Origin of the sequence: Bradyrhizobium sp. TM239 (assembly GCF_036247985.1) — a bacterium.
Taxonomy (GTDB): Bacteria; Pseudomonadota; Alphaproteobacteria; order Rhizobiales; family Xanthobacteraceae; genus Bradyrhizobium; species Bradyrhizobium ottawaense.
This window is the reverse complement of the sequence record NZ_BTIR01000017.1, coordinates 57,529-114,128: the sequence shown is the minus strand read 5'-3', so window position 1 is coordinate 114,128 and position 56,600 is coordinate 57,529. Positions and strand designations below refer to the sequence as shown.

Below are 56,600 nucleotides of genomic sequence, written 5' to 3'. Positions count from 1 at the left end.
AAGCTCGTCGCCAGCGATCAGTCGAAGGCGCAGCGTTATGCGTTCTTCGCCGAGCGCGAGGCTGCCAAGATTGCGGGCGTTCCTGACGGCACCAAGTCGCGTCCCGTCAACCGCGTCGCCATCCTCGGCGCCGGCACCATGGGCGGCGGCATCGCGATGTCCTTTGCCAATGCCGGCGTTCCCGTCACCCTGATCGAGACCGGCGAGGAGCAGCTCAAGCGCGGCATGGGCATCATGCAGAAGAACTGGGAGGCGACCGCCGCGCGCGGCGGCATCCCGGCGGATGCGCCCGCCAAGCGCATGGCGCTGATCAACGGCGTCGTCGGCATCGAGAATGTCGGCGATGCCGACCTCGTCATCGAAGCCGTGTTCGAGACCATGGCGGTGAAGAAGGAAGTGTTCGGCAAGCTCGACCAGTACGTCAAGCCCGGCGCCGTGCTCGCCTCCAACACCTCGTATCTCAACATCGACGAGATCGCGAAGTCGACCAAGCGTCCGCAGGACGTGCTCGGCATGCACTTCTTCTCGCCGGCCAACGTCATGAAGCTGTGCGAGATCGTGCGCGCCGACAAGACCGCGCCGGATGCGCTGGTCACCGCGGTGAACATTGCGCGCAAGATCGCCAAGGTGCCGGCTGTGGTCGGCGTCTGCGACGGCTTCGTCGGCAACCGCATGCTGGCCCAGCGCGGCAAGCAATCCGAGAAGCTGCTGTTCGAAGGCGCGTTGCCGCAGCAGGTCGATGCGGTCGTCACCAAGTTCGGCATGCCGATGGGGCCGTTCGCGATGGGCGACCTCGCTGGCCTCGACATCGGCTGGCGCTCGCGCAAGGACCGCGGCATCAAGTCGGAGATCGCGGACGCGCTGTGCGAGGCCGGCCGCTTCGGCCAGAAGACCGGCAAGGGCTACTACAAGTACGAAGCCGGCAGCCGCTCGGCGCTGCCCGATCCGGAGGTCGAGAAGCTGATCGACGAGACGCTTGCCCGTCTCGGCCGCAAGAAGCGCGTCGTCAGCGACGACGAGATCCTCGAGCGCATGATGTACCCGATGATCAACGAGGGCGCGAAGATCCTCGAAGAGGGCATCGCGGCGCGTCCTTCCGACATCGACGTGGTCTGGCTCTATGGCTATGGCTGGCCGATCTACCGCGGCGGCCCGATGTTCTGGGCCGACAGCGTCGGCCTCAAGCACATCGCCGATCGCCTCGCCTTCTACGCCAAGGAGACCAACGATCCGAGCCTCGAGCCCGCGCCGCTGCTGAAGAAGCTCGCGGCCGAAGGCAAGACGTTCGCCTCGCTGGCGGCGGCGTCGAAGGCGGCGTGATTAGGCGCGCCGTGGCAACGATGTCCCGCTCCGGGCGACGCTCTCTCCGTTCCCTCCCCCCTTGCGGGGGAGGGTCAGGGAGGGGGGTAGCCCCGGGCGAGGTCAGTGTTTGTGGCTACCCCTCTCCCCAACCCTCCCCCGCAAGGGGGGAGGGAGCCCATCCGCCGGTGCCCGCCTCCCACGACCCGGCTGCTATCGCTTTGCAGAGTATCGATCGCCAATGACCCATCCCGGCGAACAATTCTATCCCGAGGGCGTGCGGTGGGACGACCCCATCGCTCAGGGCTCGCTGCCCGACCTGCTGTCGAAAGCCGCCGCCGATTACGGCCCGCGCACCGCGCTGGAATTTCGCGATCGCCCGATCACCTACACCGAGCTCGCAGCTCAGGCCGAGCGTGCGGCGGCGGCGTTCCTGCGTGCCGGCTGCGGCAAGGGCACGTCCGTCGCGCTGTTCCTGGGCAACTCGCCGGATCATCCCGTCAATTTCTTCGGCGCGCTGAAGGCCGGCGCCCGTCTCGCGCATCTCTCCCCGCTCGACGGCGAGATCGCGCTGACGCACAAGATCTCGGACTCCGGCTCGCGCCTGCTCGTCACCTCGAACCTTGCGGCGCTGCTGCCGACCGCGCTGAAGTTTTTGGAGAAGGGGCTGATCGATCGGCTCGTCGTCTGCGAGGACGACAATTGGGGCAAGATCGGCACCCCGCAGGCGCCGATCCCGAGCGACCCCCGCATCGTCACCTTCAGGGCCTTCGTCGACGGCGCGACCGCACCTGCAGCGTGGCCGTCCGTGACGGCCGACGACGTCGCGTTGCTGCAATATACCGGCGGCACCACCGGCCTGCCCAAGGGCGCGATGCTGACCCACGGCAATCTCACCTCGGCGGTGTCGATCTACGACGTCTGGGGCAAGCCATCGCGCGCTACGCGCGGCGATGTCGTCGAGCGCGTGATCTGCGTGCTGCCGCTGTTCCACATCTACGCGCTGACCGTGGTGCTGCTGTCCTCGCTCAGCCGCGGTAATCTGATCTCGCTGCATCAGCGCTTCGACGTCGAAGCCGTGATGCGCGACATCGAAGTCAAGCGCGCGACGTATTTTCCGGGCGTGCCGACGATGTGGATCGCGATCGCCGCGCTCCCTGACCTCGACAAGCGCGACTTTTCCTCGCTCGCCACCATCGGCTCCGGCGGCGCGCCGTTGCCCGTGGAGATTGCCAATTTCTTCGAGCGCAAGGTCGGCAAGAAGCTGCGCAGCGGCTGGGGCATGACCGAGACCTGCTCGCCCGGCACCGGTCATCCAGCCACCGGGCCGGAGAAGCCCGGCTCGATCGGCCTGATGCTGCCCGGCATCGAGCTCGACGTCGTCGCGCTGGACGACCCGAGAAAAGTGCTGTCGCCGGGCGAAGTCGGCGAGATCCGCATCAAGGGCCCGAACGTCACCAAGGGGTACTGGAACAAGCCGGAGGGATCCACGGACGCCTTCGTCGACGGCCGCTTCCTCACCGGTGACATCGGCTATGTCGATACCGACGGCTATTTCTTCCTGGTCGACCGCAAGAAGGACATGATCATCTCCGGCGGCTTCAACGTCTATCCGCAGATGATCGAGCAGGCGATCTACACCATTGCTGGCGTGCACGAGGTGATCGTGCTCGGCATTCCCGACCAGTACCGCGGCGAGGCCGCCAAGGCCTTCATCAAGCTGAAGCCCGACGCAAAGCCGTTCTCGCTCGACGAACTGCGCGCGCAGCTCGCCGGGAAGGTCGGCAAGCATGAATTGCCGGCCGAGGTCGAATTCGTCGACGACCTGCCGCGCACGCCGGTCGGAAAATTGTCGCGCCACGAATTGCGCCAGCAGCAGAAACCGTCACAATCCACGCAACCAGGAGGTCGTTCTTGACCGACGCCGTCATCGTTTCCACCGCCCGCACCCCGATCGGCAAGGCCTATCGCGGCGCGCTCAACGCCACCGAGGGCGCGACGCTGCTCGGTCACGCCATCGGCGAAGCCGTCGCGCGCGCAAAAGTCGATCCGAAGGAGATCGAGGACGTCGTGATGGGCGCGGCGCTGCAGCAGGGTTCGACCGGCGGCAACATCGCGCGCAAGGCGCTGCTCCGCGCCGGCCTGCCCGTCACCGTCGCCGGCACCACCATCGACCGGCAATGCGCCTCCGGCCTGCAGGCGATCGCGCTCGCCGCGCGTTCGGTGCTCTTCGACGGCGTCGAGATCGCGGTCGGCGGCGGCGGGGAGTCGATCAGCCTCGTGCAGAATGACAAGATGAACGGCTTCCACGCCCAGGACCCCGCGCTGCTCAAGATCAAGGGCGAGGTCTACATGCCCATGATCGACACCGCCGAGATCGTCGCCAAGCGCTACGGCATCTCGCGCGAGAAGCAGGACGAATATTCGCTGGAGAGCCAGCGCCGCACAGCTGCCGCGCAGCAGGGCGGCAAGTTCAAGGAGGAGATCGCGCCGATCACGACGCAGATGGCCGTCACCGACAAGGCGACCGGCGCCGTGTCGATGAAAGACATCACGCTGTCGCAGGACGAGGGCCCGCGCCCCGAGACCACGGCGGAAGGCCTCGCCGGCCTCAAGGCCGTGCGCGGCGAAGGTTTCTCGATCACCGCCGGCAATGCCAGCCAGCTCTCGGACGGCGCCAGCGCCAGCGTGATCATGAGCGACAAGGAAGCTTCCAAGCGCGGCCTCAAGCCGCTCGGCATCTTCCGCGGCTTCGTCTCGGCCGGCTGCGAGCCGGACGAGATGGGCATCGGCCCGGTCTTCGCCGTGCCGCGCCTGCTCAAGCGCCACGGCCTCACCGTCGACGACATCGGCCTCTGGGAGCTGAACGAAGCCTTCGCGGTGCAGGTGCTGTATTGCCGTGACAAGCTCGGCATCGACCCCGACAAGATCAACGTCGACGGCGGCGCGATCGCAGTCGGCCATCCCTACGGCATGTCGGGCGCGCGCCTCACCGGCCACGCCCTCATCGAGGGCCGCCGCCGCAAGGCCAAATATGCGGTCGTCACCATGTGCGTCGGCGGCGGCATGGGCGCGGCCGGCTTGTTCGAGATTTTGCAGTAATTCACAGGAGGATCCGATGGATCTCGCATTCACGAAGGAAGAGCAGGCGTTTCGCGAGGAAGTGCGGCAGTTCTTCCGCGACAACGTGCCGCCGGACACGCGGCGCAAGATGGTCGAGGGCCGTCACCTCGGCAAGGACGAGATGGTGAATTGGTGGCGCATCCTCAACAAGAAGGGCTGGGGCGTCAGCCATTGGCCCAAGCAATATGGCGGCACCGGCTGGACCAGCGTGCAGCACTACATCTTCAACGAGGAGCTGCAGTCCTATCCGGCGCCGCAGCCGCTCGCCTTCGGCGTCAGCATGGTCGGCCCGGTCATCTACACCTTCGGCAACGAGGAGCAGAAGAAGCAGTATCTGCCGCGCATCGCCAATGTCGACGATTGGTGGTGTCAGGGCTTTTCGGAGCCCGGCTCCGGCTCCGACCTTGCCTCGCTCAAGACCAAGGCTGAGCGCAAGGGCGACAAGTGGATCATCAACGGCCAGAAGACCTGGACCACGCTGGCCCAGCACGCCGACATGATCTTCTGCCTCTGCCGCACCGACAACAACGCCAAGAAGCAGATGGGCATCTCCTTCATCGTGTTCTCGATGAAGTCGAAAGGCGTCACGGTGCGCCCGATCCAGACCATCGACGGCGGCGTCGAGGTCAACGAGGTATTCTTCGACGACGTCGAGGTGCCCGTCGAGAATCTGATCGGCGAGGAGAACAAGGGCTGGGACTACGCCAAATTCCTGCTCGGCAATGAGCGCACCGGCATCGCCCGCGTCGGCGTCTCCAAGGAGCGGCTGCGCCGCATCCGCGATCTCGCCGGCAAGGTGGAATCCGGCGGGAAGCCGATCATCCAGGACGCCGCGTTCCGCGAGAAGCTCGCCGCGTGCGAGATCGAGCTGAAGGCGCTGGAGCTCACCCAGCTCCGGGTCGTCGCCGACGAAGGCAAGCACGGCAAGGGCAAGCCCAATCCGGCCTCCTCGGTGCTGAAGATCAAGGGCTCCGAGATCCAGCAGACCACCACCGAGCTCTTGATGGAAGTGATCGGCCCGTTCGCCGCGCCCTACGACGTGCACGGCGACGACGGCTCGAACGAAGCCATGGACTGGACCGCCCAGATCGCGCCGAGCTACTTCAACAACCGCAAGGTCTCGATCTACGGCGGCTCCAACGAGATCCAGCGCAACATCATCGCCAAGGCGGTGCTGGGACTCTAGGCGTCATTCCGGGGCGCGCATCGCGCGAGCCCGGAATCCATAACCACGATCGGGAGTATGGATCCCGGGCTCGCGCTGCGCGCGCCCCGGGATGACGAAGCCAGATAATTTCGGGTACGAGGAACCAAAGACATGGATTTTGATCTGAACGAGGAGCAGCGGCTTCTCAAGGACAGCATCGACGGCCTGCTGACCGATTCCTACGATTTCGAGAGCCGCAAGAAGTACATGAAGGAGAAGGGCGGCTGGAGCAAAGCGGTCTGGCTCAAGCTCGCCGAGCAGGGCCTGCTCGGCCTGCCCTTCAGCGAGGCCGATGGCGGCTTCGGCGGCGGCGGCGTCGAGACCATGATCGTGATGGAAGCGCTCGGCAAGGCGCTGGTGCTCGAGCCGTATCTGGCAACGGTCGTGATCGGCGGCGGCTTCCTGCGCCATGCCGGCACCGACGCGCAGAAGGCCGCGCACGTGCCCGGCATCATCGACGGCAGCAAGACGCTGGCGTTCGCCCAGCTCGAGAAGAACTCGCGCTACGATCTGTTCGACGTCGCGACCACCGCGAAGAAGAAGGGCGAGGCTTACGTCATCGACGGCGAGAAGTTCGTCGTGCTGAACGGCGAGAATGCCGACACCCTGATCGTCACCGCGCGCACCAAGGGCGAGCGTCGTGACAAGGCCGGGATCGGCGTGTTCCTGGTGCCGGCGAATGCCAAGGGCGTGACCAAGAAGTCCTACCCGACCCAGGACGGCCTGCACGCCGCCGACATCACGCTCACCGGTGTCGAAATCGGTCCCGATGCCGTGCTCGGCAATCCCGAGGATTCGCTGGCGCTGATCGAGCGTGTCGTCGATGAAGCCCGCGTCGCGCTCTGCGCCGAGGCGGTCGGCCTGATGGACGAGTCGCTCAAGACCACCGTCGAGTACATCAAAACGCGAAAGCAGTTCGGCGTCGCGATCGGCTCGTTCCAGTCGCTGCAGCACCGGGCGTCCGACATGTTCGTCGCGGCCGAGCAGGCGCGGTCGATGTCGATGTTCGCGACCATGGCGAACGATTTCGAGAACGAGAAGGAGCGTTCGAACGCGATCGCCGCGGCCAAGGTGCAGATCGGCAAGTCGCTGAAATTCGTCGGCCAGCAGGCGATCCAGCTTCACGGCGGCATCGGCATGACCATGGAGGCAAAGATCGGCCACTACTTCAAGCGCCTGACCATGATCGAGAACTCGTTCGGCGACACCGACTACCACCAGCGCCGCGTCGCGGACGGTGGCGGGTTGATCTAGCCTCGCTGTCATCCCGGGGCGCGCGTAGCGCGAACCCGGGATCCATCGGGCGGCAATACGCGCGGTGAAATGGATTCCGGGTTCGCGCTATGCGCGCCCCGGAATGACCAGGAAGAAGGAGCCGACAATGAAAAACACCCCGTTCGATCTCACCGGCAAGGTCGCGGTCGTCACCGGCTCCAGCCGCGGCATCGGCCGCTCCTCGGCGGAGCTGCTCGCCAAGCTCGGCGCCAAGGTCGTGGTGTCCTCGCGCAAGGCGGATGCCTGCAAGGAGGTCGCCGACGGCATCATTGCTTCCGGCGGCGATGCCACCGTCATTCCCTGCAACATCGCGCGCAAGGAAGAGGTCGAGGCGCTGATCGCGGGCGCCACGAAGCATTACGGCAAGATCGACATCCTCGTCTGCAACGCCGCGGTGAATCCGTATTACGGCCCGCTGCTCGACATCACCGACGAGGCCTTCGACAAGATCATGGGAAGCAACGTCAAGAGCAACATCTGGCTCTCCGCGCTCGCGATTCCTGGGATGGCCGCGCGCGGAGGCGGCTCCGTCGTCATCATCTCCTCGATCGGCGGCCTGCGCGGCTCCACCGTGATCGGCGCCTACGGCATCTCGAAAGCGGCCGACTTCGCGCTGTGCCGCTCGCTCGCCGGCGAATGGGGCCCGAAAGGCGTCCGCGTCAACTGCATCGCGCCCGGCCTCGTCAAGACCGATTTCGCCCGCGCGCTGTGGGAAGACGAAGCCAACCTCAAGCGCCGCACCGCCACCACGCCGCTGCGCCGCATCGGCGAACCCGACGAAATCGCCGGCGCGGTCGCCTACCTCGCCTCCGACGCCTCGAGCTTCATGACCGGCCAGACCATCGTCATCGACGGCGGCGTGACCACGGCGGCGGTGTAGGCGGGTCTCGTGTCCCGGACGCGTCGCGGCATGAAATGACGCGACGCAGAGCCGGGACCCATGTCTCCGTTCGTTTGGCTGTAGGCCCCGGCTCAGCAGCGCACCGCCAAGGCGCTGCGCTGCGTCCGGGGCACGAGACCAACCTTGACCTTCCGTCTCCAATCCGCTCCCTTTGCCGCAACACAATGACCCCTCCAGGGCAACGCCAAGGGTAAGCCGCCATGTCTTTCGTCCTCGCCATCGACCAGGGCACCACCTCCTCGCGCGCGATCGTGTTTCGCGGCGATATTTCCATCACGGCGAAGGCGCAGCAGGAGTTTCCGCAGCATTTTCCGGCCTCGGGCTGGGTCGAGCACGAGCCCGAGGACATCTGGACCTCGACGGTGATGGTCTGCCGCGAGGCGATCGAGCAGGCCGGCATCACCGCGAAGGACATCGCGGCGATCGGCATCACCAATCAGCGCGAGACCACCGTGGTGTGGGACCGCGCCACCGGGCAGGCCGTGCACCGCGCGATCGTCTGGCAGGACCGCCGCACCGCCGACATCTGCGCGAAACTGAAAGCCGATGGCCGCGAGCCCGTGATCTCGCAAAAGACCGGCCTGATCATCGATCCCTATTTCTCCGGCACCAAGGTCGCCTGGATCCTCGACCACGTCCCCGGCGCGCGGGCGCGCGCGGCGCGCGGCGAATTGATGTTCGGCACGGTCGATTGCTACCTGCTCTGGCGCCTCACCGGCGGCAAGGTGCACGCCACCGACGCCACCAACGCCTCGCGCACGCTGCTGTTCAACATCCACACCGGACAGTGGGACGACGAGCTGCTCGAGATCATCGGCGTGCCGCGCTCGATGCTGCCCGAGGTGAAGGACTCCTCGGCCCGCTTCGGCGAAAGCACGCCCGATCTGTTTGGCGGCGCGATTGCGATCTCAGGCATCGCCGGCGACCAGCAGGCCGCCACCATCGGCCAGGCCTGTTTCCGCCCGGGCATGATGAAGTCCACCTACGGCACCGGCTGTTTTGCCTTGCTCAACACCGGCACGACGCCTGTGGTGTCCAAGAACAAGCTCCTCACGACGGTCGCCTATCAGCTCGATGGCAAACGCACCTACGCGCTCGAAGGCTCGATCTTCGTTGCCGGCTCAGCGGTGCAATGGCTGCGCGACGGCCTCGGCATCATCAAGCACGCCGCCGAAACCGGACCTCTGGCGGATCAATCGGACTCCATGCAGAGCGTCTATCTCGTCCCCGCCTTCGTCGGCATGGGCGCGCCCTATTGGAATCCGCGCGTCCGCGGCGCGCTGTTCGGCCTCACCCGCAACACCGGCCCCGCCGAACTCGCCCACGCCGCACTCGAAAGCGTCTGCTACCAGACGTTCGACCTCTGGGCCGCGATGCGCGCCGACTGGCCAAGCTCGGAGACCGCCAGCGTCGTGCTCCGCGTCGACGGCGGCATGACCGCCTCCGACTGGACCATGCAGCGCCTCGCCGATCTCCTCGACGCGCCGGTCGATCGCCCCGTGATCCAGGAGACCACGGCGCTGGGCGCCGCCTACCTCGCCGGCCTCCAGGCCGGCGTCTATCCCGAGCCCACAAAGTTCGCCGACAATTGGCGCCTCGAGCACCGCTTCAAGCCGAACATGAGCCAGGCCACGCGCGAGCGGAAGCTGGCGGGCTGGGCGAGGGCGGTGAAGGGCGTGCTGGCGAGCGACGAGGGGGAGGGGTAGCGCTTCAGCCAGAGGTTGCGATAGATAATGTATCCTCGGGTGTTTGCTGGTGCTTGGGATGGAGATTGTTTTTCCTATCGAGTTTCTGTTGAACGGCACGCCGGTTTCGCTTTCCTCGCAAAACCCGATCGCGAAGGATCAGTGGAAAGGCCGTGTGAAAGAAGCCAGTTCGCTCGCCCTTCCGAGCCCCCATTTTGCTTCGCTCGAACGCATGGCCGTGACGATCTTCTACTTTCCGCCGGAGCCGATGCAGGGAGACGTGGACAACATCGTGAAACTAATCCTTGACGGAATGTGCCGTCACGTATTCGTCGACGATCGGCAGGTGGAACGGATCGTTGTTCAAAAATTTGAACCAGGTAGTATATTTAGTTTTTCCAATCCAACCGATTTGTTGATTGAGGCTATCAACGGCCAACAGCCGGTTCTATATATACGTGTGTCGAACGATCCCTTCGAGGACTTGCGATGAGCCTAGAAGCAAGCGAAAGCGTGGTGCTGGAACGTTTGGTCCCCGATTTGAAGTCTGAGGGATACGACGTCTTCGTGAATCCTGGTAAGCAATTGTTGCCTCCCTTTTTGGGGGCATACGTTCCTGATGTCATAGCGCTGCGCGACGATAAGAATCTCGTGATCGAGATTAAACATAGAAGCGGTCGTGCAGAAAACGTTCTCAAAGATTTGGCTAGGCGCTTTGAGGGGCAAGATCGTTGGGAGTTTCGCGTTGTTTGGGTGAACCCAAGCGAAACGCAAGATGGGCTTGTGCCTCAGAGCCGCGAGGCAATTTTGGCGCGCCTGAAGGAAATCTCAGAGTTACTTGATTCTGGGTTTGTTGAGCCGGCGATGCTCACGTCTTGGGCTACGCTAGAGGCAATTGGACGGACTCTTATGGCAAAGGAATTCCGCCGACCTCAAACACCGGGTCGACTAATTCAGGGCTTGGCGACGGAAGGGCACATTACGCCCGACGAGGCTGATGAACTTCGAAAATTTGCAGATATGAGAAACAGGTTCGTCCATGGGGAGCTTAGTGTCGCGGTCACCCGACCGCAGATTGAATCGTTTGTCAAAATTCTGTCTTCGCTTGCAAATAGCAAGGAAGCTCAGGGCGCGCATTGAAGGCTCGATTGGTGTCGATTGAGGCCGTGTTCGCTCCTCAAAACACCTCCTGGTTCCCCCTTGCCAACGAAAACCCGTGCTGCATGGCGTTGAAGCACGTCAGTCCCGTCTGCTCCGACCGGCACGTAAACCCCGCGCGCTGCCACACCTCGCCATAGGCCAGCACCGGCAGCGAGGCGTCCATCACGGTGTCGCCGGCGCAGATGCGTCCTGCAGCGCCTTTCGCACTCATCTCGAAGGCATGGCCATAGTCGAGCTCGCAATCGGCGGGCCGGCGCGGGCGGCTCTCCATGTTCATGATGTCGCAGCGGAGCACGCCCTGGCCGTTGAACTGGCAGACGATGTTCTTCGACGGCGTCAGGAAGCCGATCGGGCGGTCCTGCGCGTGGGCGTTACTCGCAGCCGCGAGCAGGGCGAGGACAGTGAAGGATCGCAAGAACATGGCAGACTCCCGGCTGGTCGACCGCGCATTGATTCCCGTTTGTTGCGGGGAGCGCAATGCTCTCCTTCCTAGATATCTGTTGCGATCTGCCTGCATTGGCGATGAATTGGACGGCCCTGCCGTGTCCAACCGCTGGAAGAGCGAGAACCATGTTCCTGATCGGCCAATACGACTCCCCCTTCGTCCGCCGCGTTGCGATTGCGCTGCGGCTTTACGGGCTCGCCTTCGAGCACAAGCCGTGGTCGACCTTCGGCGATGCCGACAAGATCGCGCCCTATAATCCGCTGCGGCGCGTGCCGACGCTGGTGCTGGATGATAGCGAGGCGCTGATCGAGAGCACGATCATTCTGGACTATCTCGACGAGCGCGTCGGCGAGGACAAGGCGATGCTGCCGCGCAGCGGCGCCGAGCGGCGCAGGCATTTGCGCATCTGCGCGCTCGCTTCCGGTCTCGGCGACAAGGCGGTGAGCCTGCTCTACGAGCGCGTGCTGCGAAAGGAGCAGCTTGCGCTGTGGGTCGAGCGTTGCCAGGCGCAGATTGGCGACGTGCTCGCCGTGCTCGAGGCCGAGCGCGCCAAGGTGACGACGCCGTATTGGCTGGGCGATCGGATCGGCCACGCCGACATTGCGGTTGCCTGCGTCGTCCGCTTCACCCGCGAGGCGCATCCGCAGCTGTTCGATGCGTCGGGCTATCCGGCGCTCGCGGCACATGCCGATCGCTGCGAGGCATTGGCGCCGTTCCAGGAGATCGTGCAGCCGCTGGCCCCGCCGAAGGGGTGAGGCCGCGATCGGCCATCTTCGTAGCCCGGATGGAGCGCAGCGCAATCCGGGGCCGCTCGCCGGCATCTTGCACGGCGTCGGATTACGCTGCGCTCCATCCGGGCTACGCCATCGTGGCTGTGTCGCCTTCTGTCAACCCACCGTCGCGAAAATATTCCACTTTACCGAAATTCGGTTTCGGCGTATGTGTCGCCCATCCTGATCCGGCGAAAGGGGCGGTCGTACGTCGCAACGAGCCGCGGATCGGGGAGCGGTGGACGCGGCAGCGTCGTGCACGAAAGGCGGGAGCAGGGCGGGATGAACCCCGTGAGATCCCGCGGCGTGCGGACGAACGGCGCTGATGCGTACGGCCAAATCGCGTGGTCCTGGCTGTCGTTGCTACAGCCAAGCCTTGCGGAGGTGCGCGTAGCCCGACCGGGCGAAGCGCGCCGTCAATCCGCGAGGTGACGGAGGCAAGCAGGAACTCGTCTCCGGGGAGAGCGCGCCATACGCCGTCAAACATCGCGCAGGGAAGGCCGGACGTTTCGGCTTCACCTGTTGATCCGTTGTGCATTGCGTGTGCATCTCATCGCACGACGGATTTTGGGTGCCAGCCGGCGCCCGGCCTTCCCTGCGCCCTTTCGCTATGAGGGCGTGACGCGGAGAGCAAAGCTCGGGCGGAAACGCCGCGGGGATGCAAAGGTGTGTCTATTGAACAAAGGACTCGTGCCCCGGACGCAGCGCAGCGGACCGGCGATGCGCAGCATCGTCCGGGGTGGTGCGCTGCAGAGCCGGGGCCCACCTTGCCGCGTGCCGTGCGGCTCCTGGGTCCCGGCTCGGCGCCACATCGCTTGCGCGATGCCGCGCCGTCCGGGACACGGAGGCCTTCGCCATGAAGGGGAGAGAGCGCGCGCGCCTATCCCGCCCCCGCGCGCTTCTTCTGCCAAACGAGGTGCACGGCGCAGGTGCAGCCCGGCGGATGCGAAGCGAGGTCTTTCGAGGTCTCGTCGTTCGCCGGCGTGGCCGCAAAGGCCTTGTCGGTCCCCTCTCGCGACGGGATGTAGTTCAGCACCGGCGCGAGCCAGCGCTCGGTCTCGGCCATCGTCATGCCCTTGCGCGCGGCGTAGTCCTCGACCTGGTCGCGCTCGATCTTGCCGACGCCGAAATAATAGCTTTCGGGGCTGGCGAAATAGAGCCCGGACACAGAGGAGCCCGGCCACATCGCAAAGCTCTCGGTCAGCTTCACGCCGCAGGTTGCTTCCGCATCGAGCAGCTCGAACAGCGTCGCCTTCTCGGTGTGGTCGGGCTGCGCGGGATAGCCCGGCGCGGGGCGGATGCCCTGATACTTCTCGAGGATCAGCTCGTCGTTGGAGAGCGTCTCGTCCGGCGCGTAGGCCCAGAACTCGCGGCGCACGCGGGCATGCATGCGCTCGGCGAAGGCCTCGGCGAGACGGTCGGCCAGCGCCTTGCACAGGATCGAGGAGTAATCGTCATTGGCCATCTTGAAGCGATCGGCGACCGCATCCTCGCCAATGCCTGCCGTGACGACGAAGCCGCCGACATAGTCGGGCACGCCCGCGGGCGCGACGAAGTCGGCGAGCGCCGCGTTGAAGCGGCCCTCGCGCTTCTCGAGCTGCTGGCGCAGCGTGTGCAGCGTCGCGATCTTCTTGGTCCGGCTCTCGTCGGCATAAACAGCGATATCGTCGCCGTCCGCGTTCGCCGGCCAGAAGCCGATCGTCGCGCGCGCTCGGAACCACTTTTCCTTGACGATAGTGTCGAGCATTTTGCGCGCGTCGTCATAGAGCGAGCGCGCGACCTCGCCGACCTTGGAATCGTCGAGGATGGCGGGGAAGCGCCCCGCAAGTTCCCAGGTCTGGAAGAACGGGGTCCAGTCGATGCAATCGACCAGCTCGGAGAGATCGTAGTCGTCAAAGCTGCGGATGCCGAGGAAGGTCGGCTTCACCGGCTTGCTCTTGGCAAAATCGACCGGCACCCGATTAGCGCGCGCTGCCGCGAGCTTCAGGCGCTTCTTGTCGGCCTGCGCGCGCAGATGCGCGTCCGAAATTTTGGCATATTCGGCGCGCACCTCGGCGGCATAGGCTTCGCGCTTCTCGGGCGAGAGCAGCGAGGAGGCAACGCCGACGGCGCGGCTGGCGTCGTTGACATGCACGACGGGGCCGGCGCGATAGCTCGGGTCGATCTTGACTGCGGTGTGCACGCGGCTTGTGGTGGCGCCGCCGATCAGGAGCGGCAGCTTGAGGCCCTCGCGCTGCAATTCGCCGGCGAAGAACGCCATCTCGTCGAGCGAGGGCGTGATCAGGCCGGAGAGACCGACGATGTCGGCCTTCTCCGCCTTCACGGTCTCGACGATCTTGGCGGCGGGCACCATCACGCCGAGGTCGATGACCTCGTAATTGTTGCACTGGAGCACGATGCCGACGATGTTCTTGCCGATGTCGTGGACGTCGCCCTTCACGGTCGCGAGCACGATCTTGCCCGCGGAGGAGGAGCCTTCCGTGCCGATGCCGTTCGCGGCGTTGCGCGCCTTCTCTTCCTCCATGAACGGCATCAGCCAGGCCACCGCCTGCTTCATCACGCGCGCGGACTTCACCACCTGCGGCAGGAACATCTTGCCGTCGCCGAAGAGGTCGCCGACCACGTTCATGCCGGCCATCAGCGGGCCCTCGATCACGTCGAGCGGACGCGAGGACGCCTTGCGGGCCTCTTCGGTGTCCTGCTCGATGAACTCGGTGATCCCATGCACCAGCGAATGCGACAGCCGCTTCGCGACCGGCCATTCGCGCCAGGCGAGATCGGCTTCCTTGGTCTGGGTCTTGTTGCCGCGGAATTTTTCGGCGAGTGCCAGCAGGCGCTCGGACGCGCCCGGGTCGCGGTTGAGCACGACGTCCTCGCAAGTTTGGCGCAGCTCGGCATCGATGTCGTCATAGACGATCATCTGCCCGGCATTGACGATGCCCATGTCCATGCCGGCCTTGATGGCATGATACAGGAACACCGAGTGCATCGCCTCGCGCACCGGCTCGTTGCCGCGGAACGAGAACGACAGGTTGGAGACGCCGCCCGAGATGTGCGCGCCGGGCAGGTTCTGGCGGATCCAGCGCGTCGCCTCGATGAAGTCGACGCCGTAATTGTTGTGCTCCTCGATGCCGGTCGCGATCGCGAAGACGTTCGGATCGAAGATGATGTCCTCGGGCGGGAAGCCGACCTTGTTCACCAGGATGTCGTAGGCGCGCTTGCAGATCTCGGTCTTGCGCGCGAACGTGTCGGCCTGGCCGACCTCGTCGAACGCCATCACGACCACAGCCGCGCCATGACGGCGGGCGATCTTGGCCTCAAAGATGAACTTCTCCTCGCCTTCCTTCATCGAGATCGAGTTGACGATCGGCTTGCCCTGCACGCATTTCAGGCCGGCTTCGATCACCGAGAACTTGGAGGAGTCCACCATCACGGGGACGCGGGCGATGTCGGGCTCGGCGGCGACGAGATTGAGGAACGTCACCATCGCGGCCTCGGAGTCGAGCAGGCCCTCGTCCATGTTGACGTCGATGATCTGCGCGCCGTTCTCGACCTGGTCGCGCGCGACCTGCAGCGCCGCCGTGTAGTCGCCGGCCGTGATCAGCTTGCGGAAACGGGCGGAGCCGGTGACGTTGGTGCGCTCGCCGACGTTCACGAACGGGATCGCGTCGGTCAAGATGAAGGGCTCGAGGCCGGAGAGCCGCAGGCGCGGTTCGATCTCCGGCACGATGCGCGGCTTGTGCGGAGCGACGCTAGCCGCGATCGCGGCGATATGCTCCGGCGTGGTGCCGCAGCAGCCGCCGACGATGTTGACGAGGCCGGACGCAGCGAACTCGCCGACCAGGCGCGCCATATACTCCGGCGTCTCGTCATACTGGCCGAATTCGTTGGGCAGGCCGGCGTTCGGGTAAGCACAAACCAGCGTGTCGGCGACGCGGCCGATATCGGCGATATGCGCGCGCAGATCTTCGGCGCCAAGCGCGCAGTTGAAGCCGATGGTCACGGGCTTGGCGTGCCGCACCGAGTTCCAGAACGCTTCCGGCATCTGGCCCGACAGAAGGCGGCCGGACTTGTCGGTGATGGTGCCCGACACCATCACGGGCATGTCGATGCCGCGCGCTTCGGTGATCTCGGCGATAGCGTAGAGCGCCGCCTTGGCGTTCAGCGTGTCGAAGATGGTCTCGACCAGCAAGAGGTCGACGCCGCCGTCGAGCATGCCGTTGATCTGCTCGCCATAGGACTTGCGCAGATCGTCGAAGGTGACGGCGCGGTAGCCGGGATTGGAGACGTCGGGCGAGATCGAGGCGGTGCGGTTGGTCGGGCCGATGGCGCCGGCGACGAAGCGCGGCTTGCCGTCCTCGGCCTCGACGCGGCGTGCGGCGTTGCCGGCGAGGCGGGCGCCTTCGCACGCCATCTCGTAGACGATGTCGGTGAGGTCGTAATCGGCCTGCGCGATCGAGGTGGTCGAGAAGGTGTTGGTGGCGACGATGTCGGCGCCGGCGCGCAAATACGCCGCGTGAATGTCCTCGATCGCCTGCGGCTGGGTCAGGATCAACAGATCGTTGTTGCCGCGGAGGTCACGATGAAAATCCTTGAACCGCTCGCCGCGGAAGGCGGCCTCGTCGAACTGGAGGTTCTGGATCATCGTGCCCATGGCGCCGTCGAGCACGAGAATGCGCTCGCGCGCGGCGTTCAGCAGGGCAGTACGTTTCGCGGAAACAGGTACGGTCATGTTGTCTCAGGCCGCTTTCTGGGCGCTCTTGGCGCGGATGCCGAGCAAATGGCTGATCGCGAACACGAGATCGGCGCGGTTCATGGTGTAGAAGTGGAAGGTGTCGACGCCGTGCTTGGCGAGCTTCTGCACCTGGCCGGCCGCGACGGTGGCGGCCACCAGCTTGCGGGTCTCGGCGTCCTCGTCGAGGCCTTCGAATTTCGCGGCGAACCAGTCCGGCACGGTGGTGCCAGCGCGGGTGACGAAATTGCGTGCCTGCTTGAAATTGTGCATGGGCATGATGCCCGGCACGATCGGGATGTCGATGCCGCGGGCGCGGACGCGGTCGAGATAGCGGAAGTAGAGGTCGTTGTCGAAGAACACCTGGGTGATCGCGCGGGTCGCGCCGGCGTCCACCTTGGCCTGAAGCGTGTCGATGTCGTCGTCGAAATCGCGCGCCTCGGGGTGCTTCTCTGGATAGGCCGAGACGGAGACCTCGATATCGGCGTGTCGCTTCTTGATCCCGGCGACGAGCTCGGCCGAGCTCTGATAGCCGTCGGGATGGCTGGAATAGGGCGTGCCGATGCCGCCGGCCGGGTCGCCGCGCAGGCCGACGATGTGGCGGACCCCGACCTCGTGATAGCGGTCGACGATCTCGTCGATCTCGCCGCGCGAGGCGCCGACGCAGGTCAGGTGCGCCGCCGGCAGCAGCGCGGTCTCTTTCAGGATGCGGGCAATGGTCGAATGGGTACGCTCACGGGTCGAGCCGCCGGCGCCATAGGTCACCGAGACGAATTTCGGGTCGAGCGGGGCGAGCCGGTTGATTGTCTCCCAGAGATTGCGCTCCATATCTTCCGTCTTGGGCGGAAAGAACTCGAAGGAGATCGCAGGCCGCTTCATGTGCCCGTCTTGCCCGTTGGCTCGGGCAGGAATCGTCAGATCGGTCATGGCACCACTCGCTCCAGATGTGTCGCCAGATCCTGGCGGCCGACGGTCAGGTCCAGCTTGGGAGAGCCCAAGATAGGGCAAAGGCGGTCTGATCGACAGCCCATCAGAGATGGGAAATGGCCCACTTCTGTCAACAATAGATGAATTATTGAACGTCTATCAATTTGAGTGGGATACCGTGAATCAAAAATAAGTTAGTTATTTCAATGAATTGGCGAAAAATGAGGGCCGGCAGAAGCGGATGCAGTGGGTGGGCAATATGAAGGAGGTGTTGTATGGACTTCTTTTGGCCCACCGCCTTGCTTCGGTCGACTGCAGGGGCTCGCGGCCTGCACACGCCAGATCTGCGCAGCTGCCCCATTGTCGCCGCGCGGTCCTCCACTAGGTTAGCGCGCCATGATCCCGCTCTCAGTCCTCGACCTCTCCGTCGTCACCACAGGCACCAGGCCCGCCGCGGCGCTGCGCAACAGCATCGACCTGGCGCGCCATGTCGACGGGCTCGGCTATGTCCGCTACTGGCTCGCCGAGCATCACAACCTCGCCTCGGTCGCGAGCCCGGCGCCCGACGTCATGATCGGCCAGATCGCGGCGGTGACGAAGCATATCCGCGTCGGCTCCGGCGGGGTGATGCTGCCCAATCATGCGCCGCTGGTGGTAGCCGAGCGCTTCAAGATGCTGGAGGCGCTGTTTCCCGGCCGCATCGACCTCGGCCTTGGCCGCGCGCCCGGCACCGACGGCGCCACCGCCTATGCGCTCCGCAGCCGGCTCGACCGCCGCGAGGGCGATGATTTCCTGGAGCGGCTGCACGAGCTGATTCTGTGGGAGACCCGTGAATTCCCCGCAGGCCACCCCTACCACAACGTCGTCGCCATGCCCGACGACACCAGACTGCCGCCGATCTGGCTGCTTGGCTCCAGCGATTATTCCTCGGAGCTCGCCGCGCAGGTCGGCATGGGCTTCGCCTTCGCCCATCACTTCGCGTCCCACGATGCGATCGACGCGATGGTGCATTACCGCAACCGCTTCCAGCCCTCGGCCTGGCGCGCGAGCCCGCACGCGATCCTCGCGGTCGCCGTCATCACCGCCGATACCGATGAGGAAGCCGAAAGGCTCGCCAGCTCGTTCGACCTCAACCGGCTGCGGCGTGATCGCGGTCAATATCTGCCGCTGCCGAGCGTCGAGGAGGCGCTGGCCTATCCTTACTCCGACTCCGAGCGCACCTCGATCCTCCGCAACCGCTCCCGCCTGTTCGTCGGCAGCCCCGCGACGGTGCAGAAGAAGCTGCAGCCGCTGATCGACGCGAGCAAGCCGGACGAGCTGATGGTGATCACGGCGGTGTACGATCACGAGGCGCGGAAGAGGTCGTATTCGCTGCTGGCGGAGGCGTTCGGATTGGCGGCAAGAGAAGCGTAAGCCGGGCTCGTGCCCCGGACGCAGCGCAGCGCTCCTTCAGCGGTGCGCTGCAGAGCCGGGGCCCATCGCGCCTCCGGAGATCGCAACTTTCTGGGTCCCGGCTCGCGCTTCGCGCGTCCGGGACACGAGACTAATCCTGCTTCGACTCACTGAAAGTGGCCCGGAACGGATGCCCCGGATACACGCCGACGATGCGGAATTCGCGCGAGAAGAATTTCAGTTCCTCGATCGCGAAGGCAAGGCCGGTGTCATCGGGGTGGCCGTCGACGTCGGCGTAGAACTGCGTGGCGAAGAAATTGCCGTCGACCATGTAGCTCTCGAGCTTGGTCATGTTGACGCCGTTGGTGGCAAAGCCGCCGAGCGCCTTGTAGAGCGCGGCCGGCAAATTGCGCACCCGGAACACAAAAGTCGTGACCAGCGGGCCGGAGCCTTGGGCGGCCCATTTCGGCTCGCGCGCCAGCACCACGAAGCGCGTGGTGTTGTGCGCCTCGTCCTCGATGTCCTCGGTGAGGATGTCGAGGCCGTAAATCTTTGCGGCGAGGCGCGAGGCGATCGCGGCCACCGTCTTGTCGTTGCGCTCGGAGATGTCGCGAGCGCTGCCGGCAGTGTCGGCATGCACGATCGGCTTGATGCCGAGCTTGCGGATGATGCGCCGGCACTGGCCGAGCGCGTGCACATGGCTCTCGACGCTCTTGATGTCGTCGAGCTTGGTGCCCTTCACCGCCATCAGCTGATGCCGAACGGGGAGAAACCATTCACCGATGATGAAGAGGCCGGAGGCCGGCAAGAGGTGATGGATGTCGGCAACGCGGCCGGCGACCGAATTCTCGATCGGGATCATGCCGAGATCGGCCTCGCCGGAGGAGATCGCCGACAGCGCGTCCTCGAAGGTGGCGCAGGGCATCGGCTCGGCGTCGGGATAGGCCTCGACGATGGCGATGTGGGAATTGGCCCCGGGCTCGCCCTGGAATGCGATCTTCATCTTGCTCATGTCTTAAAAGTGCTCCTGGGTCGGCCTTGTAACAGCGGCTCAGGATTTGGAAAGGATGCTGCGGGCGGTTTCCAGGTCCGCCGGCGTGTCGACCCCGCGGGGGACGGTGTCGACGATGGTGAAGTCGATGCGCATTCCCGCCTCGAGCGCCCGGAGCTGTTCGAGCTTCTCCTGCAATTCCAGCGGCGAGGGCGGCAGCGAAACGTAACGCTCCAGCGCGGCGCGGCGATAGGCGTAGAGGCCGATATGGTGGTAGCGCGGTCCGTCGCCGGTCGGCGCGGTCGCGCGGGTGAAATAAAGTGCACGCATGCGCTTGCCGCCGAGCGAGGTTCCGATCGCCTTCACGACGCTCGGGGCGAGGTCCTCCTCCTCGGTATGGATCTGCGAGGCCAGTGTCGCGATGTCCACGGCCGGGTCCTGCAGCGGCGGCAGCACCTCGCGGATGTTGTCGATCGTGATCGTCGGGAAATCCCCCTGCAGATTGACCACGATCTCGGCCTTGCCGTCCGGATCGAGCTTCTGCATGGCCTCGTGGATGCGGTCGGAGCCGGAGGGGTGTGTGGGGCTGGTCATCACGGCCTCGCCGCCATGGGCCGTCACGACCGAAGCGATCTCGGGCGTATCGGTTGCGACCGCGACCCGGCCGATGCCGGCGGCCTCGGCGCGGCGCAGCACGTGCACGATCATCGGCAATCCCGCGATATCGGCGAGCGGCTTGCCGGGCAGGCGGGTGGCGGCCATGCGGGCCGGGATCAGCACCAGGATGCGGGGATCGATCATTGGGTTCAAAGGTCTGGGGTCAAGAGCCTGGAAACGGGGCGTTTTCCGCGCCGGGAAATGGGGTGGGGACGGCCCGAAAGCCGGGTCGCTTATACGGGTTGCCAGACCCCGGGCAAACCGATATCTCAATGGCAAAACTCGGGGAAACGATAGGGAACGCTTGATTCTCCCGAGGCTCGTCCTGGCGGCCGCCCGGCCGCTCGATTCTTCTTGCGGTGTGGGGCCTGGCCGGAAATGGACTCTTTCGAACTCAACAAGATTCTCGGTGCAGTGCTCGGCACCTGTCTCCTTCTGCTGGTGACGAGCTTCACCGCCAACGCGCTGTTCACGCCGAAGCCGCTCGAGAAGCCGGGTTTCGAGATCGCCGTGAAGGAAGATGCCGGCCACGGCAAGGAAGGCGGCGCTGCCGCCGCGGCCTCCGAGCCGATCGAAAAGTTGCTCCAGACGGCCTCCGTCGAAAAGGGCGCCTCCGCCGCCAAGAAGTGCGGCGCCTGCCACACCTTCGAGAAGGGTGGCCCGAATCGCGTCGGTCCGAACCTCTATGGCGTCGTCGGCGAGAAGAGGGGCGAGGGTCGTGGCGGCTTCAACTTCTCCGCGGCCATGAAGGGCAAGGGCGGTACCTGGACATTCGACGACCTCAACAAGTTCATCGCCAATCCGAAGGGCTTCATCCCGGGCACCGCGATGGGCTTCGCCGGTATCGCCAAGGATTCCGAGCGCGCCGACGTCATTGCCTATCTGAACTCGCTGTCGGAGCATCCTCAGCCGCTGCCGACCGCGTCGAAGTAAGGCCTCAAGAACCCGATCTTGGAATATGCGGCCAGGCTGAAAAGCCTGGCCGTTTCCTTATCCGGGCCTCGCGGTGAGTTTATCGGGGCGTTTGGCCGCATCAGACAGGCCGTTCGGCCTTCCAAGATGAGGAAAAAGCAACATATTCGGTCGAAACCTCGCCTATATTGGGACCTTAAAGGAGTAGCCTCCTTCAAGACAGGACTATTGATTTGGCCATTACCCGACGCGATCTCCTGCTCACCGGCACTGCGGCCGCAGCGCTCCCCGCCCTCGGTTCCGTAGCGGGCCTTTCCGTCGTCGGCAGTGCCGAGGCGCAATCGGCGAATGAGCTACCGTGGCGCCACGCGTTGTCGCTGTTCGGAAAGGTCAAGTACCCCGCCGACTTCAAGCGCTTCGACTACGTCAATCCGGAAGCGCCCAAAGGCGGCGTTGCGCGCCAGATCGCGGTCGGCACCTTCGACAATTTCAACATCGTCGTGTCGGGCGTGAAGGGGCAGGTCGCAGGTGCCGTGGCATTCATCTACGAATCCCTCACGACGCCCTCGCTCGACGAAGTCTCGACCGAATACGGCGCGCTGGCCGAGGCCGTCAGCCATCCGGACGATTTTTCGTTCGTCACCTACCGCTTGCGGTCGCAGGCCAAATGGCACGACGGCAAGCCTGTCACCGCAGATGACGTGATCTTCTCGCTCGATGCCTTCAAGAAGCACCACCCGATGTACTCGGCCTATTACAGCCATGTGGTGAAGGCCGAGAAGCTCGGCGAGCGCGAGGTGAAGTTCGTATTCGACGCGCCGGGCAACCGCGAGCTGCCGCAGATCGTGGGGCAACTCACGGTCCTGCCGAAGCATTGGTGGGAGGGGACCGACGCGCAAGGCCGCAAGCGCGATGTCTCCGCCACCACGCTCGAAGTGCCGCTTGGTTGCGGCCCCTACAGGGTCAAGGAATTCGTTGCAGGACGGTCGATCGCGCTGGAGCGCGTCAAGGACTATTGGGGCCGCGACCTCGCCTCCAATGTCGGCCGCAACAATTTCGACGAGCTGCGTTACGAATATTTCCGCGACGCCACCGTCGCGATCGAGGCCTTCAAGGCCGACCAGGTCGATTGGCGCACCGAGAACAGCGCGAAGAACTGGGCGACCGCCTACGACTTCCCGGCCGTGAGCGAAAAGCGCGTGATCCTCGAGGAGTTCGCCAATCGCAGCTCGGGCGTGATGCAAGCGTTCGTGCCGAACCTGCGCCGCGCCAAGTTCAGCGACCCCCGCGTGCTGCGTGCGCTCAACTATGCGTTCGACTTCGAGGAGATGAACAAGCAGATCTTCTACGGCCAGTACAAGCGCATCAGCAGCTATTTCGACGGCATCGACGAGCTCATGGCAACCGGCTTGCCGCAGGGCAAGGAGCTCGAGATCCTCGAGACCGTTCGCACCCAGGTCCCGCCCGAAGTCTTCACCACGGCCTACACCAATCCGGTCGGCGGCAGTCCGGAAGCCGTGCGCGATAATTTGCGCGAGGCGCTGCGCCTGTTCAAGGAGGCCGGCTACGAGGTGCGCGACCGCAAGCTGACCGACGTCAAAACCGGCGCCCAGTTCACCCTGGAACTGCTGAACTCGGATCCGAGCTTCGAGCGGATCACCCTGTTCTACAAGCCGTCGCTGGAGCGGCTCGGCATCGCCGTCAGCGTGCGGACGGTCGATCCGACCCAATACGAGAACAGGACGCGCGAGTGGGATTTCGATGTCGTCACCAACTCGTGGGGCGAGTCGCAGTCGCCGGGCAACGAGCAGCGCGAATTCTGGTCGTCCAAGACGGCTGACATCGCCGGCTCGCGCAACATTGGCGGCATCAAGAATCCGGCAATCGACAAGCTGATCGAGCGGGTGATCTACGCCAGGGATCGCGACGATCTCGTCGCCGCGACCAAGGCGCTCGACCGCGTGCTGCTGTGGAATCATTACGTCGTGCCGCAGTGGACCTATACGAAGGTGCGCACCGCGCGCTGGGACCGCTTCGGCCGGCCGACGGAAATGCCCAAATACGGTCAGTCCGGCTTCCCCTTCATCTGGTGGTACGACGCAGACAAGGCGGCGCGGATCGCAAAGAAGTCGTGAAGGACATTCCCCGCATGACGCAGATGTCACGCCGCCGCGTGCTGGCCTTGGGTGTCGGCGGCGCCGTCGGTGCGTCCCTGAATGCGCAGCTGCTGCGTGGCGCGCATGCATCGGAAGCCGGGGTTGAGGCGCACGGCATCTCGGCCTTCGGCGATCTCAAATATCCCGCCGACTTCCACCATTTCGACTACGTCAATCTCGATGCCCCGAAGGGCGGCACGTTCTCGCTCATTCCGTCGGTGCGCGCCTACAACCAATCCTACCAGACCTTCAACTCGCTCAACGCCTTCATCCTGAAGGGCGACGGCGCGCAAGGCATGGACATGACCTTCGCGCCGCTGATGGTGCGCGCGAACGACGAGCCTGATGCGATGTACGGGCTTGCCGCCAGATCCGTGCAGATATCGTCGGACAAGCTGGTCTACCGCTTCACGATGCGGCCGGAGGCGAAATTCCACGACGGCACCAAGCTCACCGCGCATGATGCGGCGTTTTCGCTGACGGCGCTGAAGACCAAGGGCCATCCGCTGATCATCGTGCAATTGCGCGACATGGTCAGCGCGGAAGCGGTCGACGATGCAACGCTCGTCGTTACCTTTGTCAAGGGCCGGGCGCGGGACGTGCCGCTCTATGCCGCGAGCCTGCCGATCTTCTCGAAGGCGTATTACGCGTCTCGCCCGTTCGAAGAATCGTCTCTGGATATTCCCTTGGGCTCGGGTCCGTACAAGGTCGGCAGGTTCGAGGTCAATCGCTACATCGAGTATGAGCGGGTGAAGGACTGGTGGGCCGCCGATCTGCCGCCCTGCCGCGGTACCTATAATTTCGATGTCGTGCGCTATGAGTTCTATCGCGACCGCGACGTCGCTTTCGAAGGATTTACCGGCAAGAACTATCTCTACCGGGAAGAGTTCACCTCGCGCATCTGGGCGACGCGATACGACTTCGCGGCCGTGAAGGATGGCCGCGTCAAGCTCGAGATCGTGCCCGACGACACGCCGTCCGGCGCGCAGGGCTGGTTCATCAACACCCGGCGCGAGAAATTCAGAGATCCCCGCGTACGCGAGGCCCTGATCGACGCTTTCGACTTCGAGTGGACCAACAAGACCATCATGTACGGCGCCTATGCCCGTACGGTGTCGCCGTTCCAGAACTCCGATCTCATGGCGAGCAACGGACCTCCGTCGCCGGAAGAGCTGAAGCTGCTCGAGCCATTCCGTGGTCAGGTTCCCGACGAGGTGTTCGCTGCGCCCTTCGAGCCGCCGGTGTCCGACGGATCGGGGCAGGACCGCGCGCTCTTGCGCAAGTCGCAGCAGCTGCTCAGCGAGGCCGGCTTTCCGATCAAGGATGGCAAGCGAATGCTGCCGAGCGGAGAGGTGTTCAAGATTGAATTCCTGGCGGAGGAGCCCTCGCTTCAGCCGCATCACGCGCCGTATATCAAGAATCTGGGCACGCTCGGCATCGAGGCGAGCCTCCGCCTCGTCGATGCCGTGCAATATCGCGCACGCGTGGAGGATTTCGACTTCGACATGACGATCCAGCGCTTCAGCATGTCGGCAACGCCGGGCGATGCCATGCGGGCGTTCTTCTCGTCGCAAGTCGCGGCAACCAAGGGCTCCTACAATCTCGCCGGCGTCGCCAGCCCGGCGATCGACGCCATGATCGAGAAGATCATGGCAGCCGAGAGCCGCGAGGAATTGACCATCGCCTGCCGTGCCTTTGACCGCTTGTTCCGCGCCGGCCGCTATTGGGTGCCGCAATGGTATAACAAGACGCACCGGCTCGCGTACTGGGATCAGTTCAGCCATTCCCAGAAGCTGCCGCGCTACGCCAACGGCGTCGGCGCTCCCGACATCTGGTGGTCCGACCGCGCCAAGGCGGCCAAGCTCGAGCAGGCGAAATAATCATGAGCGCCTATATCGCCCGCCGCATCCTGCTGATGATCCCGACGCTGCTCGGAATTCTCTTCGTCTCCTTCATCGTGGTGCAGTTCGCGCCGGGCGGACCGGTCGAACGCGTGATCGCACAGCTCTCGGGCGCCGACACCGGCGGCACCTCGCGCATTTCGGGCGGCAGCGATTTTGCGCAGCGCGCGCCGGGACAGTTGGGTGCCGGCGGCGATGCCATCAACTCGAAATATCGCGGCGCGCAGGGCCTTGATCCCGACTTCATCAAGAAGCTCGAGGCCCAGTTCGGATTCGACAAGCCGGCGCCGGAGCGCTTCGCGCTGATGGTTTGGAATTTTGCCCGCTTCGATTTCGGTAAGAGCTATTTCCGCGACGTCAGCGTTCTGCAACTGATCAAGGAGAAGCTGCCGGTCTCGATCTCGCTCGGCATCTGGCTGACATTGATCACCTATCTGATCTCGATCCCGCTCGGCATCCGCAAGGCGGTGAAGGACGGCACGCGCTTCGACACCTGGACATCGACCATTCTCGTGCTGGGCTATGCCATTCCAGGCTTTCTGTTCGCGATCCTCCTCATCATCCTGTTTGCCGGCGGCTCCTTCTTCAACTGGTTCCCGCTGCGCGGACTAACCTCCGACGGCTGGTCGCAATTTCCCTGGTACTGGAAGATCATCGACTATTTCTGGCATCTGACGCTGCCGCTGATCGCCATGGGGCTCGGTGCCTTCACCACCATGACGTTCCTGACGAAGAACTCGTTCCTGGACGAGATCCGCAAGCAGTACGTCATGACCGCGCGCGCCAAGGGCTGCAGCGAGGGCCGAGTGCTTTACGGCCACGTCTTCCGCAATGCGATGCTGATCGTGATCGCGGGCTTCCCCGGGACGTTCATTCACGCCTTCTTTTCGGGCTCGCTTCTGATCGAGACCATCTTTTCGCTGGACGGGCTGGGGCTGCTCAGCTTCGAGAGCGTGCTCAACCGCGACTATCCCGTGGTGTTCGGCACGCTCTACATCTTTTCGCTGGTCGGCCTCGTGATCAATTTGGTCTCCGACCTGACCTATATGTGGATCGACCCACGGATCGATTTCGAGGCGCGGGAGGTCTGATGACGATTACCGCGCCGACGCCGATCGAGACCACGACCCAGTCCCCGCTGGGTGAGGTCGTTCCGATCACGCGCAAGCCCTTCGCGCCTTCGCCGCTCAACAGGCGGCGGTGGCAGAACTTCAAGGCCAACCGCCGCGGCTACTGGTCGTTCTGGATCTTCATCATCCTGTTCGTGGTCTCGCTGTTCGCGGAGCTGATCGCCAACGATCGGCCTTTCCTGATCAAGTTCGACGGCCGGCTCTATTGGCCCGCTTTCGTGACCTATTCGGAAACCACCTTCGGCGGCGACTTCGAAACCGCGGCCGACTATCGCGATCCCTATTTGCAGAAGCTGATCAAGGACAAGAACGGCACCATCGTCTGGCCGCTGATCCGCTACTCCTACGACACTCACAATCTCGACCTGCCGACGCCGGCACCGTCGAAGCCGACCTGGATGCTGACCGAAGCGCAATGCAAGCCGGTGGTGGAGAAGAAGGGGCTGAAGAGCTGCCGCGACCTCGAATACAACTGGCTCGGGACGGACGATCAGGGGCGCGACGTGGTCGCGCGGCTGATTTACGGCTTCCGCATCTCGGTGCTGTTCGGCCTTTGCCTCACGATCGTCTCGTCCGTTATCGGCATTGCAGCAGGAGCGGTGCAGGGATATTTCGGCGGGCGGGTCGATCTCATCTTCCAGCGCTTCATCGAGATCTGGACGGCGATTCCCTCGCTCTATCTTCTCCTGATCCTGTCCTCGGTGCTCGTGCCCGGTTTCTTCGTGCTGCTCGGCATCCTCCTGCTGTTCTCCTGGGTCTCGCTGGTCGGTCTGGTGCGGGCCGAGTTCCTGCGCGGACGCAACTTCGAATACATCCAGGCGGCGCGGGCGCTCGGCGTCTCCAACCCCGTCATCATGTTCCGCCACCTGCTGCCGAACGCGATGGTCGCGACCATGACGTTCCTGCCCTTCATCGTGTCGAGTTCGGTGATGACGCTGACGGCGCTCGATTTCCTGGGCTTCGGCCTGCCGCCGGGATCGCCGTCGCTCGGCGAATTGCTGTCGCAGGCCAAGGCCAATGTGCAGGCCCCCTGGCTCGGCTTCTCCGGCTTCTTCTCGGTCGCGAGCATGCTGTCGCTCCTGATCTTCATCGGCGAAGCCGTGCGCGACGCCTTCGATCCGCGCAAGACGTTCAGGTAAGCCGATGGACGCGATCAACCAGCCCCTGCTTGCCGTTCGCGACCTTTCGGTCGCCTTCCACCAGGGCGGCGCCACGACGCTCGCGGTCGACAAGGTCTCGTTCCAGATCAAGCGCGGCGAATGCCTGGCGCTGGTCGGCGAATCCGGCTCCGGCAAGTCTGTCAGCGCGCTCTCGATCCTCAAGCTGTTGCCCTATCCGAACGCCTCGCACCCCTCGGGCAGCATCCGCTTCAAGGGGCAGGAGCTGATCGACCGATCCGAGCAGCAGATGCGGGAGATTCGCGGCAGCGATATCTCCATCATCTTCCAGGAGCCGATGACCTCGCTCAATCCGCTGCACACGATCGAGGCGCAGATCGGCGAGATCATCCAGCTGCACAATCCGACCAGCAATGCGCAGGCGCGCAGGCGAACGCTGGAGCTTCTGACGCAGGTCGGCATCCCCGAGCCGGAGACGCGGCTGAACAGCTATCCGCATCAGCTCTCCGGCGGTCAGCGCCAGCGCGTGATGATCGCGATGGCGCTCGCCAACGAGCCGGACCTCTTGATCGCGGACGAGCCGACCACCGCGCTCGACGTCACCGTGCAGGCGCAGATCCTGGCGCTGCTCGCCGAGATCCGCTCGCGGCTCGGGATGAGCCTGCTCTTCATCACCCATGATCTCGGCATCGTGCGCCGCATCGCCGACCACGTCTGCGTCATGAAGAGCGGCGAGATCGTCGAGCAGGGGCCGGTCGAGCAGGTCTTCAGGACCCCCAAGCATCCCTATACGCGCGACCTGCTCGCGGCCGAGCCGAAGCCCGATCCGGCGCCGCCACAGCCGGATGCGCCGGTGGTGATGTCCGCCGACGACCTGAAGGTCTGGTTTCCGATCAAGCGCGGCCTGATGCGCAAGACGGTCGGCCACATCAAGGCGGTCGACGGCGTCAGCATCGCCGTGCGCAAGGGCGAGACGCTCGGTGTCGTCGGCGAGTCAGGCTCGGGCAAGACCACGCTGGGGCTGGCGCTGCTGCGGCTGATCTCCTCGAACGGGCGCATCGTGTTCCTGGGGAACGACATCCAGGGCCTGCGCTTCAAGGAGATGCGGCCGTTCCGGCGCGACATGCAGATCGTGTTCCAGGACCCGTTCGGCTCGCTCTCGCCGCGCATGTCGGTCGCCGACATCATCGCCGAAGGTCTCTCGGTGCATCAGCCGAAGCTGTCACGGGAAGAACGCGAGGCGCGCGTCGTCAAGGCGCTGGAAGACGTCGGGCTGAAGCCCGACACCCGCTACCGCTATCCCCACGAATTCTCCGGCGGCCAGCGCCAGCGCATCAGCATCGCGCGGGCGGTGGTGCTGGAGCCGGATTTCGTCGTGCTGGACGAGCCGACCAGCGCGCTCGACATGCTGTTCCAGGCGCAGATGGTCGATCTGTTGCGCGAGCTCCAGCGCAAGCGCGAGCTCACCTACATGTTCATCTCGCACGATTTGCGCGTCGTGGCCTCGCTTGCGAGCCACCTGATCGTGATGCGCGGCGGCAAGGTGGTCGAAGAGGGACAGGCCGCCGAGCTGTTCAAGTCTCCGAAGACCGACTACACGCGCGCGCTGTTCGCGGCAGCGTTCCGGCTGGAGACGGCCGGGAACGGCTCGGTGGCGACGTAATCCCCGTCATAACCGCTTGATCGCGACGACCTCACTGCCGGCCTGCCTGATCCGCGCGATCGCCGGCTCGATCGGTTCGACCACGGTCGCCATGTGATGGGCGTTGGCGTGAACCATGGTGCTGCCATCGCGGACGATGGCGACGTGGCCCTTCCAGAAGATCAGATCGCCGCGCAGCAAGCTGCTTCGCTGATGCGGCTCCAGGGCGCGGCCGAGACCGGCCAGTTGCATGTCGCTGTCGCGCGGGCAGCCGATCCCCGCCGATGTCAGCGAGACCTGGACGAGGCCGGAGCAATCGATGCCGAGACTGCTCTTGCCGCCCCAGAGATAGGGCGTGCCGACGAAGCGCTCGGCGACAGCAACGAAGTCCGGCGCGCGATGATCGAGCGGGGCGAGATGCGTCTTCGGCAGGTAATGGCCGTCGCGCGTCACGGCGAAGCTGCCGTCCTCGCGCGCCACAGCCAGCCTGGATCCCATCACGAGCGTGTCGGTCGGCGGCAGCTTGATCGAGGGACCGGGGAAGGCGAATGTCCGCAGCGCGCTGACCACATGGGTCGGCGTGGCCGAGGGTTTCACCAGCGCCGCATCCGGCAGCCAGCCGACATAGCCATCGCCATTGAGCTGGCCCCACGCCCAGCCCTCGCCGTTGCGGTCGTAGACCGTGACGCGTTCGCCGCGCAGCGCCTCTGTCATCAGCATCGCGCCCGACGATGGTTGCTCCCGCACCGGCGCGACCGGATCAACCACCTCGAATTCCTCGCCGGTGACGAAGCGATCCGCCTTGACCTTGCCTTCGAGATATTTCGCGGCGAGGTCGCCCCGCGCCGGCGTCAGCCTCGGATCGTATTCTGGATCATGCATAGCGCTCGCCCAGCACTTTGTAGATGGCGCGCGCGGCCTGGCACTCGCCGCCCTCGGGACGCGCGGGTTTTGCCGACGGCGTCCAGCCGTAGATGTCGACATGCAGCCAGCTTCTGGCCTGCTCGACGAAGCGTTGCAGGAACAGCGCGCAGGTGATCGAGCCGGCAAAGCCGCCTGACGGTGCGTTGGTGATGGTGGCCGTCTTGGAGTCCAGCCAGGCATCGTAAGGTGGCCATAGCGGCATGCGCCACAACGGATCGTTCTCCGTCACCGCGCAGCGCGAAAGGTCGGCGGCAAGGCCCTCATCATTGGTGTAAAACGGCGGTAGATCCGGTCCCAGCGCGACACGCGCGGCGCCGGTCAGCGTGCCCAGATCGATCAGCAGATCGGGCTTTTCCTCGTCAGCCAGCGCCAGTGCGTCGGCGAGCACCAGCCGGCCCTCCGCATCCGTATTGCCGATTTCCACCGTGATGCCCTTGCGCGAGGTAAAGATGTCTAGCGGACGAAAGGCATTGCCGGCGACCGCATTCTCCACCGCTGGAATCAGCACGCGCAGCCGCACCTTCAGCTTCGCATCCATCACCATGCGCGCCAGCGCCAGCACGTTGGCGGCGCCGCCCATGTCCTTCTTCATGATCAGCATGCCGCTCGACGGCTTCAGGTCGAGCCCGCCGGTGTCGAAGCAGACGCCCTTGCCGACCAGCGTCACCTTGGGATGATCAGGATCGCCCCAACCGATGTCGATCAGCCGCGGCGCACGGCTGGAGGCCATGCCGACGGCGTGGATCAGCGGGAAATTCTTCTCCAGCTCCTCGCCGACGGTGCAGGCGAAGCTTGCACCGAACTCCGCGGCGAGGTCTTGCGCGGCTGCGGCGAGCTCTTCCGGTCCCATGTCGTTGGACGGCGTGTTGATGAGGTCGCGCGCGAGCATCGCGGCATCGGCGATCCGCTCGATCTCGGCCGTATCGATGCCATCAGGCGGCACCAGCCGGACGTCGGGCCTGTCCGCCTTGCGGTAGCGCGCGAAGCGGTAGCGCCCCATCGCAAAGGCGAGGGCCGCCAGCCGCGCATCGTGGGGGGCATTGGCAAAGCGATAGATGCCCGGCGGCAGCAGGCCGGGCAGGGCGCCGGGCCGGAACAGGTCGCGCGATCTTGCACCCTCGTCCTCGAGGCCGAACAGCACCTGTGCGATTGCGCCGTCGGGCGCCGGCAGCGCCAGATAGGCGCCCGGCTTGGCGGCAAAGGCGCATGCCGTGGCGAACGCGCGCTGCGACGGCGGCAGCGCCTCGGCGACCTGGTCCCAGCTCGATTTGGTGACGAAGGAGATCGGGATGGCGGCGGGTGACGTCTCGAAGACAGAAGGCATTGGCGGGTCCGGATCGTCAGATCAAACGGGTCATGCGAACGGATGAGACTTCGCAGAGTTTCGCCGCCGCTGCAATCGGCTTTGCTGCCACCGTTCAGCGAGCCGCTACTCGCGGCAAGGGGGCCATGCTAGGTTCCGGCAACGGTCGCCAGAGTTGGAGATCAGGCGACCGACGACAAAGCGCGCCGGGAGGAAATGCAATGGAATTTGTGTGGAGCGTGGTCACATTCATTGGCGAGGCCATCGAGGCGATTTTCGGCTATGTCGAGCACCACCATTGGATCTTCGCGTTCCTTGCCGGCGGCTACGTCTTCTATCTCCATGACCGCTCCGTCCACGCGCGGTTCGATGCGCTCGACAGGCGCGTCGACGAAATCCGCAAGCGGCTTGCCATCGAATATTGATCGGGCGAGACAAACCGTCGACGACGCCGAACAGGATTTGGCAATTGCGCTCTACACCTTTGCTGCGGCAGCTGGACCGGCAGGTGAGGGCGTTCGGCCTCGATCTGGGCCTCGGCGGCGAGGCGCCGCCGCAGACGCCACCGTGACCGGCGCGGCCCGGGAGCGGTGTTAACGGGCCGTTAGGGTTAACAGTCTATTGCTGGCGCGTTCGGCTCGATCAATCGGCTCGAGAGTCAAAGCGTCATGCGTCTACGGTTCAGTCTTGCCCGGCTTCTTGCGTCCACCTCGCTGGTCGCGGCGGTGGCCATGGGCCTCGGCGGCTGCACGGCCATGTCGAAACTCTCCGACGTGACGGGTTCGGTCGGGCCACGGGCGGAGGCTGGTCCCACCGATCGCGCGCCCGCAGATCCGGTGCGCGCCGTCGAGGTCTATGGCGAGCGCTACCGCGCCAATCCCAAGGACGCCGATGCCGCGCTCGCCTACGGTCAGGCGTTGCGCGCCAACGGTCAGCGCGCCCAGGCCGCCGCCGTGCTCGAGCAGGCGACCATCGCCAATCCCGGCAACAAGGCGCTGCTCGCCCAATACGGCCGCGCCCTCGCCGACAACGGCAATTTCCAGCAGGCCTACGATGTGCTTTCGAAAGCGCATTCGCCTGACAATCCGGACTGGCGCCTGCTCTCGGTGCAGGGCACCGCGCTGGACCAGATGGGCCGTCACGAGGAAGCGCGTTCCTACTACGCGAGCGCGCTCAAGATCGCACCGGGTGATCCCGGCGTGCTCTCCAATCTCGGCCTGTCCTACATGTTGTCGAGAGACCTTCCGAAGGCCGAAGAGGCGCTGCGGCAGGCCTACGCCTCGCCGCGTGCGAGCATCCGGGTGCGGCAGAATCTCGGCCTTGTCGTCGGTCTGCAGGGCCGCTTCGCCGAAGCCGAGACCATCGTGAAGGCGGATCTGCCACCGGATCAGGCCGCGGCCAACGTCGCCTATCTCAAGGAGATGCTCAGCCGCAGCGACGCTCCCCGCGGCGCACCGAAGCGGACGCCGCTCGCCTCGCTCAGTCAGCCCGACTGATCGGCGCTGATCGTCTCTTCTATCGTCTCATCCTGAAAGCCGTCCGCGAGCCGCATGCGGCCCGCGTCTTTGCGTCATTGCATCTCGGAGATCTTGATGCCGGTCGGTCCGAGAATGACGACGAACAGCACGGGCAGGAAGAACAGGATCATCGGCACCGTCAGCTTCGGCGGCAGGGCGGCAGCCTTCTTTTCGGCCTCGTTCATGCGCATGTCGCGATTTTCCTGCGCCATGACGCGCAGGGAATGTCCGAGCGGGGTGCCGTAGCGCTCCGCCTGCTGAAGCGCGAGACACACCGACTTGACGCCTTCGAGCCCGGTGCGCCGCGCCAGGTTCTCATAGGCGACCTTGCGATCCTGCAGATAGGATAATTCGGCGGTGGTCAGCGTGAACTCCTCCGACAGCGCGATCGACTGTCCCACGATCTCGGTGGCGACTTTCCGGAACGCCATTTCGACCGACATGCCGGATTCGATGCAGATCAGGAGCAGGTCGAGCGCATCGGGAAAGGCGCGCTTGATCGAGAGCTGGCGCTTGGAGATCGCGTTCCTGAGGAACAGCATCGGCGCCTGAAGGCCGAGATAGGCGGCGCCGATGCAGATGCCGATCTTGATCGGCATGGCCTGCTCCATATGCGCGATCACGAAAACGTAGACGACCGAGCCGACGAAGAGCACCAGCGGCGCGACCATGCGGGCAAACAAGAAGGTGATGTAGGGCGCCTGACCGCGGTAACCCGCCATGATCAGTTTGTCGCGCGCGGCCTCCTGCGCGAGCCATTTGGTGAGGTTGAAGTCCTCGACGACCTTGGAGACGAGCTGCTTCGGCGTCTGGCGCAGCGTGACCTTCTCGTTCTTGTGAAGGCGCTCGCGCTCGCGCTGCCGGATGCGCTCGCGCTCGCTCGCCACCGCCTTCATGCGCTTGGAGAGGCCCTCGCCTGCGAACAGGGGCATTACCAGCGTATAGACGGTGGCGCTGGCGGCAATGGCCGCCAGCATCATGGTCATGAAGTGGACGTCATGTAGTTTCGCAACGAGAAACTGGACCATACTGCACCGTCAGAAATCGAAGTTGATCATCTTTTTCATCACCATGATGCCGACCGCCATCCAGACGACGCAGCCGACCAGCATGAGCTGGCCGGTGGGATGGGTCCACAGCACCGAGATGTAGTGTGGCGTCGTGAGATAGACGAGGAACATCACGATCGGCGGCAGCGAGCCGATGATGCCGGCCGAGGCCTTGGCTTCCATCGACATGGCCTGGATCTTTTCCCTCATCTTCTTGCGGTCGCGCAGCACCTTGGAGAGGTTGCCGAGCGCTTCGGAGAGGTTGCCGCCGGATTTCTGCTGGATCGAGATGACGATGCCGAAGAAGTTGGCCTCCGGCAACGGCATGCGATCATAGAGCCGCGAGCAGGCCTCGCCGAGAGGCATGCCGATCGCCTGGGTCTCGATGATCGCCAGAAACTCGCCGCGCAGCGGATCGGGCGCATCGGCCGCGACGACCTTGATCGACTCGAACAAGGGCAGGCCCGCCTTGATGCCGCGGACGATCACGTCGACCGCATCGGGCAGCGCCGCCAGGAACTTGGCCTCGCGACGCTTCTTGAGGAAGCCCAGCGCCCAGCGCGGCAGGCCGAAACCGCCGGCAAAGGCGAGGCCGGCAGCACCGATCAGGCCGCCGCCGGCGAACAGAGCGGCCGCGAAGAACGCGCCCGCTACGGCGGCGGAGACGATCCAGAATTTCTGCGGTGTCCAATCGAGCCCCGCCTGTGACAGGCGGACGGGGAGCGGAGCGCTCTTCTCCTGCAGGCGTCGCGCCTCGAGATCCTTCAGCGTGGTCTCGACCTGCTCGCGGCGCGAGCGCTGGGACTTCTCGGCCTGGCGGACCGTGGGCGCCTCGGCGCGCGAGATCGAGGCGCGGCGGCTTTCGGCCTTTCGTTCCCCGGACAGCAGCGGATAGAGGAAGACCCAGGCGATACCGCCGACCGCCGCGGTGGCAAGGAATGCGAGGGCGAGGACCTGCATGTTCATGCTGACCTGCTCACGTCTGCGGCGCGACTTCCGCCGCGTCCAGCGCAGCGGCAAGGCGTTTCTCGTCGCCGTAATAGCGGGCGCGCTCCCAGAACTTCGGACGGCCGATGCCGGTCGAGCGGTGCCGGCCGATGATCTTGCCGTTGGCGTCCTCGCCGACCATGTCGTAGAGGAAGATGTCCTGGGTGATGATGGTGTCGCCTTCCATGCCCATCACCTCGGTGATGTGGGTGATGCGGCGCGAGCCGTCGCGCAGGCGCGCGGCCTGGACGATGACGTCGATCGAGGCGCAGATCATCTCGCGGATGGTGCGTGAGGGAAGCGAGAAGCCTCCCATCGTGATCATGGATTCGCAGCGCGACAGCGCTTCGCGCGGGTTGTTGGCGTGCAGCGTGCCCATCGAGCCGTCATGGCCGGTGTTCATGGCCTGGAGCAGGTCGAACGCCTCGGGTCCGCGAACCTCGCCGACGATGATGCGCTCGGGGCGCATACGAAGGCAGTTGCGCACCAGCTCGCGCATGGTGATCTGGCCCTCGCCCTCGATGTTGGGCGGTCGGGTTTCCAGCCGCACCACGTGAGGCTGCTGGAGCTGGAGCTCGGCGGCGTCCTCGCAGGTGATGACGCGCTCGTCATGCTCGATGTAATTGGTCAGGCAGTTGAGCAGCGTGGTCTTACCGGAGCCGGTACCGCCTGAGATCAGCACGTTGCAGCGGACGCGGCCGATGATCTGGAGGATCTCAGCGCCCTCCGGCGAGATCGCGCCGAACTTGACCAGCTGATCGAGCGTCAGCTTGTCCTTCTTGAATTTGCGGATGGTGAGTGTGGGGCCGTCGATCGACAGCGGCGGCACGATGGCGTTGACGCGGGAGCCGTCGGCAAGGCGCGCGTCGCAGATCGGCGAGGATTCGTCGACGCGCCGGCCGACCTGGCTGACGATGCGCTGGCAGATGTTGAGGAGCTGCTGGTTGTCGCGGAAGCGAATTCCCGTGCGCTGGATCTTGCCGGCGACTTCGATGTAGACGGTGTTGGCGCCGTTCACCATGATGTCGGCGATGTCGTCGCGCGACAGCAGAGGCTCGAGCGGGCCGTAACCGAGAACGTCGTTGCAGATGTCGTCGAGCAGTTCCTCCTGCTCGGCGATCGACATCACGATGTTCTTGATCGCGATGATCTCGTTGACGATGTCGCGGATTTCCTCGCGCGCGGACTCCGAATCGAGCTTGGCGAGCTGGGCGAGGTCGATCGCCTCGATCAGCGCGCCGAAGATGGTCGCCTTGACCTCGTAATAGTTGTCCGACCGCCGGCTCTCCATGGCCGGAGGCGGCGGCGCCTTGGCAGGAGCGAGCGGCGGCGAGGCGATGGCCGGCGGAGGCGGGGCGCGCGACACCGTCGGCGCCGGAGCCTGGGCAGGCTCGGGCGACACGGCGCCGGGCTTGGGCGCCCGAAGGTCGGTGTCTGTTCCGCTACGCTTACCGAACACTTAACAACTCCATGCGGCGGCTTATTTTCCCCGCAACTTGTCAATCAGGGGTGAAAGCAGGGACGACTTTTGCTTCTTGGTCTCGCTGCGGCCGGTCAGGCGCTGGGCGATCTGGAGGAACATCTCGATCGACTTGTGGTTGCCGGAGATCTCCGCGATCATCTGGCCGTTGTTCGCAGCCGAGCCGAAAATCTGCGGCTCGAACGGGATCGAGACGATCGGCTGGCTCTCGATCGCCTTGGCGAACTCCGCGGCGGCGATTTCGGGGCGTTTCGGCACGCCGACCTGGTTCAGGCAGTAGAGCGGTGGCCGGTCGTTGGGGCGCGCGGCCTTCAACAGATCGAACAGGTTCTTGGCATTGCGCAAATTGGCGAGGTCGGGCGCAGCCACGATCAGGATGTCGTCCGCTCCGATCAGGGCGCGCTTGGTCCAGCCCGACCATTGGTGCGGAATGTCGAGCACGATGCAGGGCATGGTGGAGCGCAGCGTGTCGAACACGGCGTCGAAGGCGTCGGTACCGAAATCATAGACCCGGTCGAGCGTCGCCGGCGCCGCCAGCAGGCTGAGATGGTCGGTGCATTTCGACAGCAGACGGTCGATGAAGGCGGTGTCGACGCGATCGGGCGAGAACACGGCGTCGGCAATGCCCTGCGGCGGGTCCTGGTTGTAGTCGAGCCCTGCGGTACCGAAGGCGAGGTCGAGATCGGCGACGACGGCGTCCATTGCGAGGTCGCGCGCGATCGCCCAGGCGACGTTGTGGGAGATGGTGGAGGCCCCGACGCCGCCCTTGGCGCCGACCACGGCGATGATGCGGCCGACCGCCTTGGCTTCCGGCGCGGAGAACAGGTTGCAGATCGAGCGCACGACGTCGATCGCGCCGACCGGCGCGAGCACGTAGTCGCTGACACCGCGGCGCACCAGCTCACGATAGAGTGTGACGTCGTTGATGCGGCCGATCACGACCACGCGGGTGCCGGCGTCGCAGACGGTGGCGAGCTGGTCGAGCCCGCCCAGCAGGTCGTTGCGTCCGTCGCTTTCGAGCACGATGACGTTCGGCGTCGGCGCCGAGCGGTAGGCCTCGGTTGCAGCGGCCATGCCGCCCATCTGGATCTTCAGGTGGGCCTTGCCGAGACGGCGGTCTTCGCCGGCCGCCTGGACCGCGGCAGCAGTCTCCACGGTCTCGCAGAAGGCCTGGACCGAGACGCGCGGCGCGGGCGCAATATGTTCCTCGACCGGCGGAGGAACTGCGTCCTGCTGCTCTTCGTGTGTCTGGCGAGCGTAGCTGATCATTTGCCGGTGTCGCTGAGTTTGGCCTTGTCGGCCTCGGGATAGGCGGTCGCCGTCGTGAGACCCTTGCGGTACTTCTCGAGAGAGTTGATGCGCCGCTGCGTGTAGGATGGAGTTTCTGGCCGCGGCTGCTCGAGGTCCGACGGATTGTCGACCATCGCCGCGAGGTTGCGTTGATAGGCGCAGCCGTAATTGTAGTAGTCCTTGTTCTCGAACCAGCTCTTGTTCTTCATCGAAGGGCCGATGTCGTCAGGCCACAGGCCGCAGGGACCGGCGACCGCGGCGATCTTGGAATAAGTCAGCCGGATCGGCGGCAGGAACCGCTTGTCGTCCGGCTGGTAGGGGCGAACGTTGACGCCGCGCGGCGGAACGCCTGCTCCCGCCAGCATTGCCTGGATTTCACGCATCGTGTCCGCGACCGGACGCGCATTCGGCGTGCCGGACGGCACGTCGATACGGATGGCGCCCGTGCCTTCGTGCAACCATGCCGATGCGACACCCATCACGTCCGCGCGCTGGGCGGCGGTCAATCCGCCGCGGGCATGGCCGACGAAAACGACGATCGAACGATTCTGCTCCTCGATCGCGATCGGATGGCGCTGCTTGTAGTCGTCCGGAATGGAGGCCGTGACGGCCTGGTCATGCTGGCAGCCGCCGAGCGCGAGCGCCATGGCGACGAGCGCACCACCGAGCAGGATGGCGCGTTTGCGAAGCTGGGGTGGTCTTGTGATCATCGTGAAGTCCCCGTTCCGCCTCAGTCGGTGATGAAGCCGTAGGTGCCGCGGTAGTTCTTGGCCGGTTCGGTCCGGCCGGGCACGCCGTAGATACGGTTGATGTTGCCGAGCAGCTGGGCCTGGGGATCCGCAGGCGGGGCGAAGCCGTCATCCGGCCGCGACAGGTCCTTGGGCGCCACCGCGCGAACGACATAGGGCGTCACGATCACGACCAGCTCGGTCGCGTTGTTGACGAAGTCGCGGCTGCGGAACAGCGTGCCGAGGATCGGGAGCTGCATCAGTCCCGGCAGTCCGCTGATGGCTTGCTTGGTCTGCTGCTGAATCAGGCCGGCCATCGCCATCGCGCCGCCGGAGGGAATTTCCAGCGAGGTCTCGGCGCGGCGGGTTCTGATCGAGGGCACCGTCAGCGAGTTCACCGACGTCGAAGTCACGGCCTGCGACAGGGTGATCGCATTCTCGTTCGAGAGCTCGGAGACTTCGGTCATCACGCGCAGGCTGATCTTGCCTTCGCTCAGCACCACGGGGGTAAAGTTGAGCGAGATGCCGAACTTCTTGAAGCTGATCTGGGTGGTACAGACATGCGTGGTGGGGTCGCACGCATAACCTGCCGGGACCGGGAATTCGCCGCCGGCGATGAACGTCGCCGATTCACCGGAGATCGCGGTCAGGTTCGGTTCGGCCAGCGTGCGGATCACGCCCGCGGTTTCCATCGCGCGCAGGGTGGCCTGCACCGACGTCGCGCCGCCGAACTTCGTCGTCAGGTTGTTGCCGTCCACGAGGTTCTTGCCGAGAGCCGTGAACGGATTGGAGTTGGTGAAGCTCACCACCGACGTGCCATAGTTGAGGTTGGCGCTCAGGTCGATGCCGAGCTGCTTGACGATGGTGCGCTGGACTTCCGCCACCGTCACCTTGAGCATGACCTGGTCGCGGCCGCGCACCACGATCGAGTTCACCACCTTGTCGGCGCCGCCGGCCAGGCGCGCGGCGAGATCGTTGGCCTGCTGCGCCTCCATCGGGTTCGCCGCGGTGCCGGTCAGGACGATTCCGTCGCCGAGCCCGTCGATTTGGATGTCTGAATTGGGCAGGACCTGCTTCAGCGCGGCCCGTACACCGTTGAGGTCGCGCTTGACCGCGATGTCATAGGCCGCGATCTGCTGGCCTGCAGAATCGAAGAACACGATGTTGGTCTGGCCGATCGCGGCGCCGATGATGTAGGCGCGCTGCGCCGAGCGGACCACCGCATTGGCGATCTTGGGGTCAGCGACCAGCACGTCCTTGATGTCGCGCGGCAGGTCGATCACGATGGACTTGCCGACACCGAGCGAGAGGAAGCGGGCGTTCATCTGACCGTCGGCAGCCACCGGCGCGGCGGGGCGATAGTCGGCGGCAACCACGGGGGTCAGCACCGGGTTGAATGCCAGCGCGAAGGCGGCCGAAAACGACAGGGCGCGGACCATGGAGGTTCGCATCGTCGCCAGGTCTGCCCTGCATTTCATGTCGCCTGTCCTCATCGTGCTTTCGCCGTCGAGCTCGGAATGCCGTAGCGAATGATCGAGATGCCGTCGCGCTTCTGGGCGGATTCGTCGAGCGTGATCTCGCTCATCTTGACGTCGGCAATGCTGCGCAGCGCCAGCGAGAGCGTTCCGGCCTGACGGGCAGAGGAAAGCGCCTGGGTCTGTGCGGAAGTGAGTTCTAACGTCACGGTCTTGCCGACCACGGCGTTCTGGCCGTCCTTCTCCTTCGGAGCCTGGTCGATGGCGAGGACGCGCACATTGACCAGGATGATCTCGGATGTGACGACGTCCTGGCCCCCGGCGGCCTGGTCCGGGTTCTTGAGGCGGCGCGTGAGGAGGACGTCGACGCGATCATTGGGCAGGATGAAGCCGCCTGCGCCGGTCTCCGGCGAGATTTCGGTCGAGATGGCCCGCATGCCGCTGGGCAGGATGGCCGCCATGAATCCGGAGCCCTCGGCCTTGACCAGCTTCTGGTCGCGGATCGGCTCACCCTGAATGAAAGGCGCGCGCGCGATCGAACCGGTCACCTGAGTCACGCCCTCGGGACGCTCGTTGCGGCGGATGAAGGTGGCGCTGGCTGTCGCGGCCGGCCAGGTCTGCCATTGCAAATCTTCCGGCTTCACGGTCTGGCCGAGGCCGATGTCGTTCTTGGCCACGAGGACGTCGACGGTCGGAAGCTGCGCGACCGGGGCCGGGGGCGGCGCAGAATTGTCCGAGCCGCTCGCCAGGTACGCGGCGACACCGCCGGCGCAGATGGCGACCGTCAGGACGACAATGCGTGCCCTATTCATACGCTTCACTTTCCAAACAAAACGCCGCGACGCTGCCGCCGCCTTGATCGGCAGTTGACCAGCTATTCGTCAAAGCATGGTTAATGAGGCGTATCTAAATCGCCTTAACGCCGGGTTTACCCGATGCGTTCAGCGCAGCGCGAGGTGAGCGAGATCAATCGCCTTCACCCATTCGGTCTCCGGGTAGACCATCAGCGCACTCAGTGCGAGCGCGATGCCGTAGGGGATGCCGCTCTCCTTGGCGTGCAGCCGGGCGAGCCAGGCCTGACCCGCCAGCCCGTAGGGCAGCGGCCATTGCCGGAACTGGAGCAGGAGCAGCGTCAGCGCCCCGCCGAACAGCGAAGCGTAGAGCAGGAAGTTCATCAGCTGAGCGAAGCCGAACCAGAGCGCGACGGAGGCCGCGACCTTGGCGTCGCCGCCGCCGACCCAGCCCAACGCAAAGCAGGTGAAGGCGATGACCAGGAGAAGCGCGCCGGCGCCGACATGACTGAGCATCTCGTAAGGTGCCATGCCACCGGCGAAGGCAAGCGCGAAGAAGCCGGCGACCAGCGCCAGCGACACGCGGTTCGAGATCGTCATCGTGAAGAGATCGCTCGCGGCAGCGAACGCCATCAGGGCCGGGAAGAGCAGAAGGCGCGCAAGGTCGAGGATCATGGGCTGCGTCTTGAGGCCTGGGTTTGCCGCGGGAGCTGGCGTCGGGCGATGCTAGCCGGCAGTGCTAAACAAACCGACAACGGCAGCAAGGGGCGCGGGAGGCTGAAGCCGCAGACCGCGTCGTCACCAGAGGCTGGCAATGCGCACGGCGAGCGCGGCCGTCGCAAGCAGCAGCGCAAGGCAGACCCAATAGACCGGCGAGCCGGCTTGTGCCGCCGCTGTGTCATTCGCCGCGATCGCGGCATCGGTTCTGTACTTACGCAACACCACTGGAACTCGCCGTCTTCAGATAAACAAAGGCCCCGGAGGTCCGGGGCTTTTGCCGTCGTTCGTCCGGCTTTACTTGAGGCCGGTCGAGATCGCGGTGAACTTGGTGTTCAGCGTGGTGCCGAGATTGTTGACGACGGTGATGATGGCCAGCGCGATGCCGGCGGCGATCAGGCCGTATTCGATAGCGGTGGCGCCGGATTCATCCTTCGCGAAACGTGCAATCAAGTTCTTCATGAACATAACTCCATCTGGGGTGGGATCGCCTCGTTCGGCGCCGTCTTTGACGCGATAACCATGAGAGCCGAGCTCTTTCGGTAGAGTTAATTCGATCGGGCAAACCCGCTTGCGGCGCGATGCTTTGGCCCAGAGTGAATTTCGTCTTAAGGCGGCGCCCGTAATTCATTCCGGTCCCGGAAGTACCGTCAGCGCGGCGCCGGCTTCACGCTCCCTTAAATTTCGCGGCGTAGGCGTAACAGAGCTGGAATTCGCAAGAGAGGCGACGATGTCGAGCCTGCCCATGCAAGTCGCCCTGATGCTCGGCGAGACCATCGTCAAGGTGATCCCCATCACCTTCGCGCTCGCGGCGGTCTTCACCGTGCTCGAACATTTCTGGGCCTGCAATGCCGGCGCGCCGTGGTGGCGCAAGCGCGAGATCGTCACCGACATCTGCTACTGGTTCTTCGTTCCGGTGTTCGCCCGCACCATGCGGATCGGACTTCTGATCGTCGGCGCGAGCCTCGTCTTCAACATCCACGACGCAGACGAACTCATCGCCTTCTACGACAATGGCCACGGTCCGCTGTCGTTAATGCCGCTCTGGGTCCAGGCCGTGCTGTTCCTGGTCCTGTCCGACTTCATGCTTTACTGGCTGCACCGGCTGTTCCACGGCGGCGGGTTCTGGAAGTACCACGCGATCCATCACTCCTCGGAGGAGATAAGCTGGATTTCGGCGGCCCGCTTCCATCCCGTCAATCTCGTGCTCGGCTCGATCGGCGTCGACGTCGTGCTGCTGATGGCCGGCATTTCCCCGAACGCGATGGTCTGGCTCGCCCCGTTCACGACCTTCCATTCGGCCTTCGTGCACGCCAACCTGAACTGGAGCTTCGGGCCGTTCAGATATTTGCTGGCGACGCCGGTGTTCCACCGCTGGCACCACACCTCGCTCGAGCAGGGCGGCGACACCAATTTTGCCGGCACGTTCCCGATCTGGGATGTTCTGTTCGGCACCTTCCGCATGCCCGAGGGTGAACTGCCGCAGGATTACGGCAAGGACGAAGCGACGATGCCGAAGGAGATCGCGGGTCAGTTCGCCTATCCGTTCCGCCGCTAGCCTCGAAGGCGGTAAAACGCCAGTCTGTTCAAACAATAGTCGGCGAGTTTGCGGAACGTTCACGAATTAAGGGCAGGTTAGCGGGGTCGGGCACCGGCTCCGCTGTTATCTGTTCGCTTCTGCCGGTTTGTGACGTCCCGGGGGTAAGAGTATGCGTAAAGAATTGCTGCGCCGTCGTGCGCGCGTCTGTCTTCTGGTTGCGGCCGCGGTGCTGGCATCGCCGGCTGCCGGCCTTGCCGACCCAACCGCCGACACCATCGCCGTCAATGTCGACCAGGCCAAGCTGGTGCGGCTGCCCGGCAAGGTGGCGACCATCGTGGTCGGCAATCCCCTGATCGCCGACGTCACGCTCCAGCCCGGCGGCATGATCGTCGTGACCGGCAAGGGCTATGGTGCGACCAATTTCATCGCGCTCGACCGGGCCGGCGAGATCCTGGTCGACCGCCAGATCCAGGTCGAAGGTCCGAGCGACCGGCTCGTCACCGTCTATCGCGGGATCGAGCGCGAGTCCTACAGCTGCGTGCCGCTTTGCCAGCGTCGCGTGACGCTCGGCGACAGCGACACCTACTTCAACAACACGATGAGCCAGGCCGGCTCGCTGAGCGCCAGCGCCAGCGGTGGCGGCGGCGGTGGTCCGGCCAAGTCCAACTAAGCAGGACCGATCGGCGGGGCTGCCCCGGCAGGATCCCGCCACGCGCTTTGCGGATATCAGGCAGAACTCTCGGCGCGCGCGCCGTGCTTTCCCTGGGCTTGGGTCGGGGCTGGTTAACGCGTTCTTAACGGCGCGGTCCGCCGGCTGCGGATCGCCTGAAACACTTAAACAATCAGTTTCCGCTATTGAACGGAACAGTTGATCGCCCGTTGCTGGGGAATTTGATGTGATGCCATCGCCTGCACCTACGAGGTTCACACTCCGGAAAGCGCTGGGCCGGTTTTGCGGCAACCGCCGCGGTTCCGCGGCCGTCGAGTTCGCCCTGGTCGCGCCGATGTTCTTCGGGCTGCTGTTCGCCATCATCGAAACGGCGCTCATGTTCTTCGCGAGCCAGGTGCTCGAGACCATCTCGCAAAATTCCGCGCGCGCGATTCTGACCGGCCAGGCGCAAGCGCAGGGCGGTTCGGTGGCGGCCTGTCAGACCACGCCCAACGTGGTCATGGCGTGCGACCAGACGACGTTTAAGGCCTATGTGTGCACGCAGATCCCGGCACTGTTCGATTGCAGCAAGCTCTACGTCGATGTCGTGAGCACCAGCTCGTTCGGGGCGCTAAGCCTGACGAACTACGGCGATTCCTGCAATTTCAACCCGACCGGCATGCAGTACAGTGCCGGGACCTCCGGCCAGGTCGTCGTGGTGCGGCTGTTCTATCAGTGGCCGCTCATCGTCACCGGCCTCGGTTACAATATCGGGTGCAGCAACAAACGGCTGATGGTGGCGACCACGGCCTTCAAGAACGAACCCTTCTGAGACAGATGGATCCGAGCGGACCGATGCAGGCGATAGCGAATATCTGGCGGAATGCACGCTGCTCCGTGCGCGACTTCGTCGCCGACAAGCGCGCGCTCGCGGCGACCGAATTCGCGGTCATTGTCCCGCTGATGCTGGTGATGTTCTTCGGCACCGTCGAATTCTCGTCGGCCGTGGCGATCGATCGCAAAGTCACATTGATCGCGCGGGCTCTGTCCGATTTGACATCGCAGTCGACGACGCTCGCCGACGCCGACATGAAGGATACGTTCACGGCAAGCATCTCGGTCATCATGCCCTACAACGCCAGTCTGGTGAAAGGCACGGTCTCCCAGATCTATATCGATGCCAACAGCATTGCCACGGTCCAGTGGAGCAAGGCGGGCACCATTGCGAGCGGCGCGACGCAAGCGACGCTGGCGACCTCGGCTCGCAAGGCCGGCGACAAGGTCACCACCATGATTCCCTCGACGCTCTTGATTCCGTCGACCTACCTCATACTCAGCGAGGCGAATTACACTTACACGCCTTCCGTAGGCTATGTGTTGAAGTCGAGCATACCCTTGAGCGATCTGTCCTACACGCGGCCGCGCCAGGTCACCTGCGTTCCCTACAACGGCGTACCGTCGACGTGCTGATATCCGTGCGCAGGCGCTAGAATGAAAAAGGCCGTGCGTTGCGCACGGCCTTCTTGTTTTCTTTGGCTGCGCGAGCCGATCGGGCCGAGCGCCCGGCGGGCTCAGCCTTCGGAGCGGAGGTTGTCCGCTGCCGACTTGCCGGAACGGCGGTCGGCCACGATCTCGTAGGAGAGCTTCTGGCCTTCACGCAGCGTGCCGAGGCCCGCACGCTCCACAGCGCTGATGTGGACGAACACGTCCTGGCCGCCATCGTCGGGCTGAATGAAGCCGAAGCCTTTGGTCGCGTTAAACCACTTCACGGTTCCCATGCTCACGGGGATAGTCCCTTCTCAGATAACACAATGTTGGAGCCTGCTTGCGCAGGCCGGTTAGATCGAATTTTTGGAAGGGTCGTCAGCGTGTCTGAACCGGCTGTACCGGTGGATGCTAATGTCGTCCGGCCGAAAATCGATAAATTCATTTTATCGGAATTGGGGCCCCAAAACAATCCGGGCATGCACGATTTTTTGATCCGCCGCGACGTCCGCGGCGGATCCACATAAAGGCCGGAATCTTACTTCCGCGCTCGGGCGCCGGCAGGCGCCTAGCGACGGCGGAACTGGCCGCCGCGCTGGCCCGGACGAGGCGGTCCACCCATCCCGCTGGGACGCTCGTCCTTGTGGCGGAAAATCAGCCGGCCCTTCTCGAGGTCATAGGGCGACATCTCCACCGTCACGCGGTCGCCCGCCAGCGTCTTGATGCGGTTCTTCTTCATCTTGCCGGCGGTATAGGCGACGATCTCGTGTCCGGCGTCGAGTTGCACGCGGTAGCGTGCGTCGGGGAGGATTTCGGTGACCAGTCCTTCGAACTGGATCAGCTCTTCCTTAGCCATGAATTTCTCCAGGTCGTGGACGGCTAGTGCGAATAGGGTTTGCGGTTCGGTTGGCCATTCGGCCGACTCTCACGGCGCAAAAAGGCCACGCCTTGTATCCCATCAGGCGCCCCGGCGCCATGCGCGGAACGCTGTTCGGGACGACTGCCTGCAGAAGAATGCGTCTTCCCGCCGGAGCGGGGACGACGAGACCCCTTTGAGGCTTTCGGGCCATTGCCGGGCCGCCCGTCAGCATGTCGCGCTTCGCCGCCATGTCGGCCTTCACCGGGGCGTCCATCGCCCTGCTTGCCGGCGCTATGATGGCGGCCGTCGGCATGCCGTTCGTCGCTACGGCGTCCGTCACCGTGGCGTCCCTCACCATGCCGAGCGCCCTGCGGACGCTGGCCTGGGCGGCCGCCCCGGCCCTGTCGCTGCTGCGGCGGGGGAGGACCTGCGTCGCGGCGGCCGGCGTCGGTGCGGAGATCCTCGCGCGGCAGTGCCACCTTGATCAGCCGTTCGATGTCGCGGAGATAGGCGAGTTCCTCGCCGCCTGCGACCAGCGAGATCGCGGTGCCGTCGGCGCCGGCGCGCGCGGTGCGGCCGATGCGGTGGACGTAGGTTTCCGGCACGTTGGGCAGGTCGAAATTGATGACGTGGCTGATGCCGTCGACGTCGATGCCGCGAGCGGCGATGTCGGTGGCGACCAGGGTGCGGATCTCGCCCGAGCGGAACTGGGCCAGCGTCCGTTCGCGATGGTTCTGCGACTTGTTGCCGTGAATGGCGCTGGCGGGGATGCCGGCCTTCTCGAGCGACTTCACCACCTTGTCCGCGCCGTGCTTGGTGCGGGTGAAGACCAGGGCGCGGTTGACCGGCTCGTCCTTCAGAAGCTTGCTCAGGAAGGCGGGCTTGGCGGAGAAATCGACCTGGACGATGCGTTGATTGATGCGCTCGGCGGTCGAGGAGACCGGGGTCACCGCGACGCGGGCGGGATCCCGCAGCATCGCGTTCGCCAGCTCGGCGATGTCCTTCGGCATGGTGGCCGAGAAGAACAGCGTCTGCCGCTTGATCGGCAGCTTGGCGACGATTTTGCGGATGTCGTTGATGAAGCCCATGTCGAGCATGCGGTCGGCTTCATCGAGCACGAGGAACTCGACGCTCGACAGTTTCAGCCCGTTGCTTTGCACGAGGTCGAGCAGGCGGCCGGGGGTGGCGACCAGCACTTCGACGCCCTGCATCAGCGAGCGGACCTGACGGCCCATCGGAACGCCGCCGATGGCGAGCGTCGAGGACAGGCGGATGTGGCGGCCATAGGCGTTGAAGCTGTCGAGGATCTGGCCGGACAGCTCGCGGGTCGGCGACAACACCAGGACGCGGGTGGTCTTGGGTTGCGGCTTGATACGATGCTCGAGCAGGCGGTGCAGGATCGGCAGCGCGAAGGACGCGGTCTTGCCGGTGCCGGTCTGGGCGATGCCGACGACGTCGCGGCCGGTCAGCGCCGTGGGAATGGTCTGGGCCTGGATGGGGGTGGGGGTGACGTAGTTCTCTTCGTGAAGAGCGCGCGCGATGGGTTCGGCGAGGCCGAAGTCCTGAAACGAAGTCAAAAGAGGGGTTCTTTCCATGTCAAAAGCGGGCGCCCGGCGCATTCAGCGCGGCGCACGCAAAAGGGTGTCAAGAAGACACCTGCGTGTTTGGGGTGTCGGATGGCTTGGGAGATATGGGGCAAGCCAGAGGCCCGTAAGGGCTTAAGAACACGCGGCTCGCAACGACCCCTTGATTCGCAAGAGGTCTCAGCTGCTTATATGGAACATTCAGGGGGCGCTTTCAAGGCAAGCTCTGCCGAAATGGCGATTGCGGTGCAGAAATAGTTATGCCGGAAATTTAGCCAGAGCGACTATTTTGCTCAGAAAATAACCAGCCTGCCGCTTTGGCATACATTTGGATTGCTCAAGATTTGAGCTGGTTCTCGGTCGGGACACTTTGATTTCCAACGGTTTTGTCAGCAAAACCAATTAGTTGGTGGGTACTCAGTCCATGGCATGGTTCTTGCGAATCCGTTAATCGCAGGCGGCCGTGGGGCCGTTTCGCAGCGTTTTTCACGTCTGCGTCAGGGAGATGAGACACTCATGTTTAGCAAATCCACTCACGATATAGCGGCGTCATTTAGCCGCCGCGGCGTGCTCGCCGCGACCGCCGGACTGGTGCTGGGTCTGGCTTCATTGACTGGCGCGAAGGCCGCGGACGACACCATCAAGGTCGGCGTGCTGCACTCCCTTTCCGGCACCATGGCCATCAGCGAAACCACGCTGAAGGACACCATCCTTTTCCTGATCGACGAGCAGAACAAGAAGGGCGGCGTTCTCGGCAAGAAGCTCGAGGCCGTCGTCGTCGACCCCGCGTCGAACTGGCCGCTGTTCGCCGAAAAGGCGCGCGAGCTGATCACCAAGGACAAGGTCTCGGTCGTGTTCGGCTGCTGGACCTCGGTGTCGCGGAAGTCCGTGCTTCCCGTCTTCAAGGAGCTGAACAACATCCTGTTCTACCCCGTGCAGTACGAGGGTGAGGAGAGCGAGCGCAACGTGTTCTACACGGGTGCGGCGCCGAACCAGCAGGCGATCCCCGCCGTCGATTACCTGATGAAGGACGAGAAGGTGAAGCGCTGGGTGCTTGCGGGCACCGACTACGTCTATCCGCGCACCACCAACAAGATCCTGGAAGCCTATCTGAAGTCGAAGGGTGTCGCCCAGGAAGACATCATGATCAACTACACGCCGTTCGGTCACTCCGACTGGCAGACGATCGTGGCCGACATCAAGAAGTTCGGCTCGGCCGGCAAGAAGACCGCGGTGGTCTCGACCATCAACGGCGACGCCAACGTTCCCTTCTACAAGGAGCTCGGCAACCAGGGCATCAAGGCGAAGGACATTCCGGTCGTCGCGTTCTCGGTGGGTGAAGAAGAGCTCGCCGGCATCGACACCAAGCCGCTGGTCGGCCATCTTGCCGCCTGGAACTACTTCCAGTCGATCAAGTCGCCGGAGAACGAGAAGTTCATCAAGGCATGGCAGGCCTACACCAAGAATCCGAAGCGCGTGACCAACGATCCGATGGAAGCGCACGTGATCGGCTTCGACATGTGGGTCAAGGCGGTCGAGAAGGTGAAGTCGACCGATCCGGACAAGGTGATCGACGCTCTCCCGGGCATCGAAGCCAAGAACCTGACCGGCGGCGTGTCGAAGATGCTGCCGAACCACCACATCACCAAGCCGGTGTTCATCGGCGAGATCAAGGGCAACGGCCAGTTCGACGTGGTCTGGAAGACCCCGGGTCTCGTCGCGGGCGATGCCTGGTCGAAGGAGCTCGACGGCTCCAAGGACCTGGTCGGCGACTGGGTCGGCAAGAAGTGCGGCAACTTCAACACCAAGACCAACAAGTGCCTCGGTTCGGGCTCCTGATCCGGATCTGACACGCCATTGCACGCCCGGAGAAGGCGGCGATCCCGCCGCCTTCTCCACCCATTTCTGCCGGGGTCATTCACAGTGCCAGCCCATTTGTCCGCGCGCCTCTGCTCGCTTGCGCTCTCGTTGTTCCTGATCGCGTTCGCGCTGCCGGCCCTCGCCGGTCCGTTCGAGGATGCGGTCGCCAAATTCGCCAACGATGATTATTCCGATACGGACGAGGCGATCGGCGTGGTCGCAAGCAGCGGCAATCCGCTGGCTTTCCCCATCATCAGTGCGCTTCAGGACGGCCGCCTGATGGTCGACCTCGACAGCAAGAAGGTTTACGTCACCGGCGCCGACGGCAAGTCGATCGACGCCGCGACAGGCCAGGCGGTGGCCAGCGTTCCCGACAGCGCGAGCGCGGTCCGCCTCAACAACCGCCTCCGCCGCAGCGTCGACGCCGCGCTCGGCAGCCTGACGCTCCAGTCGCCGGACATCGGGACGCGGCTCCAGGCGGCGCAATCCGTCTTCAAGTCGCATGAGGAGACCGCGCTCGAGGCGGTCGACGGCGCGCTCGCCAAGGAAACCAACAGATCCGTCAAGGCTGCGCTCGGCGACGCCCGCGCGGCCATCCTGCTGTTCAAGCCTGATGCCACCGAGGTCGAGAAGCTGGAGGCGGTCGCCACCCTCAAGGGGCGCGGCGATCAGGAGGCACTGGCCCTGTTCACCGGCATGGGCGATCAGCCGGCCTCGGTGACCAAGGCCGCCGCGAGCGCGATCGGCTCGATCCAGAATTCGCTCGCGGTCTGGTCCATGGTGCAGAATGCCTGGTACGGCCTCTCGCTCGGCTCGGTGCTGCTGCTCGCCGCGATCGGGCTCGCCATCACCTTCGGTGTGATGGGCGTGATCAACATGGCGCATGGCGAGATGGTGATGATCGGGGCCTACACCACCTTCGTGGTGCAGGAGGTGATCCGCACCCGCTATCCCGGCCTGTTCGACTATTCGCTGCTGATCGCCGTGCCGCTGGCCTTTGTCGTCGCCGGCGCGATCGGCGTGCTGATCGAGCGCAGCATCATCCGTTTCCTTTACGGGCGTCCGCTGGAGACCTTGCTCGCGACCTGGGGCCTGTCGCTGGTGCTGCAGCAGGCGGTGCGCACCATGTTCGGCCCGACCAACCGCGAGGTCGGCAATCCCTCCTGGATGAGCGGCGCCTTCGAGCTCGGCCAGATCACCATCACCTACAATCGGCTCTGGATCCTGGTCTTCACGCTCGCTGTGTTCGCGATCCTGCTCGCGATGCTGCGCTACACCGCGCTCGGCCTCGAGATGCGCGCGGTGACACAGAACCGCCGCATGGCGGCCTCGATGGGCATCGCCACCTCGCGCGTCGACGCGCTGACCTTCGGGCTCGGCTCGGGCATTGCCGGCATCGCCGGCGTGGCACTGTCGCAGATCGACAATGTCAGCCCCAATCTCGGCCAGAGCTACATCATCGACAGCTTCATGGTCGTGGTGTTCGGCGGCGTCGGCAATCTCTGGGGCACGCTGGTCGGCGCCTTCACGCTCGGCATCGCCAATAAGTTCCTGGAGCCGGTGGCCGGCGCTGTGCTCGGCAAGATCGCCATCCTCGTCCTCATCATCCTGTTCATTCAAAAGCGCCCGCGCGGCCTGTTCGCGCTCAAGGGCCGTGCGGTGGAAGCATGACCCCTCACATGCTGACGCGATCGCTGGACCGCAGCGCGACGATCTTCCTTGCCGTCGTCGCGGCCTGCGGCATCCTCATCCCGCTCTCCAATTTGCTGCTGCCCGCGGGCTCGTTCCTGCAGGTGCCGACCTATCTGGTCGCGCTCTGGGGCAAATATGTCTGCTACGCGATCCTCGCGCTTTCGATCGATTTGATCTGGGGCTATTGCGGCATTCTCTCGCTCGGCCACGGCGCCTTCTTCGCGCTCGGCGGCTACGCGATGGGGATGTATCTGATGCGGCAGATCGGTACCCGCGGCGTCTACGGCAATCCGATCCTGCCCGACTTCATGGTGTTCCTGAACTATTCGAAGCTGCCCTGGACCTGGTACGGCTTCGACATGTTCTGGTTCGCGGCGCTGATGGTGCTGCTCGTGCCCGGCCTGCTCGCCTTCTGCTTCGGCTGGCTCGCGTTCCGCTCCCGCGTCACCGGCGTGTATCTGTCGATCATCACGCAGGCGATGACCTATGCCCTGCTGCTCGCCTTCTTCCGCAACGATTTCGGATTCGGCGGCAACAACGGCCTGACCGACTTCAAGGACATCCTGGGCTTCAACGTGCAGGCGGAGGGCACCCGCGCGGCGCTGTTCGCGCTGAGCTGTCTGGCACTGATCGCAGGCTTCCTGATTTGCCGTGCGATCGTCTCCTCCAAGCTCGGCAAGGTGCTGATCGCGGTGCGTGACGCGGAGTCGCGCACGCGCTTCCTCGGCTACCGCGTCGAATCCTACAAGCTGTTCGTGTTCACGGTGTCGGCCTGCATGGCCGGCGTCGCCGGCGCGCTCTACGTGCCGCAGGTCGGCATCATCAATCCCAGCGAATTCGCGCCCGGCAATTCGATCGAGGCGGTGATCTGGGTCGCGGTCGGCGGCCGCGGCACGCTGGTCGGCGCCGCGCTCGGGGCCGTCGTCGTCAACTACGCCAAGACGTTTTTCACCTCGGGCGTGCTGGCGCCGTACTGGCTGTTCATGCTGGGCGCATTGTTCATCCTGGTGACGCTGCTGCTGCCGAAGGGCATTGTCGGCACCTTCAACGCCTGGTGGGACCAGTCGAAGGAAAAACGCAACGCCGCGACCACCGTGAGCGCTGCGGCCGAGGACGGCGTCACCGAACCCAAGATGGCGGAGTAGGCGCAAATGAACGTCATGGACAACCGCGCAACCTCCGCGATGCTCTATCTCGACGGCGTGCACGTCTCGTTCGACGGCTTCCACGCCATCAACAATCTGTCGCTGACGCTCGAGCCCGGCGAGATGCGCGCCATCATCGGCCCGAACGGCGCCGGCAAGACCACGATGATGGATATCATCACCGGCAAGACCAAGCCCGACGAGGGCACGGTGCTGTTCGACGGCGTCACCGATTTGACGCGGCTGGACGAGACCCGCATCGCCGAGCTCGGCATCGGCCGCAAGTTCCAGAAACCGACCGTGTTCGAGAGCCAGACCGTGCAGGACAACCTCCTGCTCGCGCTCAATGTCGACCATAGCGTCAAGGGCACGCTGTTCTGGCGCGGCAGCAGGGCGGAGTCCGAGCGCATCGACAAGGTGCTGGAGACGATCCGTCTCACCGAGGCCCGCAACCGCCTTGCCGGCAGCCTCAGTCACGGCCAGAAGCAGTGGCTGGAGATCGGCATGCTGCTGGCGCAGGACCCAAAACTGCTCCTCGTCGACGAGCCCGTCGCAGGCATGACCGACGTCGAGACGCATCTGACTGCCGAGCTGCTGAAAGAGATCAACAAGACGCACACGGTGATGGTGGTCGAGCACGACATGACCTTCGTGCGCGAGCTCGGCGTCAAGGTCACCTGTCTGCACGAAGGCACCGTGCTGGCCGAAGGAACCATCGACCAGGTCTCGTCCAACGAGCGGGTCATTGAAGTCTATCTGGGACGCTGAGCGATGCTTGAAGTCAAAGACATCAATCTGTTCTACGGCGCGGCGCAGGCGCTGCGCGGCGTCTCGATCTCGGCCGAGCCGGGCAAGGTGACCTGCGTGCTCGGGCGCAACGGCGTCGGCAAGACCTCGCTCTTGCGCGCCATGGTCGGGCAATATCCGATTTCGTCGGGCGCGATCGTGCTCGACGGCAGCGACATCACCGGTCTGAAGCCCTATGAGCGGGCGCGCAAGGGCATCGGCTTCGTGCCGCAGGGCCGCGAGATCTTCCCGCTGCTGACGGTCGAGGAGAACCTCAAGACCGGCTTCGGCCCGCTCAAGCGCGAGGACAAGCATATTCCGGACGACGTGTTCTCGCTGTTTCCGGTGCTGCAATCCATGCTCGGCCGGCGCGGTGGCGATCTCTCCGGCGGCCAGCAACAGCAACTCGCGATCGGTCGCGCGCTGGTGATGCGGCCGAAATTGCTGCTCCTTGACGAGCCGACCGAGGGCATCCAGCCTTCGATCATCAAGGACATCGGCCGCGCCATCTCCTATTTGCGCAACCTCGGCAACATCGCCATCGTGCTGGTCGAACAATATCTCGACTTTGCCTGCGAACTCGGCGACAGTTTTGCCGTGATGGATCGCGGCGCGGTGAAATTCACCTGCGATCGCGCCAATTTGGACGCGAGCGAGATCAGCCGCCAGATGGCGCTGTAAGCCGTTCTGCCGCGACCGGCTGGGGGAGGCGGATGCGCAGCGACGTTTCGGTCACGTCAGGGGTTTTCGAGGCAAACCGTGCCCGCGGCGCGGTGCGTTTCGACGTGCATGCGCGTGACGGCGTGACGCGGCGCGGCGTCTTGCATGAATCCGGCTCGCTGCGCGTGCGCTTTCCCTCGCCGGAAGGCGAGGGGCTCTCCGGCGTGTTCGTCAACACGGCAGGCGGCGTTGCCGGTGGCGACAGTTTTGAGATCGACATCACGGCGGGCCAAAGCTCGCGCCTGACGCTGACGACCGCCGCCGCCGAAAAGGTCTATCGGGCGCCCGGAGCCGCGGCGCAGCTCAGCATTGCCTTGAAGGTCGATGCGGGTGCGCATCTGTCCTGGTTGCCGCAAGAGACCATCCTGTTTGACCGCGCCCGGGTCCACCGCCGTTTCGATATCGAGCTTGATGATGCCGCCTCGCTCCTGCTCTGCGAGATCGTGGTGTTCGGCCGCACTGCCATGGGCGAGCGGATGGAGCAGGGCGAGTTTGTCGACCGCTGGCGGCTACGGCGTGGTGGCAGGCTGGTGTTCGCCGAGACCATCAGGCTCGACGGCAATATCGGCGCAAAACTTGGGCGATCCGCCGTCGCCAAAGGCGGTGCCGCGATCGGCACGGTGCTGATCGCCCCCGGCGACGAGGCGCTGGTTGAGCGCATCCGCGAGGCGTCGGACTCATTCTCCGGCGAGGTCGGAATCTCGGCGTGGAATGGCTTTGCAATGGCGCGGTTCTGTGCCCAAGATGCGGCGCGGTTGCGCGCCGACATGATGGCTGTGCTGGCGCGCACTGGTGCGGCGCTGCCGCGGTTGTGGCTGAATTGACGTGTTGAACGGAAGAGATTTCGCATGAACCTGTCTCCCCGCGAAAAGGACAAGCTTCTGATCTCGATGGCGGCCATCGTGGCCCGCCGCAGGCTGGACCGCGGCGTCAAGCTCAATCATCCCGAGGCGATCGCCATCATCTCCGATTTCATCCTCGAAGGTGCGCGCGACGGCCGCACCGTCGCCGAGCTGATGCAATCCGGCGCTCAGGTTTTGACCCGCGATCAGGTGATGCCGGGCATTCCCGAGATGATCCACGACATCCAGGTCGAGGCGACTTTTCCGGACGGCACCAAGCTCGTCACCGTGCACGAGCCGATCAGGTAGGAGCGAGAAGCATGATCCCCGGTGAACTCTTCATCCAGGACGGCGAGATCGAACTCAATGCCGGCCGCAAGACCGTGACGCTGACGGTGGCCAATACCGGCGACCGCCCGATCCAGGTCGGCTCGCACTACCATTTCTTCGAGACCAACCCGGCGCTGAAATTCGACCGCAAGAAGTCCCGCGGCATGCGCCTCGACATCGCCGCCGGCACCGCGGTCCGCTTCGAGCCCGGCCAGACCCGTGATGTCCAGCTCGTCGCGGTGGCAGGGAAGAAGACCATTTATGGTTTTCGTGGCGAGGTACAGGGCAAGCTGTGATTGTAAGCTGAGGCGCGCGGCGTGATCCACAGTGAGGTGAGCACAATGGTCGGGCTCCCTCCCCCCTTGCGGGGGAGGGCAGGGGAGAGGGGTATGCCGCACGACGAGGTCTCTCCGTTACAAAGAACCCGCGCCAAACGATTGAGGCGCGAGATGACCCGTGCCGAGACGTTGTTGTGGCGTTACCTCAAAGCTCATCGTCTTGCTCGCCTGAGTTTCCGCCGACAAGCTCCCATGGGCAACTACATTGCGGATTTCGTCGCGCATTCCTGCAAGCTTGTTGTTGAGGTCGATGGCGAAAGCCACGATTTCGAGGAGCGTCTTCGTAAGGACGCACAACGCGACGAGTGGTTCGCGTCTCGCGGCTATCGCGTGCTGCGCTTCACCAATGACGATGTGATGAAGAATCTGGAGGGTGTGGCTCTCGCGATCCTTCAGGCAGCGGAGCCCGGAGCACTCCCCTCCCTGACCCTCCCCCGCAAGGGGGGAGGGAACGGTGAGAGCGGTGGGTTCGATGGCGCCGAGGAGGCATAGGCATGCTCTCCGCTCTCCGCCTCATCTCCGAAGCTGCTGAGCTGGCCGCGCGCCGGCACAACGGCATGGCGCGCAAGGGGCGGGGAAATGAGCCTTACATCAATCATCTTGCGGAGGTCGCCAACCTGCTTGCGATCGCGACCGATGGAGCCGATGCTGAATTGGTTGCGGCGGGCTGGCTGCACGATGCGATCGAGGACACCGACACCACGCGCGAGGAGCTTGCGCAGAAATTCTCCGAGCGCATTGCCTCTCTCGTGGTGGAGTGCACCGACGATATGAGCCTGCCGAAAGCTGAGCGGCGGCGCCGGCAGGTGATCGACGCGCCGAGGAAATCGGCCGGCGCCAAGCTGATCAAGATCGCCGACAAGGTCAGCAACATCGGGGCGCGCATTCATTCCGATCCGACCGCGGAAGAACGCCACGACCTCGCCGACTACACAGGCTGGGCCGAGCAGGTGGTTGCGGGCTGCCGCGGCGGTAACGCCTGGCTCGACACGACATTCGACGACATGGTGCGAACGGCGAGAGCTTCGCTGTGAGCGCCGGTCAAACATTCAAACGCAAACGGGGCTTGTGATGTCCGTCAAGATC

Annotated in this window: 54 protein-coding genes (2 of these 54 only partly in view); 34 read left to right on the top strand and 20 right to left on the bottom strand. The window is 64.6% G+C overall.

Translation table 11 applies throughout. From position 1 onward, the window contains the following. The 9 genes from AABA84_RS26070 to AABA84_RS26030 form a co-directional block, all read left to right on the top strand. Positions 1-1,320 carry the 3' portion of a 3-hydroxyacyl-CoA dehydrogenase NAD-binding domain-containing protein gene (locus AABA84_RS26070; RefSeq protein ID WP_091955910.1) on the top strand. Its footprint begins 777 nt before the window's first position, so 1,320 of the gene's 2,097 nt are visible here — the last part of the coding sequence; its start codon lies off the left edge, out of view; the stop codon is at positions 1,318-1,320. Between the two features lie 220 nt (positions 1,321-1,540). Next, on the top strand, positions 1,541-3,217 hold the full coding sequence (gene pimA / locus AABA84_RS26065) for a dicarboxylate--CoA ligase PimA (RefSeq protein WP_338313607.1): 1,677 nt from the start codon (positions 1,541-1,543) through the stop codon (positions 3,215-3,217). Next, entirely contained in the window at positions 3,214-4,401 is a 1,188-nt protein-coding gene (locus AABA84_RS26060) for an acetyl-CoA C-acyltransferase (protein WP_212245610.1), read from the top strand. The genes pimA and AABA84_RS26060 overlap by 4 nt, the downstream gene beginning before the upstream one ends. A gap of 16 nt (positions 4,402-4,417) precedes the next feature. Next, on the top strand, positions 4,418-5,608 hold the full coding sequence (gene pimC, locus AABA84_RS26055; RefSeq protein ID WP_212245608.1) for a pimeloyl-CoA dehydrogenase large subunit: 1,191 nt from the start codon (positions 4,418-4,420) through the stop codon (positions 5,606-5,608). Positions 5,609-5,740: 132 nt separating this feature from the next. Beyond that, entirely contained in the window at positions 5,741-6,883 is a 1,143-nt protein-coding gene (pimD, locus tag AABA84_RS26050) for a pimeloyl-CoA dehydrogenase small subunit (RefSeq protein WP_338313606.1), read from the top strand. A 127-nt stretch (positions 6,884-7,010) separates the two neighbouring features. Beyond that, complete coding sequence (locus tag AABA84_RS26045) at positions 7,011-7,784, top strand: SDR family NAD(P)-dependent oxidoreductase (protein ID WP_338313605.1); 774 nt, start codon at positions 7,011-7,013, stop codon at positions 7,782-7,784. Positions 7,785-8,005: 221 nt separating this feature from the next. Beyond that, entirely contained in the window at positions 8,006-9,511 is a 1,506-nt protein-coding gene (gene glpK / locus AABA84_RS26040) for a glycerol kinase GlpK (RefSeq protein WP_338313604.1), read from the top strand. 58 nt (positions 9,512-9,569) lie between these two features. Continuing rightward, positions 9,570-9,983, top strand: coding sequence for a RusA family crossover junction endodeoxyribonuclease (locus AABA84_RS26035; RefSeq protein WP_212245603.1), 414 nt, complete (start codon positions 9,570-9,572; stop codon positions 9,981-9,983). Then, on the top strand, positions 9,980-10,630 hold the full coding sequence (locus AABA84_RS26030; protein WP_212245601.1) for a HepT-like ribonuclease domain-containing protein: 651 nt from the start codon (positions 9,980-9,982) through the stop codon (positions 10,628-10,630). The genes AABA84_RS26035 and AABA84_RS26030 overlap by 4 nt, the downstream gene beginning before the upstream one ends. A gap of 37 nt (positions 10,631-10,667) precedes the next feature. Here the strand turns inward: AABA84_RS26030 and AABA84_RS26025 are convergent, their stop codons facing one another. Continuing rightward, the gene (locus tag AABA84_RS26025) at positions 10,668-11,072 is read right to left on the bottom strand and encodes a DUF6636 domain-containing protein (protein ID WP_338313603.1); all 405 of its coding nucleotides are present in this window, start codon (positions 11,070-11,072) and stop codon (positions 10,668-10,670) included. A 149-nt stretch (positions 11,073-11,221) separates the two neighbouring features. Here AABA84_RS26025 and AABA84_RS26020 point away from each other — a divergent pair, with 149 nt between their 5' ends. Further along, positions 11,222-11,851: a glutathione S-transferase family protein gene (locus AABA84_RS26020; protein WP_338313602.1), complete on the top strand. Its 630-nt coding sequence runs from the start codon at positions 11,222-11,224 to the stop codon at positions 11,849-11,851. An 895-nt stretch (positions 11,852-12,746) separates the two neighbouring features. On the opposite strand, the gene metH is transcribed toward AABA84_RS26020, so the two are convergent. Further along, positions 12,747-16,598: a methionine synthase gene (metH, locus tag AABA84_RS26015; protein WP_338313601.1), complete on the bottom strand. Its 3,852-nt coding sequence runs from the start codon at positions 16,596-16,598 to the stop codon at positions 12,747-12,749. 6 nt (positions 16,599-16,604) lie between these two features. Next, the gene (gene metF / locus AABA84_RS26010; RefSeq protein WP_338313600.1) at positions 16,605-17,525 is read right to left on the bottom strand and encodes a methylenetetrahydrofolate reductase [NAD(P)H]; all 921 of its coding nucleotides are present in this window, start codon (positions 17,523-17,525) and stop codon (positions 16,605-16,607) included. A gap of 396 nt (positions 17,526-17,921) precedes the next feature. On the opposite strand from metF, the gene AABA84_RS26005 reads away from it, so the two are divergent. After that, the gene (locus AABA84_RS26005; protein ID WP_212245585.1) at positions 17,922-18,938 is read left to right on the top strand and encodes an LLM class flavin-dependent oxidoreductase; all 1,017 of its coding nucleotides are present in this window, start codon (positions 17,922-17,924) and stop codon (positions 18,936-18,938) included. 130 nt (positions 18,939-19,068) lie between these two features. Here AABA84_RS26005 and AABA84_RS26000 read toward each other — a convergent pair whose 3' ends face one another. Together AABA84_RS26000 and AABA84_RS25995 are read right to left on the bottom strand one after the other, a co-directional pair. Further along, positions 19,069-19,929: a prephenate dehydratase gene (locus AABA84_RS26000; RefSeq protein ID WP_212245583.1), complete on the bottom strand. Its 861-nt coding sequence runs from the start codon at positions 19,927-19,929 to the stop codon at positions 19,069-19,071. Positions 19,930-19,968: 39 nt separating this feature from the next. Continuing rightward, positions 19,969-20,709 carry a 3-deoxy-manno-octulosonate cytidylyltransferase gene (locus tag AABA84_RS25995; protein WP_028142117.1) on the bottom strand — a complete coding sequence of 247 codons (741 nt, stop codon included), beginning with the start codon at positions 20,707-20,709 and terminating at the stop codon, positions 19,969-19,971. Positions 20,710-20,943: 234 nt separating this feature from the next. On the opposite strand from AABA84_RS25995, the gene AABA84_RS25990 reads away from it, so the two are divergent. From AABA84_RS25990 to AABA84_RS25965, 6 genes are all read left to right on the top strand, one after another. Next, a complete protein-coding gene (locus AABA84_RS25990) occupies positions 20,944-21,498 on the top strand; it encodes a c-type cytochrome (RefSeq protein ID WP_028142116.1) in 555 nt (184 codons plus the stop codon). Between the two features lie 212 nt (positions 21,499-21,710). Then, complete coding sequence (locus tag AABA84_RS25985) at positions 21,711-23,612, top strand: extracellular solute-binding protein (protein WP_338313599.1); 1,902 nt, start codon at positions 21,711-21,713, stop codon at positions 23,610-23,612. Between the two features lie 14 nt (positions 23,613-23,626). After that, a complete protein-coding gene (locus tag AABA84_RS25980; RefSeq protein WP_338313598.1) occupies positions 23,627-25,513 on the top strand; it encodes an extracellular solute-binding protein in 1,887 nt (628 codons plus the stop codon). A 2-nt stretch (positions 25,514-25,515) separates the two neighbouring features. Continuing rightward, complete coding sequence (locus AABA84_RS25975; RefSeq protein ID WP_212245573.1) at positions 25,516-26,625, top strand: microcin C ABC transporter permease YejB; 1,110 nt, start codon at positions 25,516-25,518, stop codon at positions 26,623-26,625. Further along, a complete protein-coding gene (locus AABA84_RS25970) occupies positions 26,625-27,803 on the top strand; it encodes an ABC transporter permease (RefSeq protein ID WP_028142112.1) in 1,179 nt (392 codons plus the stop codon). Before AABA84_RS25975 ends, AABA84_RS25970 begins: the two co-directional genes overlap by 1 nt. Positions 27,804-27,807: 4 nt before the next feature. Beyond that, positions 27,808-29,445 carry an ABC transporter ATP-binding protein gene (locus AABA84_RS25965; RefSeq protein WP_212245571.1) on the top strand — a complete coding sequence of 546 codons (1,638 nt, stop codon included), beginning with the start codon at positions 27,808-27,810 and terminating at the stop codon, positions 29,443-29,445. Positions 29,446-29,451: 6 nt separating this feature from the next. Here the strand turns inward: AABA84_RS25965 and AABA84_RS25960 are convergent, their stop codons facing one another. Then, a complete protein-coding gene (locus tag AABA84_RS25960; protein ID WP_338313597.1) occupies positions 29,452-30,306 on the bottom strand; it encodes a C40 family peptidase in 855 nt (284 codons plus the stop codon). Then, positions 30,299-31,672: a leucyl aminopeptidase family protein gene (locus AABA84_RS25955; RefSeq protein WP_338313596.1), complete on the bottom strand. Its 1,374-nt coding sequence runs from the start codon at positions 31,670-31,672 to the stop codon at positions 30,299-30,301. Before AABA84_RS25955 ends, AABA84_RS25960 begins: the two co-directional genes overlap by 8 nt. Positions 31,673-31,872: 200 nt before the next feature. On the opposite strand from AABA84_RS25955, the gene AABA84_RS25950 reads away from it, so the two are divergent. Both AABA84_RS25950 and AABA84_RS25945 read left to right on the top strand, forming a co-directional pair. Beyond that, positions 31,873-32,076, top strand: coding sequence for a hypothetical protein (locus AABA84_RS25950; protein ID WP_018318792.1), 204 nt, complete (start codon positions 31,873-31,875; stop codon positions 32,074-32,076). A 243-nt stretch (positions 32,077-32,319) separates the two neighbouring features. Then, on the top strand, positions 32,320-33,147 hold the full coding sequence (locus AABA84_RS25945) for a tetratricopeptide repeat protein (RefSeq protein ID WP_338313595.1): 828 nt from the start codon (positions 32,320-32,322) through the stop codon (positions 33,145-33,147). Between the two features lie 74 nt (positions 33,148-33,221). Here the strand turns inward: AABA84_RS25945 and AABA84_RS25940 are convergent, their stop codons facing one another. The 10 genes from AABA84_RS25940 to AABA84_RS25895 all read right to left on the bottom strand — a co-directional run bounded on the left by AABA84_RS25940 (position 33,222) and on the right by AABA84_RS25895 (position 42,147). Continuing rightward, positions 33,222-34,196 carry a type II secretion system F family protein gene (locus tag AABA84_RS25940; protein WP_212245563.1) on the bottom strand — a complete coding sequence of 325 codons (975 nt, stop codon included), beginning with the start codon at positions 34,194-34,196 and terminating at the stop codon, positions 33,222-33,224. A gap of 9 nt (positions 34,197-34,205) precedes the next feature. Further along, positions 34,206-35,183 carry a type II secretion system F family protein gene (locus AABA84_RS25935; RefSeq protein ID WP_212245561.1) on the bottom strand — a complete coding sequence of 326 codons (978 nt, stop codon included), beginning with the start codon at positions 35,181-35,183 and terminating at the stop codon, positions 34,206-34,208. Between the two features lie 10 nt (positions 35,184-35,193). Further along, positions 35,194-36,663 (bottom strand): CpaF family protein, encoded by a 1,470-nt coding sequence (locus AABA84_RS25930; RefSeq protein WP_212245559.1) that lies wholly within the window; start codon positions 36,661-36,663, stop codon positions 35,194-35,196. A gap of 21 nt (positions 36,664-36,684) precedes the next feature. Beyond that, on the bottom strand, positions 36,685-37,953 hold the full coding sequence (locus AABA84_RS25925) for an AAA family ATPase (protein ID WP_212245557.1): 1,269 nt from the start codon (positions 37,951-37,953) through the stop codon (positions 36,685-36,687). Continuing rightward, a complete protein-coding gene (locus AABA84_RS25920; RefSeq protein ID WP_338305660.1) occupies positions 37,950-38,684 on the bottom strand; it encodes a CpaD family pilus assembly protein in 735 nt (244 codons plus the stop codon). Before AABA84_RS25920 ends, AABA84_RS25925 begins: the two co-directional genes overlap by 4 nt. A gap of 20 nt (positions 38,685-38,704) precedes the next feature. Next, the gene (locus AABA84_RS25915) at positions 38,705-40,180 is read right to left on the bottom strand and encodes a type II and III secretion system protein family protein (RefSeq protein WP_212245553.1); all 1,476 of its coding nucleotides are present in this window, start codon (positions 40,178-40,180) and stop codon (positions 38,705-38,707) included. 11 nt (positions 40,181-40,191) lie between these two features. After that, complete coding sequence (gene cpaB, locus AABA84_RS25910) at positions 40,192-40,989, bottom strand: Flp pilus assembly protein CpaB (RefSeq protein ID WP_212245551.1); 798 nt, start codon at positions 40,987-40,989, stop codon at positions 40,192-40,194. 129 nt (positions 40,990-41,118) lie between these two features. Further along, positions 41,119-41,643 carry an A24 family peptidase gene (locus AABA84_RS25905; protein WP_212245550.1) on the bottom strand — a complete coding sequence of 175 codons (525 nt, stop codon included), beginning with the start codon at positions 41,641-41,643 and terminating at the stop codon, positions 41,119-41,121. 123 nt (positions 41,644-41,766) lie between these two features. Then, complete coding sequence (locus AABA84_RS25900; RefSeq protein WP_212246237.1) at positions 41,767-41,907, bottom strand: hypothetical protein; 141 nt, start codon at positions 41,905-41,907, stop codon at positions 41,767-41,769. A 75-nt stretch (positions 41,908-41,982) separates the two neighbouring features. Next, a complete protein-coding gene (locus tag AABA84_RS25895) occupies positions 41,983-42,147 on the bottom strand; it encodes a Flp family type IVb pilin (RefSeq protein ID WP_094977073.1) in 165 nt (54 codons plus the stop codon). A 268-nt stretch (positions 42,148-42,415) separates the two neighbouring features. Between AABA84_RS25895 and AABA84_RS25890 the strand changes: the two genes are divergently transcribed. From AABA84_RS25890 to AABA84_RS25875, 4 genes are all read left to right on the top strand, one after another. Then, positions 42,416-43,243, top strand: coding sequence for a sterol desaturase family protein (locus tag AABA84_RS25890; protein ID WP_212245548.1), 828 nt, complete (start codon positions 42,416-42,418; stop codon positions 43,241-43,243). 151 nt (positions 43,244-43,394) lie between these two features. Beyond that, complete coding sequence (locus tag AABA84_RS25885) at positions 43,395-43,895, top strand: pilus assembly protein N-terminal domain-containing protein (protein WP_091955944.1); 501 nt, start codon at positions 43,395-43,397, stop codon at positions 43,893-43,895. 229 nt (positions 43,896-44,124) lie between these two features. After that, entirely contained in the window at positions 44,125-44,706 is a 582-nt protein-coding gene (locus AABA84_RS25880; protein WP_038950038.1) for a TadE/TadG family type IV pilus assembly protein, read from the top strand. 23 nt (positions 44,707-44,729) lie between these two features. Continuing rightward, positions 44,730-45,344, top strand: coding sequence for a TadE/TadG family type IV pilus assembly protein (locus AABA84_RS25875; protein WP_212245546.1), 615 nt, complete (start codon positions 44,730-44,732; stop codon positions 45,342-45,344). Between the two features lie 101 nt (positions 45,345-45,445). On the opposite strand, the gene AABA84_RS25870 is transcribed toward AABA84_RS25875, so the two are convergent. The 3 genes from AABA84_RS25870 to AABA84_RS25860 all read right to left on the bottom strand — a co-directional run bounded on the left by AABA84_RS25870 (position 45,446) and on the right by AABA84_RS25860 (position 47,837). Next, positions 45,446-45,658 (bottom strand): cold-shock protein, encoded by a 213-nt coding sequence (locus AABA84_RS25870; protein WP_028142093.1) that lies wholly within the window; start codon positions 45,656-45,658, stop codon positions 45,446-45,448. A 269-nt stretch (positions 45,659-45,927) separates the two neighbouring features. Then, positions 45,928-46,215, bottom strand: coding sequence for a translation initiation factor IF-1 (infA, locus tag AABA84_RS25865; protein WP_007599789.1), 288 nt, complete (start codon positions 46,213-46,215; stop codon positions 45,928-45,930). A 23-nt stretch (positions 46,216-46,238) separates the two neighbouring features. Then, the gene (locus AABA84_RS25860) at positions 46,239-47,837 is read right to left on the bottom strand and encodes a DEAD/DEAH box helicase (RefSeq protein WP_212245544.1); all 1,599 of its coding nucleotides are present in this window, start codon (positions 47,835-47,837) and stop codon (positions 46,239-46,241) included. Positions 47,838-48,317: 480 nt separating this feature from the next. Between AABA84_RS25860 and urtA the strand changes: the two genes are divergently transcribed. From urtA to ureC, 11 genes are all read left to right on the top strand, one after another. After that, positions 48,318-49,640: an urea ABC transporter substrate-binding protein gene (gene urtA / locus AABA84_RS25855; protein ID WP_026202068.1), complete on the top strand. Its 1,323-nt coding sequence runs from the start codon at positions 48,318-48,320 to the stop codon at positions 49,638-49,640. Positions 49,641-49,724: 84 nt separating this feature from the next. Then, positions 49,725-51,332 (top strand): urea ABC transporter permease subunit UrtB, encoded by a 1,608-nt coding sequence (gene urtB / locus AABA84_RS25850; RefSeq protein ID WP_212245530.1) that lies wholly within the window; start codon positions 49,725-49,727, stop codon positions 51,330-51,332. Then, positions 51,329-52,498 (top strand): urea ABC transporter permease subunit UrtC, encoded by a 1,170-nt coding sequence (gene urtC, locus AABA84_RS25845; RefSeq protein WP_028142090.1) that lies wholly within the window; start codon positions 51,329-51,331, stop codon positions 52,496-52,498. The genes urtB and urtC overlap by 4 nt, the downstream gene beginning before the upstream one ends. Before the next feature lie 6 nt (positions 52,499-52,504). Then, positions 52,505-53,266 (top strand): urea ABC transporter ATP-binding protein UrtD, encoded by a 762-nt coding sequence (urtD, locus tag AABA84_RS25840; protein ID WP_212245528.1) that lies wholly within the window; start codon positions 52,505-52,507, stop codon positions 53,264-53,266. Positions 53,267-53,269: 3 nt separating this feature from the next. Beyond that, on the top strand, positions 53,270-53,965 hold the full coding sequence (gene urtE / locus AABA84_RS25835) for an urea ABC transporter ATP-binding subunit UrtE (RefSeq protein ID WP_018318770.1): 696 nt from the start codon (positions 53,270-53,272) through the stop codon (positions 53,963-53,965). A 32-nt stretch (positions 53,966-53,997) separates the two neighbouring features. Beyond that, complete coding sequence (locus AABA84_RS25830; RefSeq protein ID WP_212245526.1) at positions 53,998-54,828, top strand: urease accessory protein UreD; 831 nt, start codon at positions 53,998-54,000, stop codon at positions 54,826-54,828. 24 nt (positions 54,829-54,852) lie between these two features. Next, positions 54,853-55,155, top strand: a complete 303-nt coding sequence (locus AABA84_RS25825; protein WP_007605424.1) for an urease subunit gamma — start codon at positions 54,853-54,855, stop codon at positions 55,153-55,155. Positions 55,156-55,166: 11 nt separating this feature from the next. Continuing rightward, complete coding sequence (locus AABA84_RS25820) at positions 55,167-55,472, top strand: urease subunit beta (RefSeq protein ID WP_212245524.1); 306 nt, start codon at positions 55,167-55,169, stop codon at positions 55,470-55,472. Positions 55,473-55,565: 93 nt separating this feature from the next. Next, positions 55,566-56,006 carry an endonuclease domain-containing protein gene (locus AABA84_RS25815; RefSeq protein WP_212245522.1) on the top strand — a complete coding sequence of 147 codons (441 nt, stop codon included), beginning with the start codon at positions 55,566-55,568 and terminating at the stop codon, positions 56,004-56,006. 2 nt (positions 56,007-56,008) lie between these two features. Then, complete coding sequence (locus AABA84_RS25810) at positions 56,009-56,548, top strand: HD domain-containing protein (RefSeq protein WP_212245519.1); 540 nt, start codon at positions 56,009-56,011, stop codon at positions 56,546-56,548. A 37-nt stretch (positions 56,549-56,585) separates the two neighbouring features. Next, positions 56,586-56,600: the beginning of an urease subunit alpha gene (gene ureC / locus AABA84_RS25805; protein WP_212245517.1), read on the top strand. The gene runs 1,701 nt beyond the window's last position; 15 of the gene's 1,716 nt are visible here — the first part of the coding sequence; it begins with the start codon at positions 56,586-56,588; the stop codon falls past the right edge of the window.

Bases quoted from the DNA above. Each gene is read 5' to 3' on its own strand.
- AABA84_RS25975 (WP_212245573.1), top strand. From the start codon at position 25,516: ATGAGCGCCTATATCGCCCGCCGCATCCTGCTGATGATCCCGACGCTG.
- AABA84_RS25955 (WP_338313596.1), bottom strand. From the start codon at position 31,672: ATGCCTTCTGTCTTCGAGACGTCACCCGCCGCCATCCCGATCTCCTTC.
- AABA84_RS25960 (WP_338313597.1), bottom strand. From the start codon at position 30,306: ATGCATGATCCAGAATACGATCCGAGGCTGACGCCGGCGCGGGGCGAC.
- AABA84_RS25860 (WP_212245544.1), bottom strand. From the start codon at position 47,837: ATGCGCCGGGCGCCCGCTTTTGACATGGAAAGAACCCCTCTTTTGACT.
- pimA (WP_338313607.1), top strand. From the start codon at position 1,541: ATGACCCATCCCGGCGAACAATTCTATCCCGAGGGCGTGCGGTGGGAC.
- AABA84_RS25895 (WP_094977073.1), bottom strand. From the start codon at position 42,147: ATGAAGAACTTGATTGCACGTTTCGCGAAGGATGAATCCGGCGCCACC.
- urtC (WP_028142090.1), top strand. From the start codon at position 51,329: ATGACCCCTCACATGCTGACGCGATCGCTGGACCGCAGCGCGACGATC.
- urtE (WP_018318770.1), top strand. From the start codon at position 53,270: ATGCTTGAAGTCAAAGACATCAATCTGTTCTACGGCGCGGCGCAGGCG.
- AABA84_RS25935 (WP_212245561.1), bottom strand. From the start codon at position 35,183: ATGAACATGCAGGTCCTCGCCCTCGCATTCCTTGCCACCGCGGCGGTC.
- AABA84_RS25885 (WP_091955944.1), top strand. From the start codon at position 43,395: ATGCGTAAAGAATTGCTGCGCCGTCGTGCGCGCGTCTGTCTTCTGGTT.
- AABA84_RS26030 (WP_212245601.1), top strand. From the start codon at position 9,980: ATGAGCCTAGAAGCAAGCGAAAGCGTGGTGCTGGAACGTTTGGTCCCC.
- AABA84_RS25880 (WP_038950038.1), top strand. From the start codon at position 44,125: ATGCCATCGCCTGCACCTACGAGGTTCACACTCCGGAAAGCGCTGGGC.
- urtA (WP_026202068.1), top strand. From the start codon at position 48,318: ATGTTTAGCAAATCCACTCACGATATAGCGGCGTCATTTAGCCGCCGC.
- AABA84_RS26020 (WP_338313602.1), top strand. From the start codon at position 11,222: ATGTTCCTGATCGGCCAATACGACTCCCCCTTCGTCCGCCGCGTTGCG.
- AABA84_RS25970 (WP_028142112.1), top strand. From the start codon at position 26,625: ATGACGATTACCGCGCCGACGCCGATCGAGACCACGACCCAGTCCCCG.
- AABA84_RS25905 (WP_212245550.1), bottom strand. From the start codon at position 41,643: ATGATCCTCGACCTTGCGCGCCTTCTGCTCTTCCCGGCCCTGATGGCG.
- metF (WP_338313600.1), bottom strand. From the start codon at position 17,525: ATGACCGATCTGACGATTCCTGCCCGAGCCAACGGGCAAGACGGGCAC.
- pimC (WP_212245608.1), top strand. From the start codon at position 4,418: ATGGATCTCGCATTCACGAAGGAAGAGCAGGCGTTTCGCGAGGAAGTG.
- AABA84_RS25820 (WP_212245524.1), top strand. From the start codon at position 55,167: ATGATCCCCGGTGAACTCTTCATCCAGGACGGCGAGATCGAACTCAAT.
- AABA84_RS25825 (WP_007605424.1), top strand. From the start codon at position 54,853: ATGAACCTGTCTCCCCGCGAAAAGGACAAGCTTCTGATCTCGATGGCG.
- AABA84_RS25950 (WP_018318792.1), top strand. From the start codon at position 31,873: ATGGAATTTGTGTGGAGCGTGGTCACATTCATTGGCGAGGCCATCGAG.
- urtD (WP_212245528.1), top strand. From the start codon at position 52,505: ATGAACGTCATGGACAACCGCGCAACCTCCGCGATGCTCTATCTCGAC.
- AABA84_RS25945 (WP_338313595.1), top strand. From the start codon at position 32,320: ATGCGTCTACGGTTCAGTCTTGCCCGGCTTCTTGCGTCCACCTCGCTG.
- AABA84_RS26045 (WP_338313605.1), top strand. From the start codon at position 7,011: ATGAAAAACACCCCGTTCGATCTCACCGGCAAGGTCGCGGTCGTCACC.
- metH (WP_338313601.1), bottom strand. From the start codon at position 16,598: ATGACCGTACCTGTTTCCGCGAAACGTACTGCCCTGCTGAACGCCGCG.
- AABA84_RS25890 (WP_212245548.1), top strand. From the start codon at position 42,416: ATGTCGAGCCTGCCCATGCAAGTCGCCCTGATGCTCGGCGAGACCATC.
- infA (WP_007599789.1), bottom strand. From the start codon at position 46,215: ATGGCTAAGGAAGAGCTGATCCAGTTCGAAGGACTGGTCACCGAAATC.
- AABA84_RS26005 (WP_212245585.1), top strand. From the start codon at position 17,922: ATGATCCCGCTCTCAGTCCTCGACCTCTCCGTCGTCACCACAGGCACC.
- AABA84_RS25995 (WP_028142117.1), bottom strand. From the start codon at position 20,709: ATGATCGATCCCCGCATCCTGGTGCTGATCCCGGCCCGCATGGCCGCC.
- AABA84_RS25920 (WP_338305660.1), bottom strand. From the start codon at position 38,684: ATGATCACAAGACCACCCCAGCTTCGCAAACGCGCCATCCTGCTCGGT.
- AABA84_RS25915 (WP_212245553.1), bottom strand. From the start codon at position 40,180: ATGAAATGCAGGGCAGACCTGGCGACGATGCGAACCTCCATGGTCCGC.
- AABA84_RS25810 (WP_212245519.1), top strand. From the start codon at position 56,009: ATGCTCTCCGCTCTCCGCCTCATCTCCGAAGCTGCTGAGCTGGCCGCG.
- AABA84_RS25925 (WP_212245557.1), bottom strand. From the start codon at position 37,953: ATGATCAGCTACGCTCGCCAGACACACGAAGAGCAGCAGGACGCAGTT.
- AABA84_RS25940 (WP_212245563.1), bottom strand. From the start codon at position 34,196: ATGGTCCAGTTTCTCGTTGCGAAACTACATGACGTCCACTTCATGACC.
- AABA84_RS25980 (WP_338313598.1), top strand. From the start codon at position 23,627: ATGACGCAGATGTCACGCCGCCGCGTGCTGGCCTTGGGTGTCGGCGGC.
- AABA84_RS25830 (WP_212245526.1), top strand. From the start codon at position 53,998: ATGCGCAGCGACGTTTCGGTCACGTCAGGGGTTTTCGAGGCAAACCGT.
- AABA84_RS26025 (WP_338313603.1), bottom strand. From the start codon at position 11,072: ATGTTCTTGCGATCCTTCACTGTCCTCGCCCTGCTCGCGGCTGCGAGT.
- AABA84_RS25875 (WP_212245546.1), top strand. From the start codon at position 44,730: ATGCAGGCGATAGCGAATATCTGGCGGAATGCACGCTGCTCCGTGCGC.
- AABA84_RS25965 (WP_212245571.1), top strand. From the start codon at position 27,808: ATGGACGCGATCAACCAGCCCCTGCTTGCCGTTCGCGACCTTTCGGTC.
- cpaB (WP_212245551.1), bottom strand. From the start codon at position 40,989: ATGAATAGGGCACGCATTGTCGTCCTGACGGTCGCCATCTGCGCCGGC.
- glpK (WP_338313604.1), top strand. From the start codon at position 8,006: ATGTCTTTCGTCCTCGCCATCGACCAGGGCACCACCTCCTCGCGCGCG.
- pimD (WP_338313606.1), top strand. From the start codon at position 5,741: ATGGATTTTGATCTGAACGAGGAGCAGCGGCTTCTCAAGGACAGCATC.
- AABA84_RS25815 (WP_212245522.1), top strand. From the start codon at position 55,566: ATGCCGCACGACGAGGTCTCTCCGTTACAAAGAACCCGCGCCAAACGA.
- AABA84_RS26035 (WP_212245603.1), top strand. From the start codon at position 9,570: ATGGAGATTGTTTTTCCTATCGAGTTTCTGTTGAACGGCACGCCGGTT.
- AABA84_RS25990 (WP_028142116.1), top strand. From the start codon at position 20,944: ATGGACTCTTTCGAACTCAACAAGATTCTCGGTGCAGTGCTCGGCACC.
- AABA84_RS26000 (WP_212245583.1), bottom strand. From the start codon at position 19,929: ATGAGCAAGATGAAGATCGCATTCCAGGGCGAGCCCGGGGCCAATTCC.